The sequence below is a fragment of the Herbaspirillum sp. GW822-FHT03A08 genome (assembly GCF_058801885.1).
In genome coordinates, this window is sequence record NZ_JBXANR010000003.1 from 745,876 (window position 1) to 803,546 (window position 57,671).

Consider the following 57,671-nt stretch of genomic DNA (forward strand, 5'->3'; position numbering starts at 1 on the left):
GCGCAAAGCCATTGCCGGCAAGGCATCCAGCATCCTCATCATCGGCGGGGCCGGGGGCGTGGGTTCGATTGCCATCCAACTGGCCGCCAAGGTCGTCGGCCTGAACGTGATCGCCACCGCGTCGCGTCCGGAGTCGGAGAAATGGGTGCGCGAGCTGGGTGCGCAGCAAGTCATCAATCACTTCGGTGACATGCCGGCGCAATTGAAGGCTTTGGGCATCGAGAATGTGGAACACGTCCTGATTCTCAACGACACCGACAAGCATTTCCCTGCGGCGGCGCAGATCGTTGCGCCGCAAGGCACGATTGCCACGATTGTCGAAAACAGCGGTCCGCTCGATGTTTCCCTGCTGAAAGCCAAGAGCGCCGGTTTCGTCTGGGAATTCATGTTCACCCGGTCGATGTTCCAGACGCCCGACATGGCGGAGCAGGGCAAGCTGCTCAACGAAATCGCGCATCTGATCGACCAGGGTGTTATCAAGACCACGCTTAGCAAGGTTTTGTCGCCGATCAACGCAGCCAACCTGCGCCAGGCCCACGCCGATCTGGAAGGTGGGCGGGTCATCGGGAAGATTGTGTTGAAGGACTTTTAAGTTTTTGATCGCATGATGCTGCCATTCCGGATTGCTTTCCAGCCGGAATGGCGGTTTTCATGGGCTGGATCAGGGTCGGCAAGGTATAATGCTGCTTTTCGTATTTCCCGTCGCAAACGCTGCGTGGCGGGATGTTCATACATTCAAATACGAACCCGATTCCACAGCCAAATCCTGACTTTCTGCCATGCTGATTCTGCCGGGCTCCAATGCCCTTTCCGCCTTCCGCACTCAACGTCTCTTGTCTCAACTGCAATCTGTCGACGCCGCGATCACCGGCGTGACCGGGCGCTATATCCATTTCATCGACGCCGTCGGTGAAGTGTCGCAGGACGACAAGGCGCGCCTCGACGGCTTGCTGACATACGGCGAGCCGTTCTCCGGCACGGCCGAAGGCGATGAATTTGTCGTGATCCCGCGTTTCGGCACGATTTCGCCATGGGCCAGTAAGGCCACCGACATCGCCCATAACTGCGGCATGGCGAACATCCACCGCATCGAGCGTGGGATCGCATATCACGTCCAGGTCAAAACCGGCTTGCTGGGCGGCGCCAAGAAACTCAATGAAGCCAGCCTGATGGCAGTCGCCGCGCTGCTGCATGACCGCATGACCGACATGGTTCTGCGCACACCGCAGGAAGCGGCAGGATTGTTCAGCGAATTGCAGGCCAAGCCGCTGGAATTCGTCGATCTGCTGGCCGGCGGCAAGGCCGCTCTGGAAAACGCCAACACCGAACTCGGCCTGGCCTTGTCGGATGATGAAATCGACTATCTGGTCGAAGCCTTCACCCGCGCACAGCGCAATCCCACCGACGTCGAACTGATGATGTTCGCGCAGGCCAACAGCGAACACTGCCGTCACAAGATTTTCAATGCCGACTGGACCATCGACGGCGAGAAGCAAACCAAGTCGCTGTTCGGCATGATCCGCAACACGCACGAGCTGCATCCAGAAGGCACCGTAGTCGCCTACAGCGATAATTCGTCCGTGATTGAAGGCGCCAACATCTCGCGCTTTTACCAGCGCGGCGCAGCCAAGGGCAACGTCTACGAAGCATCGGACGAATTGACCCACATCCTGATGAAGGTCGAGACGCACAATCACCCGACCGCGATCTCGCCATTCCCGGGCGCCTCCACCGGCGCCGGCGGTGAAATCCGCGACGAAGGCGCAACCGGCCGCGGCGCCAAGCCGAAGGCAGGCCTGACTGGCTTTACTGTTTCCAACCTGATGGTCACGCATGCCGTGCAGCCGTGGGAAAATGCCCGCGACGTCGCGCAAGCGCCGGCGCAGCGCGATGCACTGGCGCAGGCCGGCATCTACGGCAAGCCTGATCGCATCGCTTCGCCGCTGCAGATCATGATCGACGGTCCGCTCGGCGGCGCGGCGTTCAACAACGAATTCGGCCGTCCGAATCTGGGCGGCTATTTCCGCACCTACGAACAAAACGTCGGCGGCAACGTGCAGGGTTATCACAAGCCCATCATGATCGCCGGCGGTATCGGCAACATCAACGCCAAGCACACCAAGAAAAACGACTTGCCGGTCGGCAGCCTGCTGATCCAACTGGGCGGCCCGGGCATGCGTATCGGCATGGGCGGCAGCGCCGCGTCGTCGATGGCCACCGGCGCCAACACCGCCGACCTGGACTTCGACTCCGTGCAGCGCGGCAATCCGGAAATGGAACGCCGCGCACAGGAAGTCATCAACGCGTGCTGGACCATGGGCGACGACAATCCGATTTTGTCGATCCACGACGTCGGCGCCGGCGGCCTGTCGAACGCGTTCCCGGAAATCACCAACGACGCCAAGCGTGGCGCGATTTTCGACCTGCGCAAGATCCCGCTGGAAGAGAGCGGTCTGGCGCCGAAGGAAATCTGGAGCAATGAATCGCAAGAACGCTACGTCCTCGCGATCTCTCCTGAGCAACTGCCGCTGTTCCGCTACCTGTGCGAACGTGAGCGCTGCCTGTTCGCGGTGGTCGGCACCGCAACGGAAGAGCGCCAGCTGAAGCTGGTCGATCCGGAACAAAACAACAATCCGGTCGACATGCCGATGGACGTCTTGCTGGGCAAGCCGCCAAAGATGCATCGCGATGTCAAGCACGTTGCGGTCGAATTGCCGCCGGTCGATCTGACCGGCATGGATTTGGTCGAGGTATCGCACCGCGTGCTGCGTCTGCCGACCGTGGCCGACAAATCCTTCCTGATCACCATCGGCGACCGCAGCGTCGGCGCGATGACCGTGCGCGACCAGATGGTCGGTCCGTGGCAGGTGCCTGTTGCCGACTGCGCCGTCACCGCCATGAGCCTGGAAGGTTATCTGGGCGAAGCAATGGCAATGGGCGAGCGTACGCCGCTGGCCGTGATCGACGCCGCCGCTTCGGGCCGCATGGCTGTCGGCGAAGCGATCACCAACATCGCCGCCGCTGCGATTGAAAAAATTTCCGACATCAAGCTGTCGGCCAACTGGATGGCCGCTTGCGGTCAGCCTGGCCAGGATGCTGCGCTGTTCGACACCGTCAAGGCGATCGGTATGGAACTGTGCCCGGCGCTGGGTGTTTCGATCCCGGTCGGCAAGGACTCGCTGTCGATGCGCACAACCTGGAAAGACGACGGCGCCGCCAAGTCGGTCATGTCGCCGGTGTCGCTGATCGTGTCTTCGTTTGCGCCGGTGCAAGACGTGCGCCGCACGCTGACGCCGCAGATCCGCACCGACCTGGGCGACACCGTGCTGATCGCCATCGACCTCGGCCGCGGCAAGAACCGCATGGGCGCGTCCGCATTGACGCAGGTCATGCAACAGATCGGCAATGAAACGCCGGACGTCGACAGCGCTGAAGACCTCAAAGGCTTCTTCGCAGCGATCCAGCAACTGAACAAGGAAGGCCAACTGCTGGCTTACCATGACCGTTCGGACGGCGGCCTGTTCGCCACGCTGACGGAAATGGCGTTTGCCGGCCGCAGCGGTTTGTCGATCAATCTCGACATCCTGACGATGGAAGGCGAACACGCTTCCGACTGGGGCGATTCAAAGAACTGGGCGTCGCAAGTTGGTGAGCGCCGCAACGAAATGACACTGCGCGCCCTGTTCAACGAAGAACTCGGGGCGGTCATTCAGGTGCGCGCCGATCAGAAATCGGAAGTCATGAACGTGCTGCGCGCCTACAACCTGGGCGCCTGCAGCCACATCATCGGCAAGCCGAACAATCGCGACGTGATCGAGTTCATGCGCGACGCCAAGAACATCTACAGCCAGCCGCGCAGCGCGCTGCACCGCCTGTGGAGCGAAACCAGCTGGCGCATCGCGCGTCTGCGCGACAACCCGGCCTGTGCCGATGCCGAATACGAGCGCCTGCTGGATGCCGCCGATCCCGGCATGACGCCGAAGCTGACTTTCGATCCGCAGGAAGACATCGCCGCGCCATTCATCAACACCGGTGCGCGTCCGCGTGTGGCAATCCTGCGCGAGCAGGGCGTCAATTCGCATATCGAGACTGCCTATGTCATGCACAAGTCCGGCTTTGAGTCGGTCGACGTGCACATGAGCGACCTGATTGCCGGTCGCGCCAAGCTGGGCGACTTCACCGGCCTGATCGCCGTTGGCGGTTTCTCCTACGGCGACGTGCTGGGTGCCGGCGAGGGCTGGGCCAAGACGATTCTGTTCAACGCCCAACTGGCGGAGCAGTTCTCGCAGTTCTTTCAGCGTCAGGACACCTTCTCGCTGGGTATCTGCAACGGCTGCCAGATGATGAGCAACCTGAAGTCGATCATTCCTGGCGCGGAAGCCTGGCCGAAATTCACACGCAACAAGTCGGAGCAATTCGAAGCGCGTTTCGCCATGGTCGAGGTGCAGGATTCGCCGTCGATTTTCCTGCAAGGCATGGCCGGCACGCAAACACCGATCGCTGTGGCGCATGGTGAAGGCTTCGCTGACTTCTCGCTGACCGGCGACATCAACAAGGCGCTGGTAGCAATGCGCTTCGTCGACAACAAGGGCGCCGTGACGGAATCCTATCCGTACAATCCGAACGGTTCGCCGCAAGGCATCACCTCGGTGACGACACCGGACGGCCGCTTCAACGTGCTGATGCCGCATGCCGAACGCGTGTTCCGCACAGTGACGCAATCGTGGCATCCGGATGCCTGGGGCGAGGATTCGCCTTGGATGCGCATGTTCCGCAATGCGCGTAAATGGGTGGGCTAATCGGTATCGACTTATATTCGATTGCCGGCGCTACTTGAAAGGCACTTCATCTGGAGTGCCTTTTTTCTTATGGTTTGCCGCTTTGAACTGCTGCAATCAACTTACTGGCGGCCGGCACGTGTAAGTCGTTTTTACGCAGATGGAAAATGAGCAAGGGTAGATTGCCGCCGATGTCAGATGCTATCTGAAAATAAAAAACGCAGACTCCATTGAAGAAGTCTGCGTTGTCAGCGAATCAGCCGGAAGGCTGATTTTTTCAGATTTTCAGATTAGAAAATGTGGCGAATGCCAACCGACAGGCCGGTCACATTGTTCTTGCCGGCCAGTTCAGCTTGCGCTGCGTCTTTGGCCTTGTTGTAGTCGACAGTCGTATAGACCTGTGTGCGCTTGGACAACGCGTACTCAGCAACGCCAACCAGTGTGTAACGCTTGCCGCTGTCGCCGGCAACGCTGACATTCTTGCTCTTGTCATAGTATGCCGCGCCGGTCAGTGCCCATGCCGGGGTCAACTGATAGGTCGTACCGAAGAAATAACCATCGTCCTTGCGTTCCAGGCCGACGACGCCACCCTTGCTGGCCACGCTGTTTTCGAGGGCAAAGTAGGCCGAAGTCGTACCGGTGCTGTCCTTGATCTTGTAGTAACCACCGTACAGTTTGGCAGCGCCAATCACGTAGGAAACGCTCAGGTTGTAAGCAGTATCTTTATTGGAGTTGGTTGTCGAATCAACCGTTTGTTGATAACCGCCACCGAAAGACAGGTTGCCTGTCGTGTATTGCAGCGACGAGCTGACCTGGCTGCCCTTGCGCACGGAACCCGCCTGTTCGCCCATGGCCCAGCTCAGACCGGCCGAGAAGCCGCCGAATGTGCCGTAGTACTTGATCATGTTCGAGTTGCGAACCAATGTTGCACCGGCTGGCAACCAGGAGTTAGCAGCGTAGTTACCGACGGTCAGCGGATCAAAGTGATCGGCCATCAGGTCGAACAACGGTGTTTGCTGGCGGCCCAGGCTGATCTGGCCGTAGCTGTTGCTCAGGCCAACCCACGATTGACGGCTGAACAGCACGCCTGGTGTGGAAAAGCTACCCGTGTCCGAGTTGAAGCCGTTTTCCAGACGGAAGTTGGCCTTGAGACCGCCGCCGAGATCTTCTGTACCTTTGAAACCGATACGGCTGTTCGAGATCGCGCCGTTGTCCATCTTGAAGTTGCTGTTGCCGTTGGCGTTGTCGCTGCTGACATAGCGGATGCTGGTGTCGACGATGCCGTAGACGGTGACGCTGGATTGAGCAAAGGCGCTGCTGCTGGCGAGGCCGGCGATGACGAGTGCCAAAGAAGTTTTTTTCATGCATTTCTCCTGAAACTTGCTGTTTTTTATGGTCCGTGCGAAGACATGATCGCTATTGTGTAGCGCCTGTTTCAGCACCTTCATCGCCGCATGTGCTTTTGTATTTTTCGCTGTAATGCGGCGTTACCCGTATCGGGTAAGGCGAGAGAATATCAGGAGAATTTTCGGGTGAAAAAAGAATTAACTGACGAGTGTGCTATTTGTAGTTTTTCGGTAAATGCGTAAATTATTTGGTCATTAATATTGACCGAAATGCATATTTCGCGCAGGCGATCGAAAATTTTTTATATTTTTACGCATCGATCGTCTATTTTTGTACAAAACAAAAAAGTGATCGTCGAAATTAAAAAAACGCCCAAAACCGATGTCGGTGAAGGGCGTTTTCTCAGCTGACGGGACGCTGAAATTGCGTCCTGCCGGGTAGCTCGGATCCTGCTTCTTACTTACTGAACCTTGGCTTTCTTGCGCAGTTCTTCCTGATAGGCTTGCAGCTTCTTCTGTTGCAGCGCTTCAGCGATTTGCGGCTTCACTTCTTCCAGGGTCGGGACCTTGGCAGGGCGTGTATCTTCCAGCTTGATCACGTGGTAACCGAATTGGGTCTTCACTGGCGTTTCAGTGATTTCACCCTTCTTCAGTGCAACCATGGCATCCGAGAATGGCTTCACGAACGAAGCAGGCGTTGCCCAATCCAGATCGCCGCCGTTGGCTGCGGAACCGGTGTCCTTCGATTGCTTGGCCAGGTCTTCAAACTTGGTGCCGGCCTTCAGCTTGGCGATGATTGCCTTCGCGTCTTCTTCCTTGTCGACCAGAATGTGGCGAGCATGGTATTCCTTGTCGCCGGCTTGTGCCTTGAACTTGTCGTACTCAGCCTTGATGTCGGCGTCTGCAATCGGATGCTTCTTCAGGTAGTCGCCGATCAGGGCGCGGATAACGATGCCTTGGCGAGCCAGTTCCAGTTGGTTCTTGACGTCAGGGTTGTTGCTCAGACCTTGCTTGTCGGCCTCTTGCATCAGAATTTCGCGATTGATCAGCTCTTCTTTCACAGCGCCGCGCAATTGCGGGCTGTCAGGCTGACCTTGTGCTGTCATTTGCTTGACCATTGCATCGGCGCGCGAGGATGGGATGGCCTTGCCGTTAACAACGGCCAGATTTTGCGCCATGACTGGCAAAGCAGCAGTTGCAAACAGCAGTACCAGCAAACGAGCAGGTTTGAATGTCATTATTGAATCCTAAAAAATGGAGGTAATAAATCGAGGAAATGAAAGATATAGAGGGGGGATAGTCTTGTTAGTTCGCTATTTCAGATGGTGCGATGGCGGTGATCGCCAGTGCGTGTATATCCTTGTGCATCATATCAGCCAGACAATCATACACCAGCCGATGGCGAATTAAACGATTTTTACCCTCAAAAGCGCTTGAAATCAGGCGGACGCGGTAGTGGCCTCCACCCGATGCCGCGCCTGCATGGCCGGCATGCAAGGCAGACTCGTCTTCGACTTGACACTCGCTCGGTGAGAAAGTTGCGAGCAAGCGTTCGCGGATGACATCGTGGCGTTCGCTCATTCCGCGTCTTTCATGTACTTCGACAGGAACAGGCTCTGCGCAATGATGAAGGCAAACATCAGCCCCATGGTGCCGAACATCTTGAAGTTGACCCAGGTATCAATGGCGTAGTTGAAGGCCACATAGAGATTGAGCAGGCCCATCACGACGAAAAAGATCGACCACGCCACATTCAGTTTGCCCCACACCGGTTCAGGCAGGGAAACTTGCTTTTCCATCATCACGCGGATCAGATTCTTTTTGACAAAAACCTGACTGATGATCAAGGCAGCGGCGAAGCACCAGTAGAGGATGGTCGGCTTCCACTTGATGAAGGTATCGTCGCGGAAATAGATCGTTGCACCGCCAAACACCACGATGATGGCCAGCGACACCCACAGCATGCCGTCGACCTTCTTGCGGCGCGCCAGCAGGTAGCCTATCTGCGCCAGCGAGGCGACGATGGCGACCGCCGTCGCCAGCAGAATCGGCGCCAGGGTGGTCGTCACGGCGCCGCCGGACATGAAGCCCGACAGATACTGCGACACCAGGCCCTGGGCGGCATCGGTATGACCTTCACCCCATTTGAAAACGCCGAAAAAGAGGATGACGGGAAAGAGGTCAAACAAAAACTTCATGAGTTAGGTCTTCTTAAAAGATTGCACGAATGATCTGCCGCAATCAGGTTATCAGGTCGCCGGGTCAAACCGCAACGAAGCGGAATTGATGCAGTAGCGCAAGCCTGTCGGCGGCGGACCGTCGGGAAAAACGTGACCGAGATGCGCGTCGCAGACGTTGCAGACGATTTCGGTACGAATCATGCCATAACTTTTGTCCACGATCTCGCGGACGTTCGCAGGATCAAGCGCTTCGAAATAGCTGGGCCAGCCGCAGCCGGAGTCAAATTTTGTGTCCGACGCAAACAGCGGCGTGTTGCAGCACACGCAGGTATAGATGCCAGCTTCGTGATGATCCCAGAATTTACCCGTGAAGGCACGCTCGGTGGCCGCATGGCGAGTTACCTGATATTCCATTGCATCCAGTTGGGCACGCCATTCGGCGTCGGTTTTTTGGACTTTGGCAGTCATGCTGATGCTCCGTGGTAAGAGTGGAAGAAGAATGTAAAAAATTGTTGGATGCAGATTAATCGCATCGATTGGTCATATGGATTAGTCGCACAACGACGCCGGATCTTACGCTGCCGCCGTCGCTGGTGCTGCCGATCCTTACGAAGAGCAGCTCACTTCCAGATGGCTGGCCCAGTCCGGCGGCAGGTCGGCGTACTTGTCATGCTCAGGCTGCTCGTCAAAAGGCCGGCGCAGGATTTCCTGCAGTCTGGCGATTTCAGAGAAGTCCTTGTTCTGCGCCTTGTCGATGGCGACTTGCGCCAGATAATTCCGTAGCACGTATTTGGGGTTGCTTGCGTCCATTGCAAGTTTCCTTGGTGCATCCTGGCTGTTTTCCTGGCGCAGACGCGCACGGTATTGCCCGGCCCAGGCGTCAAAAGCCGGCCGCTCGATGAACAGATCGCGCAATGGCTCATCGCCGGCGTTGCTGTCGGCCTGCACATCGCTCAGGCGGCGGAAGAACAGCGTGAAATCGACATGGCCGGCTTGCAGGATGGCAAACATGGCTTCAAACAGTTTCTCGTCGTCCGGCTGATGTGTCGCGAGTCCCAGCTTGGCGTGCAGCAGGGCGTCGTTCTTGGCGGCGAATTGCGCCTCGTATTGCGACAGCGCAGCTTCGGTGTCTTCCACACTGCCGATCAGCGGGAGCAGCGCCTGGCCCAGGGCAAAACAATTCCACTGGCCGATGCGCGGCTGCATCTGATACGAATAGCGGCCTTGCTGGTCGGTATGGTTGCAGATGTGGCGCGCGTCGAAGGCTTCCATGAAGCCGAACGGACCGTAGTCCAAGGTCAGGCCGAGGATGGACATGTTGTCGGTGTTCATCACGCCGTGCATGAAGCCGACCGCCTGCCATTGCGCCATCAGATGAGCGGTGCGGCGTGTGACTTCCGCCAGCAGCTCGCGATAAGGATTTTCGGCACCGAGAAATTCAGGATAAAAATTGGCGATGACATTGTCGGCCAGCAGCTTCAGTTCATCGTGGCGCTTGTTGTAATACCAATGCTCAAACGAGCCGAAACGGATGAAGCTGGGCGACATGCGCGTCACGACCGCAGTGGTCTCCATGGTCTCCCGCAGGACTTGCTGGTCCGATCCGGTCACGCACAGCGCGCGCGTGGTCGGAATGCCCAGACCGGCCATCGCCTCGGAGCACAGGAATTCACGAATCGAGGAGCGCAGCACGGCGCGGCCGTCGCCCATGCGCGAATAGGGGGTCTGCCCGGCACCCTTGAGCTGCAATTCCATCCGGCCGCCATCGCGCGCCGGCAGATCGCCGAGCAGAATGGCGCGACCGTCGCCGAGCTGGCCGGCCCAGACGCCGAACTGATGGCCGGAATACACTGCCGCCAGCGGTTTGGAGTCGCGCGCAATGGTGTTGCCGGTGAATACTTCAACAAAGCTGTCGCTATTCGCCGTCGCCGGATCGAGACCGATCAACGCTGCCGCATCGGCGCTGACGCCAACCAGATAGGGCGCGCGCAAAGGTGTCGGCTGCAAGTGCGTGTAGAACGCCGGCGGCAGTTCGGCAAACGCATTGCCGAATGGAAGCAGCGTTGCGGTATCGTTGCTGCTGGTGTCGGCGGCGGGCGGCAGGGAAGGAGAATTCATGAAGAGACGTTGTACAGGACGGCTGAAAGCGCCATTTTGACAGAGAAGCGGCTATCCCATAGGATCGGGCGATAAATCACAATAAGGAATCCATGAAAGCAGACAAGCAAGTTCACCGCGCAACACTGGCAAACATGGCAATCGCGTTGGCTGCGATTTGCGCGATGACGAATGCCGGCGCCGCAGAAAGTGCGCCGCCGGTTATTGCATCAGCTTTGCCCGCCTATGCCCCGGTCAAGGAAAAGATCTGCACCGACTGCAAGATATCCGTACCACCCGAGATGATCCCGCGCCGGGGTGTGGTGCTGTCCAACGGCAGTTTCTCGGCGCCGGTCGGTTATTGGGAAATGGTCGACATCGATCAGCGCAAGATGACACGCTTCATCACCCAGCTCAATGCAGAGACTCACAAGCTCGCGGTGGTGCAAAGCCACACCGTGCCTTTGAGCGATGACGATGTCGCTGCACTGATCGGCCTTGCCAACGCGGTATGGCGCCTTCCTGGCAAACTGCCTGCAACGTCGGCAAACGACGTCGTCTGGGGCGTGGATTTGTTCGACGGCGCGGTCAGCAGAAAGGAGTATGGAGTCGGCCAGGTGCAAGGCGATGGCGCCAACCTGAAGGCGGCGCTGGAACAGATCTGGCAGCGTATGGCGCGCTAAATCATTTCGCTCTTTGTTTTGCTGACAGTCGAAATTTGACGGAGTTTTCCACTTAATGCACATCCCCGTCATTATCCGGTCACATGGCGGCGCTACTTTGCTGTGCAAGAAGGTTTGCAGAGCAGCGCGTCGCAGGTTTCTGATCATCGGATGGCATCGGATAGGAGATGTGTATGCAAAATGCTGTAGCGTTTGCCGACAACGACGTTGTCGTGATTGCATGGAGTTACGGCCGTAAGCTGCCTGGATGCATGGGCTTTGCGGTGTACCGCATCGATGCCAAGGGCACGGAATCGGCACTGCCTTCGATGGCCGTGTTTCCCGGTACCAAGCGGGTGCCTGCACAGACCACCGCACAGTTCCCGATTCAAAAGTTCTACTGGAAAGATCCCTATGCCCGCCTGATCGCGGGCAAAGGAAATCGCAGCTTCCGTTACAAGATCGTACCGCTGGAAGGCAAGCCGGGAAGCCTGGCACCGATGCGCCTCGGCTTTGCCATCTCCAATGAAGTCACGCTGAGCCCGCAGGTCGGGCCGGACTTGCAGGCCTACTTCAATCGCGGCCTGATTTCGACGCAACGCGTCTCGCGCGCCCTGGACGGACATCCCGACAAGGAAAGCCTGCTGAACATGGTGACGCAGCCGGACAACGCCATGCGCAAGAGTCTGGCGGGCGACATGATCGCCGCCTTGCTGGATTTTGTGGCGCGCGTGGGTAAGGACAAGGGCGGAAGTCTGTACGCAGCCTTGTACGAACTCGGCGACGACGAACTGATCAGCGCGCTGGAGAAAGCCGGCAAAAAGCTGCATCTGATACTGTCCAATCCCAAGGCCGGCGACCAGCAAAGCGCCAGCGGCATCACTGATGGCAACGACGCCTCGCGCAAGCGTCTGCGCAAGACGGCGGGCACCTTGATCGATCGCATGGTGCCGTCCAATCACATTGCGCATAACAAGTTTCTGGTCTATGTGGATGCCAAGGGTAAGCCGCAAGCGGTACTGTTCGGCTCGACCAACTGGACGTCGACCGGTCTGTGTACGCAGACCAACAACACTATCGTCTCCGACGATGCCGCATTGGCAAAACGCTATCTCGACTACTGGAACCAGCTCGCTGCCGATACCGAAGCCGCGGGCGGCAACGCCAAGGCCTTGCAGGGTGCAAAGCTGCGCGCCTGGGACGCCAAGCCGAAAGTGATCAAGCAAGCAGACAGTTCAACCGTGACCAGTTGGTTTTCTCCGAATACGCCCAAAGCGCGCGGACGTTCGCGAGCCGATGAAGTACGTCCGCCGGATATGGAGGAGGTGGCTGCCCTGATTGCCGGCGCACAGCATGCAGTATTGTTTCTGGCGTTTTATCCGGGCACGCCCAGCATCGTCAATTGGGTGGCGGAAGCGCAGAAGGCCAACAAGGATTTGTTCGTACGCGGCTGCGTGACCAACCCCTCAACGGCCGCAGGCTTCCTCTATGAGCTGCAGGGGACCGAGCCGCCCAAACGCAAGAAGGACGATCCACCGGGTAAACAGGATCCGCGCGTGATCTCGGCCAAAGCCCTGACCGCAGTGGTGCCCGCCGGCTGGCAGAAAGAGATCCTGTCCGCCGGTTTCGCCGTCACGCACGACAAGATCGTGGTCATCGATCCGTTCTCTGAAAACTGTGTCGTCGTCACAGGCAGCCACAACCTCGGCTACAAGGCGTCTTACGACAACGACGACAACCTGGCCATTTTCAAAGGACAGCAAGCACTGGCGCAGGCTTATGCGACGCACGTTCTGGATATCTACGATCACTTCTCATGGCGCTGGATGGTGCAGGAAAAAGGACAGAAGGCAGCCGATACCATGCTGAGCATCAAGCCCGACGAGTGGCAGAGCAAATACTTCGGCGACAAGGGAGAAATCCGTTCGGCACAGTTGCGGTTCTGGCTGGGGGCCGTACCGGTTACGCGCTAGGAAGATGTAGAGGGGAGAAGGGAAATTGCGCCCGGCTGAAGCGCCGGGCGCAAGAAAAGAACTTACTTGTTGACCAGCTTGGCCGGTACCGCCAGCGTCAGCAGCCCGCCGAGTAACAGCGACCCTGCCAGCACGTACATGCCCATGTTGGTGCTTTGGGTAGCGTCCTTCAGCCAGCCCACCAGATACGGGCTGACGAAACCTGCCAGATTACCCAGCGAGTTGATCAGCGCAATGCCGGCTGCCGCAGCCGTACCGCTCAGGAAAGCCGTAGGCAGGCTCCAGAACAGCGGCAGCGTGGTCAGGATACCGACCGCAGCCAGTGTCAGCGAAGCCATTGCCAGCAGCGTGTTGTGGTCATACACGGTGCTGAACAGCAGACCCACGCAACCCAGGAAAGCCGGGATCGCAACGTGCCAGCGACGCTCGCGTTGCTGGTCGGCGCTGCGACCGATCATGATCATCGCTATGGCAGCGATCGCATAAGGAATCGCTGTCAGCAAGCCGATGTTGAGCGGATCGCTCACGCCGGTGGTTTTGATGATGGTCGGCAGCCAGAAGCTGACGCCATACAAGCCCATCACGAAGCAGAAATAGATGATCGCGCTCAGCCATACCTTGCCGTCGGCGAACATCTGGCCCAGCGAGACTTCGGTCTTGTCGGCCTGTTCTTGCGCAATCTGCGATTCCAGCAGACGCTTTTCATCTTCGGTCAGCCAATGTGCGTCGCGGATGCGGTCCTTCAGATAGAAGATCACGACCACGCCCAGCACCAGCGAAGGAATCGCTTCCAGGATGAACATCCATTGCCAGCCGGCCAGTCCGTGCACACCTGGGAAGGCATGCATGATCCAGCCTGACAATGGACCGCCGATCACGCCCGAAATCGCAATACCGGTCATGAACAGCGCCGTGATCTTGCCGCGGCGATGCGACGGATACCAGTAAGTCAGATACAGGATCACGCCAGGGAAGAAGCCGGCTTCAGCCACACCCAGCAAGAAGCGCATGACATAGAACATTTCAGGCGTCGTCACGAAAATCATCGCGCCGGAAATGATGCCCCACGTGATCATGATGCGGGCGATCCAGAGCCGGGCGCCCACCTTGTGCAGGATGATGTTGCTGGGGACTTCGAAAATGAAATAACCGATAAAGAAAATACCGGCGCCGAGACCGTAGACGGTTTCGCTGAACTTCAGGTCCTGCAGCATCTGCAGCTTGGCGAAGCCGACATTGACGCGGTCCAGGTAGGACGCGACATAGCAGAGGAACAGCAGGGGAAGCAGACGCCACGTGACCTTGGAAAAAGTCGCTTCTTCAAACGATACATTGTTGCCGGGCGACGCGGCAATGCCTTGTGCTGGGGTATACGACATGTCTCACTCCATACGTATTAAAAATGGATCAGCCTTGTTGTTATGAAAAGCCAGTCTCTTCGGATTGGCTTTATTTAAGTACTGATTGCTTTACTGATAGTTCTTGTTTTTTATTGCAGCGTGATTATAAGCACAAATTTTGCGGATTTATCGTAAAGCGGCACATCGCTGACAAAACGCTGACAGGGGAACTGTCAGCGTCATTACTTCCCGGCTCGTCGCAGGTTTTTAACTTACACGCAGCGGCCGCCATCCACTTCCAGACAAGCGCCGGTGATGAACGATGCTTCGTCCGAACCCAGATACAGGCAGGCGTTGGCGATATCGTCCGGCGTCGAGAAGCGGCCCAGTGGAATCGTGGCGGTAAACTTTTTACGGTTTTCCGGAGTGTCCGGCACACCCATGAATTCAGTCAGCAAGCCGGTTGCAGAGATCACCGGATTGACGCAGTTGACGCGGATGTTGTCCGGGCCGAGTTCTGCCGCCATCGATTTGCTGGTGGTAATGACCGCGCCCTTGCTGCCGTTGTACCAGGTCAGGCCCGGACGCGGACGGATGCCTGCGGTCGAGGCGATGTTGATGAAGGCGCCGCCGCCGACCTTGCGGAAGTAGGGCACGAAGGTCTTCGCGCTCAGGAAGATGCTCTTGACGTTGATCGCGTAGATGCGCTCGAACTCGTCTTCTTCCACTTCCAGCATCGGACGATTGCGGTGCGTGGTGCCGGCGTTGTTGACGACAATATGCAAGCCGCCGAAAGCATCCAGCGCGGCTGCCAGCATGGCGGCCATGTCGGCATTCTTGGATACGTCGGACCTGATGAAGCGCGCCTGGCCGCCCGCTGCGACGATCTCGTCGGCGACACGCTTGCCGGCTGCTTCATTGATGTCCGCCACCAGCACGCGCGCGCCTTCGCGGGCATAGCTCTTGGCGATGCCTTCGCCGAATCCCGAACCTGCGCCGGTCACGATGGCTACTTTGTCTTTCAATCGCATGTCTTCTCCTTGATGTGTTGTAGGTATGTTGCTTGGTTCTGTTTAGTCGTGCTTGATGGCAATCGTCTTCAGCACGGTGAAGCCATACAGCGCCTCGAAACCCTTTTCACGGCCGTGGCCGCTGGCTTTGACGCCGCCGAACGGCAATTCCACGCCGCCGCCTGCGCCATAGTTGTTGATGAAGACCTGTCCGCTGCGGATGGCCCGCGCCAGACGCATCTGGCGTCCGCCGTCGCGTGTCCAGACGCTGGCAACCAGGCCGAAATCGGTGCCGTTGGCCAGACGAATGGCATCGGCTTCGTCTTCAAACGGCATTGCCGCCAGCACCGGTCCAAAAACTTCTTCCTGTGCCAGGCGATGCTGAAACGGTACGTCGCGCAGCAAGGTAGGCGCCTGATAAAAACCGCCGGCAGGCGCACCATCAGCGATGCGACCTTGTGCGACCACCGGGATTTTGCTGTCGGCCGCTTCGCGCAGGAAACCGGCGACGCGTTCTTGCTGCGTCTTGCGGATTAGCGGGCCGCAGTCGAGGTCCATGGCGGCCGAGCCGACACGCAGTTTGCCGAAGGCGGCGCCGACGCGTTCGAGGACTTGTTCATAGGCGCTGCGCTGCACCAGCAGACGGCTGCCGGCGGAGCAGGTCTGACCCGAGTTCTGCACGATGGCATTGACGATCACCGGCAGCATGGCGTCGAAATCCGCATCGGCGAACACCACTTGGGGCGACTTGCCGCCCAGCTCCAGCGTGACCGGCGTGTGATGTTCGGCCGCCGCGCGCACCACGATCTTGCCGACGTTGGGCGAGCCGGTGAACGACACGTGATCGACGTCGTGATGCTTGACCAGCAGGTCGCCTGCTTCATGGCCGTAGCCGGTGACAATGTTGAGCACGCCTTCGGGGAAGCCGACTTCGGCCGCCAGTTCCGCCACGCGCAGGAGCGACAGGCAGGCGTCTTCGGCGGGTTTGACCACGCAGGTATTGCCCGCCGCCAGCGCACCGCCGACGCAGCGGCCGAAGATCTGCATCGGATAATTCCATGGCACGATATGAGCGGTGACGCCATGCGGTTCGCGCAAGGTCAGTACGGTATAGCCGGTCTGGTAGGGAATGGTTTCGCCGTGCAGCTTGTCGGCTGCACCGGCATAGAACTCGAAGTAGCGCACGATGGCGGCGGCGTCGGCGCGGGCCTGCTTGAAGGGTTTGCCGCAGTCGCGGGCTTCCAGTTGGGCCAGCTCTTCCTGATGCTCCGCCAGTTTTTGCGACAGCTTCATCATCAGGCGGCTGCGGTCGGCGGCGCTGGTGCGGCTCCAGACATTGTCGTAAGCCTTGCGCGCAGCTTGTACGGCAGCATCGATATCGGCGGCATTGCCGCGCGCCAGCGATTCGAACACCTGGCCGTCGGACGGATCGGTGACGGGAATGCTGTCGCCGGATGACGGCGCGGTCCAACGGTTGTTGATGAAGTGCTGTTTCATGATTCGGAAGATCCTCTCTTTGAAAACATAACCGGACGTAATGGAAGGTATGACTACATGGCAATCGACATGCCGCCGTCTACATAGAGAACATGGCCATTGACGTAGGAAGCGGCGTTGGAAGCGAGAAAAACGGCGGCGCCGGCAATTTCAGCCGGCTGCGCCCAGCGTCCCAGCGGCGTGCGCGTGGCGAAGTGGGCGTTGATTTTTGGATCGGCGATGGAGGCAGCATTGGCTTGCGTCGCCACGCCGCCCGGTGCGATGGCGTTGCTGGTGATGCCCAGCGGACCGTATTCAGCGGCGAGAGCGCGCATCATGCCGGTCAGGCCGGCCTTGGCGCCGGTGTAGACGGCATCGCCCGAGCGCGCGATCTGACCAGCAATCGAGGTGACGGTAATCAGACGGCCGCTCTTGTTGGGTACCATCAGGCGCGCAGCTTCGCGCGACAGCGTGTAACCGGCGATCAGGTTGGTTTCCAGCATGGCGTGGATCTCGTCATCGCTGAACTCCAGCAAGGGTTTGCGATTGCGCACGCCGGCGTTGTTGACGAGGACGTCGAGGCGACCGTGTTCTGCCGCAATCTGCGCGAAGGCAGCCTTGACGGCGGCTTTGTCGGTCACGTCGAAGGCGAGGGCGCTGGCGGACAGGCCTTGTGCGGTCAGATTTTGCACTGCGCTTGCCAAGGTGTCTGAGTTGCGGCCGTTAAGGATCACGTGCGCGCCGCTGCCTGCCAGTGCGCGAGCAATTTCCAGTCCGATATCGCGCGCGGCGCCGGTGACGAGGGCAATCTTTCCGTTCAGAGAAAACTGCTGCAGATACGATTGAGCAGGCAGGGTATTCAGATTGTGCGGCTGGTTCATGGTTGGCTTCGATAAACAATGGACGGCAGAAGATATCACCGTCGCTGCCATCGGGCCGGACCGTTTGTCTCCTGTCGTTTTTGTTTGATGGACAATGGTCGGAAAGCCCGCCACCGTCTCGCTTGGCTTTCAATGTATGTTGCAGATCAAAAGATGTCAACTGATATTACTACTTGACTGGCGGCGTGGTCAGGCTTGAGAGGGGCATAAGGCCGACTTATGGCAGGCGTGGAAATCGGCTACCATGCGCAGTAATTACAAAATTTGATGACAGAATTCGACAGGAGACACGCCATGCCGAAATCAGAAAGCCAGCAAGACCGCAATCCAGATGCAAAAGTCGTGAGTATTCGGACCTCTGCGCTGCCGCGTGCCACACAACTTTCCACCGATGCCCTTGCGCTGGCCGCTGCCGGGCTGGGACCGGTGCGTCAGGAGCGCTTTGCCGAGCGCGTCTACGAGAATCTGTTCCACGCCATCGTCGAAGGCAAGATCGGCGTCGGCAGCCGTCTGCCTTCCGAGAACGATCTGGCGACACTGTTCGACGTGTCGCGCCCCATTGTGCGGCAGGCGCTGGACCGTCTGCGCGAGGACCAGCTGGTGGAGTCGCGGCGCGGCTCCGGCACCTACGTCATGGACAAGCCCGAGCTGGCCGGCAAGCCTGCCAATGCCGAGCCGTCTGAACGTATCGGCCACATCATGAACGGCCTGGAGTTGCGCATGGTGATCGAACCGGAATGCGCCTACATGGCGGCCCTGCGCCGCAGTACCGCCGACCTGACGCGTATGGACGAGCTGTTGACGGGCTTTGAAGAGGCCAATGCCGTCGGCGGTATCGCTCACCATTTTGATTTCGCCTTCCACGAGGCGATTGCTACTGCCACCGCCAATTTGCGCTTCGTGCAGGTACTCAAAACACTGGAATATGACGTCAGCCATGCGGTCAACATGCTGCGCCATCTGATGCACATCCAGCCGTGGAAGCGCACGCAGGACGCGATGGACGAGCATCGCAATATCTTTGAACTGATCAAGCGGCAGGACGCCGAGGGCGCCCGGCGCGCCATGCGCGGGCATATCGAGAACGCGCGCAGCCGCATGTTCAACAGCCGGCCCGGTTTGTAAATTCTTTCCTGTAAATTCAGATAACAACTTAAGACTGCGAAACAACCTGCATGGAATTGCGCCAACTCAGATATTTTGTCGCCATCGTCGATCACGGATCGCTCTCTCGTGCCGCACGTGTACTGCACATTGCACAGCCGGCGCTGACGCAGCAGATCCGTCAGCTGGAAGAGGAGCTGGAAGCACAACTGCTGCATCGTTCCGCGCAAGGCGTGATCGCGACCGATGCCGGCAAAACCTTTTACGAACATGCGCAAGCCATCCTGAAGCAAGTCACCGACGCCAAGTCGGCGGTTGCGCAATCCAATGACAAACCTTCAGGCACGGTGGCGCTGGGCATTCCGCAAAGCGTCTCCGGTGCGCTGGCCTTGCCGCTGCTGACGGCGATTCGCGCCACCTATCCGGAAATCACCTTGCTGCTCACCGAAGAGCTGACCGGCAACCTGATCGTCCAGCTCAAGTCGGGTCGGATCAATCTGGCGGTGCTGTTCGACGACGGCCAGCTGTCGCCGTTTGCCAGCACGCCGATGGTGGAAGAAGAGATGATGTACATCACGCGCGCCGATTCACAGTACGGTGTCAAAGAAGGAAAAGGCAAGAGCAAGTCAGTCACGCTGGCTAAGGCCATCAAGGCACCGCTGATCCTGCCGGGCTTGCAGCACGGCGTGCGGCCGCGCATCGAAAACGTGGTGCGCTCGCACGGCATGTCGCTGGAGAACGTGATCGAGATCAATTCGGTGGCGATCCTGAAGTCGGCGATCCTGGCTGACATCGGCGCGACCATCCTGCCGGTGGCGCCCTTGCTGTCCGAGATCGAGCGCGGCGACATGATCGCGCATCCGATCAGCGGCGAACGCATGGTGCGTACGCTGGCCTTGTGCGCATCGAAGAATATTCCGCTGACAAACGCGGCGGCGGCCGTGGAACGGCTGGTGCTGGACGTGACGGATGACTTGTGCCGCAAGGGCAAATGGTTGCATGCAGAAGCGTTGGCGCGGGAATGACTCGTCTGGCAAAAGCTACCGTCGTCCCAGCGAACGCTGGGCCCCAGTGCCGTGAATACGGTCAATACGACACTGGGTCCTGACTTTCGTCAGGACGACGGTATTTTCAGTGGTGCGCTGCGTTAGGACTCGTTGCGTCAGTTCTTGTCGATCGCAGGATCCGGCAACGCCGTGCCGTCAAACAGGGCGCTCACCACGCGTTCGCCCAGACCCAATCCTACGCTCATGCCGATACCGGTATGCATCAACACCACGGTGGTCTTGTCATCGATCTTCGTTGCCGAGAACGGTCCCGGTCCTTTGCTGCCGTACACGCCTTGCCAGCGTTCCAGCACATTCAGTTTCACGCCCAGCGTATCTTCCGCCAGACCGATCATCAGGCTGTCGATTTCTTCGTTGTTGAATGGCGGCGCGTCGACGCCATAGTAGTGCGAGTCGCCGATGATCAGTTCCTGATAGGGCGTCGGGCTGACCAGCAGATGAATGCCGTGGCGGTTCAGCACCGGATACTTCGTTTCGATTTCCGCATTTACGCCTGCTGCGCTCGGCAGATCGGAGAACGCGCCGTAATGCGTGCACGACAGACCGGTCAGCATGGCGTGAGTCAGCGGGAAGCGCTCCTGCGGCGCCGCGCGCAGCATTTGCAGGCGGCATACCTTGAGATTCAATTCGCCCAGCTTGTCGGCAAACAGCGTCTGGTAGTCGTGGCCGGAACAGACGATGGTGCGCTCGGCCCTGAATTCGCCTATGGTTGTCGACAGATAGCCGTCACGGGCTTCCTTGACCAGGGTATTGAAATGGAATTGCACTCCTTGCGATTGCAGATAGCAGACCAGCGCCGGTATCGCTTCGCGCGAGTACAGCTGCAAATCCTGCGTGCCGTGCAGGGCGGAGCGATGATGGCGGAAACGGCCGCCATACAGCGCTTCGAGTTGCGGCCCTTCCAATAGAGAGGCGTCGTAGCCGTGCTGGCGCGCGCGCACGATCATGAATTCTTCCAGCACCGCATGCTCGGCTGCGGTACGCGCAAACAGCAAAGTGCCGGCTTCACGCGCGCTGAAGTTGGCGCGCTGCGCCAGATGCAGCCACAGCTCGCGGCTTTGCTTGGCCAGGCCGAGCATGATGCCCGGCGGCTGGCCGGTGACCAGGCCCATGCCGAAGTTACGGATCGATGCACCGATCGGCGTCGAGCTGCGTTCGAATACGACGACGCGCAGGCCGCGTTTTACCGCTGCGAAAGCATGCGCCAATCCGAGCATGCCCGAGCCGACGACGGCGACGTCAATATGATCCTTGTTGGTGTTGCCCATCTGATTTCCTCAATGCACTTACTGTTATCTGTTCGGTTGCTAGCGTGTTTTCATGAGCGCTCTCGTGGACAGATATGCAGGAGAGCGTTCATGAAAACAGTTGAGAGATGAAGCAGGCGAATCCGCCGTCCTGCTTCATCTCTTTTGATTCAACTAGTACAAGTTACAGCGGCGGATTACTTCTTTTCAGCCTTGCTTTCGTAACGCTTGCTCCACTCGGTCAGAATGCGATCGCGATTGGTGCTGGTCCAGACGAAGTCGTTCTTGGTCAGGCGCTTTTCGTAGTCGGCCGGCAGCAGTGGATCAGGCTTGGCGATGCCGGGAACGGCCAGAACGGCGAAGTTCTTTTCGTATTGCATCATGGCGTCCTTGCTGGCGGAGAAGTCAGCCAGGCGTTTGGCGGCGTCCAGGTTCTTGGTGCCCTTGACGATGGCTGTCGCTTCCAGATCCCAGCCCAGGCCTTCCGACGGCAGGATGATGTCGATCGGAGCACCTTCCTTCTTGGTCTTCACAGCGCGGTATTCAAACGCGATGCCGATCGGGAATTCGCCGGTGGCAGCTTGTTTGCATGGCTTGGAGCCCGAGTGAGTGTACTGGCCGATATTCTTGTGCAGCGCGTCCATATAGGCCCATGCCTTGTCTTCACCCATCATCTGGATCCATGCAGTGACGTCCAGGTAGCCGGTGCCGGAAGAAGCTGGATGCGGCATCACGATCTTGCCTGCGTAGACCGGCTTGGTCAGGTCAGCCCACGATGTCGGTTTCGGCAGACCTTGCTTTTGTGCTTCGACAGTGTTGAAGCAGATAGCCGAACCCCAGACGTCCATACCGACCCATGCCGGTGGATTGGCGGGGCTGCGGTACTTGGCTTCGATGTTGGCCAGGTTCTTTGGCGCGTAAGGCGTCAGCATGCCTTCCTTGTCCAGAATCGCCAGGCTGGAAGCCGCCAGACCCCAGATCACGTCCGCCTTCGGATTGGCCTTTTCAGCCAGCAGCTTGGCAGTGACGATACCGGTGGAATCGCGCACCCATTTGATTTCGATGTCCGGATTGCTCTTTTCGAACTCGGCCTGATAAGCCTTGATCTGATCGGCTTCCAGCGCAGTGTAGACAGTCAGTGTGGTCGCTGCATGCGCGGACAGCAGAGCGCCTGCACCCAGAACGGAAGCAAGCAGTTTAAGAATGTTTGTAGGTTTCATGGTTGCTTTCTTGTGGTTAAAAAGTGATACGACGAACGACGAAATCAGTACTTCCTTAATGTCTTTTGCCGGCAGTACGCCAGGCCTGTGCGCGGCGCACCCAGTAACCGAGACCCCAGTGCATCAGCAGGGATACCGCAATCGAGGTCAGCAGAATCAGCGTCGACATGGCGGCGGCAGGCCCGACATCGCCGGCGTCGTCCATGTTCAGCACGGCAATCGCCGCCAGCACGGTGTTCGGGCTGTAGAGAAAGATCACCGCCGACACTGTCGTCATCGACGACACGAACAGATAGCGGAAAATCTCCAGCACGGCCGGCAGGCACAGCGGTACGGTGATGCGCAGGTAAGTACGCAGCAGCGGCACCTTGAGCGAGGCCGAGGCGGCTTCAAATTCGGGATCGATCTGCTTCAGCGCCGTGACGGCGGTCAGATGCGCCGTGGTGTAGAAGTGCATCACCGAGCACAGCACCAGGATCGTCATGCTGCCGTAGAGGAAATTCAACGGATTGGCCGGATGGTTGAAGAAGAACACGAAGCCCAGTCCCAGCACCAGTCCCGGCACCGCCATCGGCAAGAAAGCCAGGAAGCGCAGCGAGGTATCCAGCACACGGTTCGAGCGTGTCTTTTCCATCAGCCAGGCGCCGGTGAAGATGACCGCCGTACCGGCGATACTGGTGCCGATGGCCAGACGCAGGCTGTTCCAGTAGGCCAGCCAGCCGCCGCCGTCCATGTTGTCGAAGTCGTAGTGCATCAGCGTCAGCTTGAGGTTGTACGGCCACAGCTTGACCAGCGAAGCGCCGATGGCAACGGCAATCATCAACAGCAGCGCGCCGCTGATCGCCATCAGGATCAAGGTGTAGACACTGTCGCGACGCCATTGACGGCGTGGCACCAGGACCTCTGCACGGCTGCTCATTTGTGCGCGCTGGCGCTTTTGCAGCCAGCCGTCGATGAAGAAGGTCAGCAGCGCAGGAATCAGCAGCAGCAAGCCGATCAGCGCGCCGCGGTCGAACTGCTGCTGACCGACCACCGCCTTGTAGGCTTCCACCGCCAGCACGCTGAACGCGCCGCCGACGATTTTCGGCACGCCGAAGTCGGTGATGGTCAGCGTGAAGACCAGGCAGAAGGCGCCGAAGATACCGTAGCGCGTGGCCGGCAAGGTTACAGTGCGGAAGGTCTTCCAGCTGTTGGCGCCCATTGCGGATGCGGCGTCATACAGGCGCGCATCGGCCAGCGACAGCGCCGACAGCAGAATCATCAAGGCATGCGGGAAGGTGTAGAAGGCTTCGCCCAGCAAGATGCCCCAGAAACCGTAGATGCTGCCGTTCATCCATTCCTTGAACAGTCCCTGATTGCCGAACAGGTAGATCAGCGCAATGCCGGGCAGTAGCGAGGGAGCCAGCAGCGGCAGCAGGGCGATCGCGCGCCACAGGCCCTTGAACGGCGCCAGTGTGCGCTGCAGGCCGTAAGCGAACAGATAGGCCAGCGGTACTACCACCAAGGCCGTCGCGGCGGACACGCCGACGCTGCGCGCCACCATGGGGAAGAAGTTGGGATTGGCGACCAGCTTGCTCCACGGCGCCATGCCGGCCCAGACGCCGCCCTGATCGAACAAGGCTTGCCCCAGTACGGCCACCAGCGGCATCGCCAGGGCGAGCAGCAACAGCACCAGCAGAAAATACTTCAAACCGCCCGATACCAGTGCATCGAGATTGAGTGCCTTCAGCGGCTTCGCTGTGGCGGCGGGCGCGGTAGCAGATACGTTGCCAGACACGGGCGTCGTTGCCATGGCGGGCTCCGGCAGCGCGGTTGTTTGAACGGAAGTGGTCATGCTGCTCAGGAAAACAGATGCAGGGCGTGTTGCGGCAGAGCGATCCACATTCTCTCAGCAGCGACATCCGGCAGCCGGGCGCGGATTTCGTCGGCGACGTCAGCCATCAGGCGCTGGCCCGGCAGTTCATCCAGTTCCAGCATCATGCGATAGCGATTGCCCAGGTAGATCTGATCGACCACGCGCGCCGAAAAACGGTTTGAAGCGCCGGGAGCCGGTTGTACGTCGATGGCTTCCGGACGGCAGAACAGGCGGCCGGTGTTGCTATCGGCTTCGTTGCCGGCGTGCGTGTGCATGGCGCCCTGGCGCGATGCTTCGTCAATGTTTAATGTCAATGCGCCGACGCTGACCTGATGCGCCGACAAGCGCTGGAACGGCAGCCAGTTGGCCTGGCCGATGAAGTCGGCGACGAAGGGCGTGGCCGGATGGCGATAGATGCGGTCCGGCGTGTCGAACTGTTCGATGCGGCCGTGGTGCATGATGGCGATGCGGTCCGACATGACCATCGCTTCTTCCTGATCATGTGTGACCATCAGCGTAGTGATGTTGAATTGCTTTTGCAGGCGGCGGATTTCCAGTTGCAGGTGTTCGCGCACTTGCGCGTCCAGTGCCGACAACGGCTCGTCGAGCAGCAGGAGAGACGGCGAGGGCGCCAGCGCGCGTGCCAGCGCCACACGTTGCTGCTGTCCGCCGGAGAGCTGGCCGGGAAATTTCTTTTCGCTGCCGGCCAGGCCGATCATGTCCAGCATTTCCGTCACGCGTTGCTGCATCTGGGCGCGGTTCATGCGGCGGCTGTTGAGGCCGTAAGCGACGTTTTGCGCGACCGTCAGATTGGGAAACAGCGCATACGACTGGAACAGGATGCCGTAGTCGCGCGATTGCGGCGGCAGATGAGAGATGTCCTGGCCGTGTGCGTGAATGCTGCCGCTATCTTGTTTCTCCAGACCGGCGATGGTACGCAGCAGGGTAGTCTTGCCGCAACCGGACGGACCCAGCAGGCAGACCATCTCGCCTTGCTTGACGTCCAGCGATACGTGATCCAGCGCGGTAAACGCGCCGAAGCGTTTTTGTATCGTACGAATCGACAGGAATGCATCGGTGGAAGAGCCTGCGGAGGCGCCTGCAACTGAGATATCGGCAGGGTGAGATAACGAAGTAGGCATCACATTCTTTCGTTGAGACTATGCCGGGTTCGGCCAGAAAGTGAGCGGATATTACGTAGCTAATATGACCGCTGGATGACACCTGCGATGTTATATATGGAGTGGATTCCACCTATAGCATCAGGTTATGGATGAGATCATTTTGCCAAGTACGGTACTATTTTTCGCTGGCAATATTGCGGTGCAAATCGTCAGCAACAATCTCTTGCAGAAAGGTCGGAACGAATTGCGTGTCCTGTGTGGTCTAATATTCAGGAGAATTCAGGAGATATTGTTTTTACCTCGTCAACAGGCGGTTCATTTGAACAGAACAAACAAAACCGGAATCAGAATTGCAGCGGTGCTCGGCGCGGGGCTGGTGACGGCCTGTACGGTGCAGAAGCCCGACACGCAAGCCAATCGCGACGCCACCGCGAAGGAAATTATCGAGCAGGTCAAGACCACGCCCGACGGCACCTCGACCGCCAATTCGCTGGACGATTACAAGGCTGATCTGGCCAGACGCATTTCGCAGGTCAATTCCACCAAGGTGCATATCGAAAGGCCGCAAGCCTTGCTGCGCTCGGTCATCGTTATCAAGTATGTGGTCGACAAGGACGGCAATCTGGTGCGCAGCGAAGTCGTACGCACCAACAAGGATAAGGCTACCGAAGCCACGGCGCTGACCACCTTGCGCAACACCGCACCTTTCCCCAAGCCGCCGGTTGCCTTGCTGAGTAACGGCCGCATTGAGCTGTCCGAGACATGGCTGTTCAATAACGACGGCCGCTTCCAGTTGCGGACCATCGCGCAGCCGCAGAAGAACGAATAGTCCCCGGGACTTGTCGTGATCCAGGCGTTGCCCGGTGGATCGCCTTTCCCTCCGGATACGTTGTTCGTCTCCCACAATTATCAAAACCAAGCAGCGCATTTTCGTTGCGCGCTGCAGCATATTCCAATACCGGGTATCCTATCGCCGTCGCTCTGCGCCTGTTTTTGCGCGCATTCTTGCCTTGCGGCACTAGCAGATACCCCTCATGGAAAAGATCATCGTCTACGTCATCCCGCTGTTTTTTGTGCTCATCGGGGTGGAGTTCGTCTACGGCTATATTCGCCGGCGCAATACCTATCGTCTCAACGACGCCATCAGCAGCCTGAGCCAGGGCCTGATCAGCCAGTTGGTGGCGCTGGTGACCCAGCTGTTCCAGATCGGCATGTATTCGATCGTGTATCGCTTCGTCGCGGTTTTTCCGCATGCGCGCTTCTGGCAGACGACGCTCGGCTGGGTTGCCGCCGTGGTGCTGTTCGACTTCTTCGATTACTGGCTGCATCGCATGGGCCACGAAAGCGCCGTAATGTGGGCGGCGCATTCGGTTCATCATCAAAGCCAGGACTTCAATCTGTCCACCGCCTTGCGCCAGGAAAGCACCGTGGTTTTCATCGGCTGGCTGTTCTATCTGCCAATGGCAGTGCTGGGCGTGTCGCCGGAACAGTTCGGTATTGCCGGCCTGATCGTGCTGATCTACCAATTCTGGATTCACACCGAACACATCGGCAAGCTGGGCTGGTTCGACCGCGTCTTTTCTTCGCCCTCAAATCACCGCGTTCATCACGCCGTCAACGATCAGTATCTGGACAAGAACTACGGCGGCATGCTGGTGATCTGGGACCGCATGTTCGGCACCTTCGCGGAAGAAAAAGAGAAGTGCGTCTATGGCACGCGCACGCCGCTGCAAAGCTGGGATCCGATCTGGGCGGTGGCCGGCGGTTACTGGCAACTGGCGAAGACCGCCGCGACGCTGCCGCACTGGCAAGACAAGCTGCGCGTCTGGTTCAAGGCGCCGGGCTGGTTGCCGGATTATGCGCAGGCCAGCGGACCGGCATTCGACCTGAAGCAGGCCGCACGCCGTTATGATCCGCCGTTGCCGCTCAAGGCCAATGTTTTTGCCGGACTGCAGTTTTTGCTGCTGCTGGTGGCGACTGCCGTCCTGTTATGGGTTGCGGATGACGTTTCGTATCTGCGCTTGCTGGCGGTCTGCACCGCCTTCCTCATCGCTTTCTGGGCGCTGGGCGTTTATCTTGAGAAACGTCTGTCCGGCCTGGCCGTGGTTGCCATTGACGTGATCGCGGGCGCTGTTGCCTTCTACGTTCTCTGGTAAAAATCCTCTTTGCCGACGCCCGATAGCCGTCGTCCAGGCGAAAGTCAGGATCCAGCGTCATATCGGTCGTTTTCAAGACACTGGGTCCCAGCGTTCGCCGGGACGACGGTATAAGAAATGGCCGGCCCTCAGAAGTCTCTCCGATAAGACCCAAGAAATACTGAGGCCAGGTCCCACGAAAGCTGGTTTGTTCTTGCCGTACTGAATCAGTACACTGGCAGCCGTTCTGCATGCACGCCCCGTCAACTCGGTGCGGACCCGCTCCAGGACAGAACATCAGACTAAGGAAAATCATGTTTTACGTGATCGCAGCCGTCTTCGCCGTCGGCGCATCGCTTTTCGTCGCCGCGACGGAAGTCGACACCATCTCGCTTGTCATTTTTTCAGCGCCAGCCGCGATGCCTCATAAAGACGTCTGACGGCGACGCCGATCTCGTCCGGATTCATGGAGGCAAAGCCCAGCCGCACCGCGTTCACTGCGCTGTCTTGCGGCGAGAACTGGCGGCCGCTGCGGATGAACAGCTTCGTGTCCGCAGCATGTTTTGTCAGCACATCGACGCGGATGCGCTTGTCGAATTCCACCCAGAGCGCCAGTCCGCCTTCAGGATTGCGCACGCTGATGTCATCTCCGAATGCAGTCTGCAACTCGTCCTGCAGCGCTTCCTTGCGCAACCGGTAAAGTTTTGAAGCGCGCCGCAGATGCTTGCGCAACTCACCGTCGCTGATCAGGTCGGCCAGCATCTTTTGCATGACGGCGTCGCTTTGCGTCGACATCAGCAGCAGATTGCGATTGAGGATTTCAATCAGATTCACCGGCGCTGCGATAAAACCGCAGCGGAAGGATGAGCCGAGCAATTTGGATAGCGAGCCGATGTAGATCACATTACGCTGCTGAGGATCGCTGGCCAGCGGCAGGTAAGGCCGGCCTTCGAAGTGGTACTCGTGGTCGTAGTCCTCTTCAATCACGGTGAAGCGATGGCGCGCCGCCAGCAATAACAGCTTTTGCCGGCGGTCGGCGCGCATGCTGACCGTGGTCGGAAACTGATGGTGTGGCGTGACATAGATCAGCCTCACGGAATGCACCTTGCACAGAGCTTCGATGTGGTCCGTCTTGCAGCCATCCTGATCGATGTCGACCACTTCAATGCGCGCCCCCAGTGCGCGAAAAATCGCCCACGCCGGCGGATAGCTCAGTCGCTCCACCAACACCACGTCGCCCGGACGAATCAGTGCGCTGGCCGCCAGATGCAGGGCCATCTGCGTGCCTTGCGTGAGGCAGATGTTGTCGCTGGTCACGGCCAGATTGCGCGTAGTGCGCAACATGTCGGCCAGCGCCGTGCGCAGCTTTTCTGCGGACTCCAGATTGCCGTATTTGACCCAGTTGGATTTGAAGGCGGTCTTCATTGCGTTGCGGTAGTAACGATGCAGTACCGCCTGCGGCAGCAGCCGGTGGTCCGGTGCGCCGTTGTCGAAATACATGGACTCGCCGTTTCTGCCGGCACGCACCGACGGCAGGTGCAGATCGTCGAAATAGGGCGGTAATGCAGGCGAGATGACTTCGGGAGCAAACGATGCCGTCTGTGCCGCTTTGCGTTTGATTGGCGGGGATTGTGATGTTGCCTGCGGCGATTCCAGCAAGGCGTTGACGAAAGTGCCGCGCCGCGGCTCGCTGACCAGCCAGCCTTTGACGATGGCTTCTTCGTAGGCCAGCATCACCGTCTTGCGATTGACATCGAGAATCTCCGCCAGCTCCCGCGTGCCGGGCAAGGCTGCGCCGGGTTCCAGGCGGCCGCTTTGGATTGCGCTCGCAAGACCGTCAACGATCTTGCGGTAGGACGCCTTCATCGGCGAGGCATCAAGATCGAGCAGAAGCCGCCATGTTCTCATCTGGACCATCTGGAATATTCAAATCTGGAGGTTTTAATGGTCCTATTCTAGCCTGACAATACAGTTCACAGACGCAATTCGCGCGATTCCGTGCGATGCACGGAACTCAACTACCCAGATACGAGACAGGAAAGAATGACACTCATGCACAACACCTACATCATCGAGCTGGCCGGATCCGGCAAGAGCTTTGCCGCAGACAACGAGACATTGCTGCTGGATTCGGCGCTGGCCGAAGGCATCTCGATACCGTTCTCTTGCCGTCGCGGCGAGTGCGGTTCGTGCAAGGTGAAGGTGCTCAGCGGCGCTCACGAAAGCAATTCTTACGTTGCCGCGGGGACTCCTTATCCCTTGGCGCCGGACGAGATGCTGCTGTGCCAGAGCCATGCCTGCAGCGACATGTGCATCGATATTCCGGGCTGGTCGCCGCATGCGCAGGCATTGCGGCTGGAAGCGGCGATCCTGACCAAGAATGCCGTGGCTCCCGATGTGACAGAGCTAGTGCTCAAGCCGCAGAACGGAGCGGCCATGCAGGTTCGTGCCGGGCAGTACGTCAAGTTCTTCCTCGACGATGGTAGCAGCCGCTGTTTTTCCGTTGCCAATCTGCCCGCAGAGAATGACGGCGAACTGGTCTTCCATATCCGCCGCGTCAAGGACGGCAAATTCTCGCAGGACATGCTGGGCCGGCTGGCGGCAGGCGATGTCGTCAGCATCGAGGGGCCGTTCGGCGCCTGCACCTGGCAGCCGGGCGCGCATGATGCCTTGATCCTGCTGGCGACTGGCACTGGTTACGCAGGCATCAAACCGGTCTTGCTGGCAGCATTGGCGGAGACAGGCAATGTGCCGGTGACGCTGTATTGGGGCGGCGCAAACAGCAGCGATTTTTATGACCGCGCATTTCTGGATGCATTGGCAGCGGAAGACAAGCGCTTCCGCTGGTTCGATGTCGAGCAGATGAACGTACAGGATCTCGCTGCGACTCATGCTTACGACTGGAGCCGTACTTTGGTCTACGCTTGCGGCAATCCGCGGATGGTGCAGGATGCGCGCCAGCGTTGCATCGCACTGGGCCTGGAAGCGCATCACTTCATTGCCGAAGCATTCGTACCGTCAGGCGCCAGTGAAGTGGTGCTGGCGCGCGGAAGTTTCGATCCTGTGTGGGAGCGCGTGGGGCCCAAGTATTCGCTCGACGGCATGCTGGCCGCGCGCGAACAGTCGATACGCGCACTGGCGCAGATCGCCGGCAAGCTGCGCGTCGGCATGAGCACCAGCGAAGCGGTCGAGATGGCTAATGCGCACCTGCGCCAGATGGGCTCGTCGCATACCTGGCATCCGACCTACATCCGCTTCGGCGACGATACCGTGAGGACGCCGCGGCAGGGCGTGGACCAGGAGCGCCGCCTGCAAGCCACCGACATCGCCGTGGTGGACCTGGGGCCGGTGTGGGATGGCTACGAAGGCGACTTCGGCGACACCATCGTGTTCGGACGGCATGCGCTTTACAGCGCGTGCGCACAGGCGGCGCGCGACGTCTTCAGCGCCGCCAAGGAAGCCTGGCTCACCGGAATGACCGGGCGCGAGCTCTACGACTTCGCCGAGCGGGTGGCAGCCGAAGGCGGCTGGCTGCTAGAGCGCAATCTGGCTGGCCATCGCGTTGCGGATTTCCCGCATGCCTTGTTTGGTCCCGCCAAGCTGGCGGAGATGGATATCGTACCCGGCGATGCGGTCTGGGTGCTGGAGGTGCAGCTGCGCCATCCGATCGAAGCGATCGGCGCGTTCTATGAAGATATCCTGATCGGTACGCCGTCAAAGACAAGCAAGGGCAAGCCGGCGACCGGAGATGCAGCGAGGAATCCGGTCGCGGCGTGAGGATAATCGAAGGCCTTAGTCGTCGGCGACGATGCAATTGCGGCCGCGTTGCTTGGCCATGTACAGCCGTTTGTCGACCGACTCCATGAAGTTGATGCGATGGTCTTGCGTCGACGGGATGATGGTGTTCATGCCGAGGCTGATGGTGAGGACTTGTTCGACCTGCGATTTTTCGTGCGGGATTTTTTCCTTCAGCACCAGCTTGCGGCAACGCTGCGCCACTTTCAGCGCGGAGGCGCGGTCGGTTTCCGGCAGGATCAGCACGAACTCTTCGCCGCCGTAGCGCGCAAAGAAATCGCGCGAGCGCGTTGCCGCGGCATTCAGCGCGGTGGCGATCTGCTTCAGGCAGGCGTCGCCGCGAATGTGGCCGTAGTGGTCGTTGAACTGCTTGAAGTAATCGATATCGAGCATGATCACCGACAGCGGCGTGCGGTTCTTGACGGCGTTGGCCCATTCCACTTCCAGCGCAGAATCGAACATGCGGCGGTTGGCGACGTTGGTCAGACCGTCGCGATAGGACAGCGCTTCCAGTTCTTTTTGCAGTTCGACCAGGCGTGCTTCGGTTTTCTTGCGTTCCGTGATATCGAACATGAAGCCGATCAGTGAATCGACTTCGCCATCCGGCTTGCGCACCACATGCACCACGTCGCGGATCCAGACATGCTCGCCGTCGCGCGTGATGGCGCGGTAATCTGCTTCATGGTCGACACCGGCCTTGGATTGCGCCACGCAAAAATTCACCACGCCTTCGCGATCCTCTGCGTGGATGCGCGTGGCCCAGTCTTCCACCGAAACCCAGCTCTCCGGCGACCAGCCCAGCAGTTCCTGGATCTGCGGGCCGACATAGGCGAATTTCATCGTGCTCCAGTCGATCTTCCAGGGAATGGCTTTGGTAGATTCCAGCAGCGTTTTGTAGACGGTGCTGTCGGGTTCCATTTGTTTCTGAATCTGTTCGGTCATGGGTGGTTATGGCAATTTTCAGATGATGTATCGGTGTGCGATGTCTTGTCAGTTGGCGGCCTATTTCCCTGCGGAATCTAAAACGAGTTACTGCAAGAAATGGTGCGTAAGGATAACTCGAACAAGTTGTGGCAGTGTGAAATCACAATGCGAGCCAGGCATTCAGCGCAAACAAAAAAGCCGGCAACCATGGCGGTTACCGGCTTTGATGACGATCACATCAATGATGGTCAGAACGGTATGCGGCGGCGCCGGCGCACCGAGATGACGGCGACGATGATCAACAGCAGCAGGACAATCGCAATACCGATGGCCGGTGCAATATACGGCTGCAGTTTTGCAAGCACTGGTTGTTCGCCGCCTTGGCGCGCTTGCGCGACATAGGCTTCGGTGACTTGCACTTCCGGATTGCCGTATTGCTTCAACACGTAGTTGGCAATCATGGCGATCTGCTGATCGGTCAGTGGATTGACATAGGAGTGCGCGTCAAAACGCGGCATCAGGATTTCCTTGTCGCCCACCTTGCGCTCCACGCCATACAGAATCGCCGACACCAGGTTGGCCGGATTGTGCGAGCCGGTCGCGGTGTTGTTGAACAGCGAAGGATAATCCTGGCCGTTGCTGCCGGCGCCCGATGCAGCGTGGCAGCTGGCGCAATAGCCGCTGAACAGCACCGCGCCGCTATTGAGGCTGTTGTGCTCGTTGGGGCCGCGCGTGCCGCGCAATGCCGATTCATCACTGACGGCTTTGCCGTAGCTGTAAGCCGGCTTGCTCTGCGCGGCGTCGCGCACCGGCGGCACCGTGCGCAGGTACGCCACGATGGCAGCGATATCATCATCGCGCAGATGCTGGAAGCTGTTGGTGACGGCTTCCGCCATCGCGCCGCCGGCCTGGCCTTTGCCTTCGACGTGGCCGGTCTTCAGATACTGCATCAGCTCGGCATCGCTCCAGCCGCCGATGCCGCTGACCTTGTCGGAGGTGATGTTGGGCGCATGCCATGGACCCAGCGGCGCACCGGCGAGCGCCGAGCCGCCTTTTTCACCCATCAGGAAGTTGCGCGGCGTGTGGCAGGTGCTGCAATGCGCGAGACCGTCGGCGAGGTATTTGCCGCGATTGATCTGCTGCGATTTCGACGCATCGGGGACGAAGCGTTTGGTATCGAGGAAGATCGCATTCCACGCCGTCATCGACATGCGCACGTTGAACGGGAAGGGCAGCTTGGTCTGGCTGCTGGCCGGTTCGTTGACCGGCGTCACCGCATTCATGAAATAGCTGTACAGCTTGTGCACGTCGCTGTCGGTCAGCATGGCGTAGCTGGTGTACGGCATGGCAGGATACAGATGGCTGCCGTCGGCGCGCACGCCTTCACGCAGGGCGCGGGCGAATTGCGCTGCAGTATAGTTGCCGATGCCTGCTGTCTTGGACGGCGTGATATTGGTCGCGTAGATCGTGCCCAGCGGTGACTCGATGGCGTAGCCGCCGGCGTAAGGCTTGCCGGCGGGCGCGGTGTGGCAGGCCATGCAGTCGGCTGCGATGGCGAGATAGCGGCCGCTTTCGATGTCCGCCTTGGCGGGATCGGCAGGAGGTGCAGGAGCAGCAGCAGGTGCGATTGCTGCCGGCGGCGCAGGCGGTTTATCCAGCGATTGCTCCTGTGCATGGACGCTGGCGATGCCTGCGGTGTACAGCAAGGCGCTCATTAAGATAGCGCCGCCGCGTTGAGAGAGACGATGCGAGGGAAGAAGGGATAAGCGAGTCATGATCATCCCTTTGCCAGTGTTCTGCTGATGTCATCTGCTGCGCGCAAGCCAAGCGCAGCCATGCTCAGCGTGCTGTTGACCACACTGGCGGAAGGCATCGCGCCGCCGCCCGGCAGCCACAGGTTGGCGTGATCGTGGGCGCGGCAGTTGCCATTGACCACGGAGTCTTTCGGATCGCTGCCCATGATGACGCCGCCCATCACGTGATTGTTGGCGTTGAGGCTGGTGGTGATGTTGAACTCTACCGCGCCGAACAACTGGCCGATGTGTTCCAGCTGCTTGTGCGCCGCTTCCGCGCCTTTACGCACGTACTCGCCGACGTCATAGTAAATGTCTGGGCACGCCAGTCCGAGCGGATCCTTGCGGGTTTTGCTCAGGGTCAGGCGGTTGTTGGCTTCCGGCAGCGGTTCCAGGCTGATCGACAGATCAACACCGAAGGCCGCGCGGCGGCGGATTTCGTCATCGAGTTCCTGGCCGACCAGGCCCAGCTTCAGCGCCTGTTGCGTAGCCGGACCGACGCGTGTGATGTTGTTGAGGATCATCTTGTTCGATGAATACTCGGAGCGGAACGCACCATCGCGCGGACCGACCAGGCAGCTGCTTTGCGCCGGACCGCGACCGGTCCAGATCGGCTCGCTGGCGAGGAAGGTGCAGTGAAAGCCGGAGTGATCCATCATGTTGCGGCCGACCTGATCCGATGAGTTGGCGAGACCGTTCGGATTGGCGGCATTCGCGGCGAGCAGCAGCAAGCGTGGAGTTTCGATGCCGTTGCAGGCGAATACGAAAGCGCGCGCAGTCGCCTTGTGCGATTGCTTGCCGGCGTCGTACCAGTAAGCGGCGGTGATGCGGTTGTTCTGGTCGGTATCTACTTTGTAGACTACGGCTTCCGCCAGGACCTTGGCGCCTTTCATTTCGGCGCGCTGGACGTGATGGATGCCGTTGTACATCGCGCCGATCGGGCAGATCGGCTGGCAATTATTGTTGCCGCAGCAGGTCGGGCGGCCTTGCCACGGGCGCGTGCTGCGTCCCTGCGGAATCGGTACCGAGTTGTAGCCGTGCGCATTGACCACTTCGGCAAAACGCTTGTCGCCGTAACCCCAAGGCACCATGTCCATCGGATACGGTTTGCTGCGCTCGCTGGGCGATTGCATGGCCGGATCGTTCGGACCGGCTACGCCCATTTCTTCTTCGGCGCGGCAGTAGTAGGGCTCCAGCTCTTCATAGGAGATCGGCCAGTCGCGGCCGACGCCATAGGTCGATTTCATCTTCAGGTCGACCGGCAGGTGGCGCCAGCATGATGCCGCCCAGTGCCAGGTGGTGCCGCCGACGGTGCGCAGATAGCCTTGCTGGAAGCCGTTGCCGTCAGGGCCGGACAGCGCGATGTAATTGTTCTTCGGGAAGTAAAGCGGCGCAGGTGCATTCGGCGCTTGCGGATAGAGCCCTTGAAAATCCGATCCGACGCGGCTCTCGAAAGGCATGTTGCGCCAGTTCTCGACCGCCTGTGCGCGCTCGATGCGCAAGCCGGCTTCCAGCATCAGGACGGAGTAACCCTGGCTCACGAGTTGATCGGCAATCATGGCGCCGACCACGCCGGAACCGACGATCACGACATCAGCCGTTGCATCGCCCTCGGCGGTAAATGTAGGGAGTTTCATAGTGTTTTTGCTTTAGGTTCAGGAGTGCCGGTGGTGGCAGGCGCAGGCACGGGAGCCGGTTCGACAGGGGCGGATACGCGAATCTCCGGCGGCGCCTTGGTCCACCACAGCGGACCATAGTTGCAATACGTCGGCACGGTCTGGCCGTCAGCGACAGGCTGGTACATCAAGGCCTCGGCATACGAGACGACGACCGCCTGCTGGCCTTTGCCGATGGTGCCGGTGTACCAGGCGGCGACAATCGCCAGCGCCAGATCGCGCAGACCGGCGTCGGTGGCAGCAGCCAGCAAGGCCTTAGGGTCTTGCTCGTTCTGCAGCAACGCGGCCAGCCTGGGCGATTGCGCGGCAAAATCGGGATAGGTCTTGCGCATCGCGGCTTCCATCCGGCTGGCGGTATCAAGCTTGAGATCGGCGTGGCCGGTGATGCGCTTGGAGAATGTCAGGAAGGCGACTGCTTCGGGACTGGGAGGCGGCGGTGCAGTGGATGCAGAGGCAGGAGCGGTCTGGGCATTACTGAAGAGCGGGTTGCTCCAGAAGCCCGCTTCGGCGACCAACGCAGCCAGTCCGATGAGCATATGGCGCCGGCTGATGCCGCCGGTGAGCTTGAAACCCGTCTGAGGGCTTGTCTTGGGAGTGGGGGCGGGTGGCTTCATGAAGCGACCTTGATGCTGGGTATGGTGACCTGGCGCATTGTGCAAACTCCTGCGGTTGCTTGTTGAAAGCGTGAGAGCGTCTGGCGGATCAGTGGTTCATGCAGATCAATACAGATGCATGATGACACGAGCCTGATCCTGCCGCGCTGAAAAACAGTCCTGGCAATGCAAAAAACGTGATTCTTTGCAGCGTCTTCCTGCCGGGACAGATGAAATCCTGCAGCAGAAAGAACAAAAATCCGGGAACAACGAGTCTCAATGATAACAATGTTAGCGCTAACACGCATGCGTTTTGCGGGGAACGGCATCCCGGTTTGACGCGCAAAATGCGAGGCTGTGCTGTGGCTCGTATTCTGGAAATGGACGCAGCATCCCGCGCGGCCGGAGATGTGCTTTGCTGCTGCAACATGAGCTGTGAAAAAATTATCTTCGCGCGTCAGCCTGCGATTTTTGACAGAAACGCCAGCGCCACCAGCCGAAGTTGCGTGATGCCAGGTTCTTCCACGGGAAAGTGGCCGCAGTTTTCCAGCATGACCAAGGTCTTCTCGCCCTTGATACGCTCAAAAAACGGGCGGCTCGACGCAACGCCGGTCCAGCGATCATTGGCCGGATGCACCAGTAACACCGGGCAGACGTCGAAGTCCTCCGGCTCAATGGCCGGACGCACGGTAAAGATCGAATGCATGAAGCGGACAGGAACATGCACGCCGCCGCCCAAGGGATCATCGGCTACCAGCCGGTTCAGCGAGGGATCATTCGACATCGCGTGCATTTTGGTAAACCATTTCACGGGCAACCTGAGCTTGCCGAACCAGGCTGCACACCACGGCATCAAAGGCATCATTCCATGCAGGACCAGCGCATTGCGCGCAAACTGCCGCTGCACCAGCGGCGATCGCGGATCGGCCAGCGTGGTAGCCATCACGCCGGCGACTATCTCCTTGCTCATGCGCGCTGCGCACAGATACGCCAGATAGCCGCCCAGGCTGCCGCCGAAAAACACCACGCGTCGTCCACGACGGCGATATGCGTCAGCGGCAAGATCGCACAGTACCTCGATCCAGCTTGCATAATCGATCATCGACGCATCGGCCCGAGTCAATCCATACCCGGGCAGGTCTGGTGCAAGGACTTCATAACCGGCCGCATGCAGCAGCCGCCCCAGCGGCGCAAACATACGCCCATAGCCACCGCCGCCATGCACGATGATTATGGTCAGTGGCGATGAGGGCGATGAAAACCGATCAAGATGGATAGACGCGCCGTGCCAGGAAAACCATTCTTCGGCGGGAGCATTGTCCGCAGAGATACGTGCATCTTCCGGGAAGAAGTGCTGGTACTGCTGCCAGTAGGTGGCGCTGTTGTAGGTTGCCTCAGGCATGCAGATGTCTGGATTGACGATTCGGCTGAAACGTCGAGGTTGATGCTTGAGCAAGCAAGCGAGAGCCTGAACCTGAACCTGATGAGGCGATCAGGGACGCTTTGCGTATGCGCGCTCCACCCGTGCAATGCGCACTTCGTAGTGCTCATACCAGCGCGATTTCCCCGTCTCCTGCGCGATCCGGTGTTCCGCCACGGATTTCCATGCTGCGATGGCTTCCAGGCTGCTCCAGTAGGAGACGGTGATGCCGAAGCCGTCGTCTCCGCGGGCGCTTTCCACGCCGAGATAGCCGGGTTGTTCCGATGCCAGTTCCACCATGCGATCGGCCATCCGGCCGTAGCCGTGGTCGCCTTCGGTGCGCATGGACGAAAAGGTGACGGAATAGTAGGGCGGCTCAGGGAGCCTGGCGAATGGCGAGCTTGTCATGGATGTGATCGCTTAGACAGATTTATACCCGGTCCATGCCTGCCGACACCACAAACGCCACGATGGCGGAAGTGATCGACCAGACCGCCAGGCGGTATTGCGGGATGAACTTGGTGATGAACGGCAGCAGGAAGTAGAGGACGACGCCGATGAGGATGCTGGTAATGACTCGTTTCATGACTCTTGATGTTGTTGGTGTTGAACGAAGACGCCGGTCAGTTTAGCCATTTCAGTCATGCTGGCCATGCCGGGCGAACGCAGCGATCCTACCATTGATTGAGGGCAAGGTGCCACCGGGAGAATGCAGGCGGCGGGTTCAAAGGCGCAGGGGTATATTTAAAACTTATACCATCATCGAAAAACAGTATTTCCTTCATCTTCTTCCAAAAGCATAGACTTCAGTCACAGCAGTTTCGGTGAACGGATTGTTGTGAAGACCGCTACCACGGTCATTTTGTCTGGCAGTAACGCATCGTACCCGGTGCAGTAATGGCAGGCGATATCTGAATAAACATTTTGGAGACAGACATGGAATCCCGTTCGGCAGCCGGGCTTGCTGGATTGTCGATCCTGCCAGACGTGGCAGGACAGACAGTCCAGGAGCTAGCAACTCACACTTCCGCAGCACCATCCTCTTCCGTATCTTCCGGCACTGCATTGGCCCCGGTCAGTCTGGACGACAAATATACGGCGACTTCCGGTTCGATCTTCCTGTCAGGTATCCAGGCGCTGGTGCGCTTGCCTTTATTGCAATACCTGCGCGATCAGAAGCTCGGACTGAATACCGCGGGCTTCATTTCCGGCTATCGCGGTTCGCCATTGGGCGGTCTCGACGAAGCCTTGTGGAAGGCCAAGCCGCATCTGGAAGCGCACAAGGTCAAATTCCAGCCCGGCACCAACGAAGACATGGCGGCGACCGCCGTCTGGGGGACGCAGCAGGTTGACCTGATCGGACCGGCCAAAGTCGACGGCGTATTCGCCATGTGGTACGGCAAGGGGCCCGGCGTGGACCGTTGCGGCGACGTGCTCAAGCACATGAACCATGCCGGCACCTCCGCCAAAGGCGGCGTCCTGCTGGTGGCGGGCGACGATCACGGAGCATACTCATCGACCTTGCCGCATCAGTCCGATCACATTTTCTCGGCATCGATGATTCCGATGCTGTATCCCTGCAACGTGCAGGAATACCTCGACCTCGGCCTGCATGGCTGGGCCATGTCGCGCTTCTCCGGCTGTACCGTGGGCTTCAAGGCGCTGGCCGACACCGTCGAGTCGAGCGCCTCGGTGGACGCCGATCCGTTCCGCGTCGAGATCAAATATCCGGCCGACTTCGTCATGCCTGAAGGTGGCCTCAACGCCCGTTTGTCGACCGACACGCTGGGCGTGCAGGCGCGCAAGCAGGAAGCGCTGATGCAGGATTACAAGATTTACGCCGCGCTCGCCTACGCGCGCGCGAACAAGCTCAACCGGGTGATGATCGACAGCCCCAAGGCGCGGCTGGGCATCATCGCCTCAGGCAAGTCCTATCTCGACGTGCTGGAAGCACTGAGCGAACTCGGCATCGATGAAGAGTTTGCCGCCGAGATCGGCCTGCGCCTGTTCAAGGTGTCGATGCCGTGGCCGCTGGAGCCGGAAGGCGTGCGCGAATTCGCGCAAGGCCTGGACGAGATTCTGGTGGTTGAAGAAAAGCGCCAGATGGTCGAATACCAGCTCAAGGAACAGCTCTACAACTGGCGCGACGACGTGCGTCCGCGCGTGATCGGTAAGTTCGACGAAAAGGGCGAATGGGTTGCGCCGCGCGGCGAGTGGCTACTGACTTCCAAGGCGGACTTCTCCGTCGCCCAGATCGCGCGCGTGATTGCAGCGCGCATTGCGCGTTTCCACACCAGCGACCTGATCAAGGCACGTCTGGCCTTTCTTGATGCCAAGGATGCAGTGCTGAACAAGGCCGTGAGCACGCCGCCGCGTCCGGCGTATTACTGCTCGGGTTGCCCGCACAATACCTCGACCAAGGTGCCGGAAGGCAGTTTTGCGCTGGCGGGTATCGGCTGTCACGTGATGGCGACGGCGATCTATCCGGAGTTCAACAAGCTGACCACCCATATGGGCGGCGAGGGCGGACCATGGATCGGGCAGGCGCCGTTTTCGCAAGTGCCGCATGTGTTCGCCAACCTTGGCGACGGCACTTATTTCCATTCGGGTTATCTGGCGATTCGCGCAGCGGTGGCGGCCAACGTCAACATGACCTACAAGATTCTGTACAACGATGCGGTCGCGATGACCGGCGGCCAGCCGGTTGACGGCACTACCTCGGTGCCGATGATTGCGCAGCAGATGGCGGCCGAAGGCATCAAGCACATCGCGCTGGTGAGTGAAGACATCAGCCGCTACAGCGATCGCTCCAATCTGCCGGCTCTGGTCACCATCCACGACCGCAAGGACATGGACGCCGTGCAACGGGACATGCGCGAGTTGCCGGGCGTGACCGTGATCATCTACGACCAGACCTGCGCCGCCGAGAAGCGTCGTCGCCGCAAAAAAGGCGAATATCCCGACCCGGATCAGCGCCTGTTCATCAACGAAGCCGTCTGCGAAGGCTGCGGCGACTGCGGCGTGCAATCGAACTGCACTTCGATCCTGCCGCTGGAAACCGAGTTCGGCCGCAAGCGCGCCATCGACCAGTCTTCGTGCAACAAGGACTACTCCTGCGTCAAGGGCTTTTGCCCAAGCTTCGTCACCGTCAGCGGCGGCAAGCTCAAGAAATCCAAAACCGGCGTCATCAAGAAGGACAGTATCGACGACTTCGGCGTGCTTCCCGAACCGGCGATCCCATCCTGCGACACGCCGTTCAACATCCTCATCAACGGCATCGGCGGCACCGGCGTCATTACCATCGGCGCGCTGATGGGCATGGCCGCGCATCTTGAAGGCAAGGGCGCATCGGTGCTGGACATGACCGGCATGTCGCAAAAGAACGGTTCGGTGACCTCGCATGTGCGCATCGCTCGCACGCCGCAAGCCATCCGTGCACAGCGCATCGCCACCGGCGAAGCTGATCTGATCCTCGGTTGCGACATGCTGACCGCCGGTTCGCACGATGCGATTTCCAAGATGCGTCCGGGGCGCACGCGCGCGGTCGTCAACGTGCATCAGCAACCGCCGGGCCAGTTCGCCAAGAATCCCGACTGGCAGTTCCCGTTTGAAGACGTCAAGGCGCTGATTCAGGAATCGGTCGACAATCAGGCCGATTTCATCGACGCGACGCGTCTGGCGACGGCCTTGATGGGCGACTCGATTGCGACCAACCTGTTCATGCTCGGCTACGCGTATCAACGCGGCGAGTTGCCGCTGACCGAAGCCGCCTTGCTGCGTGCCATCGAAATGAACGGCGTCGCCATCGAGTCCAACAAGACCAGCTTCCTGTGGGGCCGCCGCGCCGCCGTCGATCTGGCGCGTGTCGAACGCATCGCGGTGCCGGCGCAACCGGTCGTGATCCGCATGCCGGAAACGCTGGACAAGCTGATCAAGCGCCGCGTGGCTTTCCTGGCCGACTATCAGGATGCGGCATATGCAGAATCGTTCGCACGCTTCGTGGAACAGGTGCGCGAGAAGGAAGCCGCCCTGAATCTGGGCGACAAGCTCAGCATGGCGGTCGCGCGCAATCTGTCCAAGCTGATGGCTTACAAGGATGAGTACGAAGTCGCGCGTTTGTACACCGACGGCCGCTTCATGGAACAACTGAAGCAGCAGTTCGAAGGCGACTTCTCGCTGAGCTTCAACCTGGCGCCGCCGATGTTTTCGAAGAAGGATGCACAAGGCCGTCTGGTCAAGGCCAAATACGGTTCGTGGATGATGTCGGCGTTCAAGCTGCTGGCAAAGTTCAGGGGCCTGCGCGGTGGTGCGTTCGACGTCTTTGGCTATACGGAGGAGCGCAAGACCGAGCGTCGTCTGATCGCTGAATATCGCGAGACGGTGCTGTCGCTGCTGGATGGCCTGAGCGCGGACAAGCTGGCGCTGGCTGTCGAGATTGCGCAATTGCCCGAGCAAATTCGCGGCTACGGCCACGTCAAGGACAAGGCGCTCGTGCAGGCGCGCGGCAAGCAGGAAGAATTGCTGGCCCGCTATCGTGCTCCAGGCGATCTGGCTCAGAAGGTCAATATGGCGCAGGTGGCTGCCGCATGACGTTCAACTTCAATTCATAACGCCGTCGTCCCAGCGAAAGCTGGGACCCAGTGTCGTCAATACGCTCAATGTGCCTATATCTGAGCCGCTGAATACGCCGCTGGGTCTCGGTATTCGTCAGGACGACGCGATTATTTTTTACGTGGCAAGATGAAAAGCTGCTGCCGGCAAGCAATGTCATCCCGGCGACACCTTCACCCGCGCTTTTGCGTTAGTCTTTTGCCAAACACAAAATATACCTCAGGAGACAAACATGGATTTTGAACTGAACGAAGACCAACTGGCCTTCCAGGCCAGCGCGCGCGACTTCGCTGCCGGCGAGATGGCTCCTCATGCGGCAAAGTGGGACGAAGAATCACATTTTCCCGTTGATGTGATCGCCAAGGCCGGCGAACTCGGTTTCTGCGCGCTGTATACGCCGGAGGAAGTCGGCGGCATGGGACTCTCGCGTCTCGACGCCACCGTGGTGTTCGAAGAACTGGCGCATGCCTGTCCGTCGACCGCGGCCTTTCTGACCATTCACAACATGGTGAGCTGGATGATCGCCTCGTGGGCCACGCCGGAAGTCAAGGCGGCTTGGTGCGGCGACCTTGCCGTCGGCAAGAAAATCGGCTCTTACTGTCTGACCGAGCCGGGCTCAGGCTCCGACGCCGCCTCGCTCAAGACCACCGCGAAGCTGGTCGACGGTCACTACATCATCAACGGTTCCAAGGCCTTCATCTCGGGCGCGGGCGCGACCGATGTACTGGTGCTCATGGCGCGCACCGGCGGTGATGGCGCCAAGGGTATTTCCGCCATTGTCGTGCCGGCCAACACGCCCGGCATCAGCTACGGCAAGAAAGAAGTCAAGATGGGCTGGAACAGCCAGCCTACGCGCACCATCAGCTTCGACAACGTCAAGGTGCCGGCCAATCACTTGCTGGGGCAGGAAGGCGAAGGCTTCAAGTTCGCCATGAAGGGGCTCGACGGCGGTCGCATCAACATTGCCACCTGTTCCGTCGGCGCTGCGCAGGCAGCGCTGGATGCCGCGCATGCTTACATGAAAGAGCGCAAGCAGTTCGGCCGTCCGATTGCTGACTTCCAGGCGCTGCAATTCAAGCTGGCCGACATGCAGACCGAACTGGTCGCGGCGCGCCAGATGGTGCGCCTGGCTGCGGTCAAGCTCGACTCCAGATCGCCGAACGCCACCACTTACTGCGCGATGGCAAAACGTTTCGCCACCGATCTCGGCTTCAAGATCTGCAACGAAGCGCTGCAGATCCATGGCGGCTACGGCTACATCCGTGAGTATCCGCTGGAACGCTATTTCCGTGACGTGCGCGTGCATCAGATTCTGGAAGGCACCAATGAAATCATGCGCGTGATCATCGCGCGTCATTTGCTCAACAATGAATCCAACGAGGATATTCGATGACCAGTTATACCAATTTGCGTCTTGAAGTTGTCGGCCATACCGCAGTCGTCACGCTCGCCAATCCGCCTGCCAATACCTGGACGCGCGAAGGCCTGATCGACCTCAAGCGTCTCGTCACCGACCTCAACAATAACCACAACATCTACAGCATGGTGGTCACCGGCGAGGGAGAGAAATTCTTTTCCGCCGGCGCTGACCTGAAACTGTTCGCCGATGGCGACAAGGCGCTGGCGCGTGAAATGGCACGCCGTTTCGGTGAAGCCTTCGAGACGCTGAGCGGTTTTCGGGGCGTGTCGATTGCGGCGGTCAACGGCTACGCCATGGGCGGCGGACTGGAATGTGCTTTGGCCTGCGACATCCGCATCGCCGAAGCGCAGGCGCAGATGGCCTTGCCGGAAGCCTCGGTCGGTTTGCTGCCGTGCGCAGGCGGCACGCAATTGCTGCCGTGGCTGGTCGGTGAAGGTTGGGCCAAGCGCATGATTTTGTGCGGCGAGCGGGTCAATGCCGAGACGGCACTGCGCATCGGCCTGGTGGAAGAAGTCGTGCCGCAAGGCCAGGCAAAGCAACGCGCGCTGGAACTGGCCAAGCAAGTCGACAAGCAAAGCCCATCCAGCGTGACCGCGAGCAAGAAGCTGATCCAGGGCGCGCGCCACCATCCTTTGGCAACGACCTTGCCGGTGGAGCGCGAACTGTTCATCGATCTGTTCGACACGCAGGATCAGAAAGAAGGCGTCAACGCCTTCCTGCAGAAACGTGCAGCCGAATGGAAGAATGCCTGATATCTGACAGCCCGCCGTCAGATCGAAGGGGGAGCAATAAACAAAGCCGGAAGCAAATACTTCCGGCTTTTTTTATTGCCGTTGCGGTTTATCGGCGAGGCTTCATTGCTTGTCAAAAAATCAAGCCGGGGAACTGTCGTCCCTCAATGGCGATCATCTTGTTTATTACAGACATGCATAAACAGGAGTTGCCGATGGAGTTGCCATTTCTTAACGGTGTGGAGCCGGGACCTTTGCAGTCGGGGCTGATCGTCGCTGCTGCCGCCCTGGTGGCGGTGGTGATCGCTGTCATCCTGCATCGCATCGGTATCCTGCTGGTACGCAAACTGGTGCGCAATCGTCCGTATACTACCAACGTCACGCGCATTGCATTTCGCGCCAGCCAGGTCTGCGTCGCCTTGTTCGCCATCCGGGTGGTGTTGACCGCTGCGCCCGACGACGTGCCTGGATTGCGGTCTCTGTCTTATCTCTGCACGGTAGCGTTGATTCTCGCGCTGACCTGGTTCGTCATGAAATGTATCGAGTCGGTCAGTGCCACGGTGATCCAGCTCAATCCCTACGACATTGCCGACAACCTCAAGGCGCGCCGCATCCTGACGCAGACGCGCGTGCTGACGCGCAGCGCGTATTTCATCGTCGGTTTGCTGGGGTTTTCGTTCGTGTTGCTGACCTTGCCGGGCGCGCGTCAATTCGGCGCGAGTTTGCTGGCATCGGCAGGCGTAGCCGGTCTGGTCGCGGGTATTGCGGCGCGGCCGGTACTGGGGAATTTCATTGCCGGTTTGCAGATTGCGTTCTCACAACCGATACGCATCGATGACGTGCTGATCGTCAATGGTGAATGGGGCAGGGTGGAAGAGATCACCGGTACCTTTGTCGTCGTGCGGATCTGGGATGAACGGCGCATGATCGTGCCGTTGCAGTGGTTCATTGAAAACCCGTTTGAAAACTGGACACACACCTCTTCGACCATCTTGGGTACGGTTTTTCTGTGGTTGGATTTTTGCTTGCCGGTGGAGAAGCTGCGTGCCGAATTTGAGCGCGTCTGCAAGCAGGCGCCGCAGTGGGATGGCCGGGTCTGCGTCTTGCAGGTCACCGACGTCAGCGACCGGGCGATGCAGATCCGCATGCTGGTCAGCGCGCAAAACTCGGGCAATGCTTTTGATTTGCGCTGTGCGATTCGTGAATCGATGATCGCCTTCATTGCGCGGGATTATCCGCAAGCCCTGCCGAGATTGCGTTCAGCCATTGATCCGGTGGAGATTGGTGCGACATCCGATCGGAGTGGAAGCGTTGCCGATCGTCCCGATGAAATCATCGACGGCTCGCCGCGTCAGGCGTGATCCGTCACTCGGGCGGGGTTTCGCGACCGGCGGACACTTTGACCTTGTCCGTGTCTTCCGATGCGATCAGCAAGGTGTAGGCGCCGGCGCGAAGGTGAAATTTCAAGGCCTTGTGGATCCCGGCGCAGCGCAGGCCATGATTGAAAGTGAGCGGTTCCAGCGTCGTCTTGCCGTTGGTGTCGTCGATAACATCCATCCATGCAGGCGAATCGGCGGCGATCCAGTAATCGCCTTCGGTCTCGATACGCCAGCTGTAGCGGTTGGTGAAGCGCATCGTTTTCTTCGACTTGATCGCCAGCTTGCCATATTTCGTTTCAGCTTGGGGCAGCTGCAACAGCAGGAGCGTCACCGGGACGAAGCCGTCGCTGAACGCTGGCGTGGTTTCGGTGCGCGCATTGGTCCATTGCGCTTGCATGGCGCCGATGACCGGGTTGGTGCTGACGCAGGCTTCTTGCGCATGGGCGGCAGAGGCCAGCAGCGACAGCGCGAATGAGAAACTGAGCGACAAGCGGAGGACCGATGTTTTCATCATGGCGGCAGAAGAAATTGGGGGACAGTGGAGAATAATATAACGTCGGCGCTGCACCGGGCGCAATATCGTTTTATCCTGCATGCAACAACGTTCTTCAGTCTTTCAACGCCGCCAGAATGCGCCGTTTCAGGTGAATTCAGCGTGAATCACCTATACTTTGCGGCTTCGTAAAATAATGCAAAGAACCTCCGCGCTCACAGTCTGATGTGGCGTACAGAAAGCCGTAAAACAATGCAGCAATCATCACCAGATCAATCCGGTCAATCCAGCTTGCGCGACCCGCAGCAGGGTTTTCTCCTGACCCGGCACTGGCGCGACACGCCGGCCGGGACGGAGGTTGAATTTTGGCTGGCGACGGACGAGGGGCCGCGGCTGGTGCGTTTGCCGGTGCAAAAGTCGGTGGCGTTCATCCCGGCGGAGCAGCGCGAGCAAGCGGAAAAGGTATTGCGCAATGAGCGCAACTACGAATTGCGGCCGCTGCAACTGACGGACTTTCAGCATCGTCCCATACTCGGCTTGTACTGCGAGCAGCACCGGCAACTGATGAAGCTCGACAAGCTGCTCCGGGAATATGGTATCAGCGTCTACGAAGCCGATATCCGTCCGCCCGAGCGCTATCTGATGGAGCGCTTCATCACGGCGCCGGTGCAGTTCAGCGGCGCCGTCGGCAGCTTAGTCGGCCGCGCCAATGAGCCATTGCTCAACGTGCAGCTTAAACCCGCGCCCGATTATCGTCCGCAACTGAAGCTGGTGTCGCTGGACATTGAAACCACCATGCACGGCGATCTCTATTCGATTGCACTGGAAGGCTGCGGACAGCGGCAAGTCTACATGCTCGGTCCGCCGAACGGTGACGCGTCCGGCATCGATTTCGACATGGAGTATTGCGACAGCCGTCAGCTGATGCTGGAGAAGCTCAATCAGTGGATGGTGCAGCACGATCCGGATGTCATCATCGGCTGGAATGTGGTGCAGTTCGACCTGCGCGTATTGCGGGAACATGCCGAGCGTTTCAAGACGCCGCTGCGCTTCGGCCGCGACGGCAGCGAGCTGGAGTGGCGCGAGCACGGTTACAACGAGAACCATTACTTCGCTTCAGCCGCAGGGCGTCTGATCATCGACGGCATCGAATCCCTGCGCGCGGCGACATGGAATTTCCCGTCCTTCAGCCTGGAATCGGTGGCGCAGACGTTGCTCGGCGAAGGCAAGGCAATTACCAACGCGTATCAGCGCATGGACGAGATCGACCGCCGCTTCGCGGAAGACAAGCCGGCGCTGGCGACCTATAACCTCAAGGATTGCGAACTGGTTACGCGGATTTTCGCCAAGACGCAACTGCTGGACTTCATGCTGGAGCGTGCTTCGGTGACCGGCTTGCCGGCTGACCGCACCGGCGGTTCGGTGGCGGCGTTCAGCCATCTGTACATACCGCACATGCACCGCCAGGGCTTCGTCGCGCCGAATCTGGGCGACACGCCGCCGGACTCCAGTCCTGGCGGGTTCGTCATGGATTCGCAGGCGGGCCTGTACGATTCGGTGCTGGTGCTGGATTACAAGAGCCTGTATCCGTCCATCATCCGCACCTTCCTGATTGATCCGGTCGGCTTGGTTGAGGGGCTGGCGCATCCGGATGATGCCGATTCGGTACCGGGATTCCGCGGCGCGCGCTTCTCGCGCACCAAGCACAGCCTGCCGGCCATCATCGCCAAAATCTGGCAAGGCCGCGAAATCGCCAAGCGCCAGCAAAATAAGCCTCTGTCGCAGGCGCTGAAAATCATCATGAACTCGCTGTACGGCGTACTCGGCGCAACCATCTGCCGGTTCTTCGATGCGCGGCTGGCGTCATCGATCACCATGCGCGGCCACGAAATCATGCATCGCACCCGGGAGCTGATCGAAGCGCAAGGCTATGAGGTGATTTACGGCGACACCGACTCCACTTTTGTCTGGCTGAAATCGGCGCACGGCGAGCAGGAGGCCGATGCCATCGGCAACGCTCTGGTGAAGCACGTCAACGACTGGTGGCGCGTTCATCTGCAGGAGCAGTACGGGCTGGAGAATGCGCTGGAGCTGGAATACGAAACGCATTACCGCCGTTTCCTCATGCCCAATGTGCGCGGCACCGACTTCGGCAGCAAGAAGCGCTACGCCGGCATGATCGTCAAACCGGACGGCAGCGAGGAAATGGTCTACAAAGGACTGGAAACCGTGCGCACCGACTGGACGCCGCTGGCGCAGCAGTTCCAGCAGGAGCTGTATCAGCGCATCTTCCGGCGCGAGCCTTACCAGGCCTACCTGCGCGACTATGTGGCAAGCACGTTGCGCGGCGAACGCGACGACGCACTGGTATACCGCAAACGGCTGCGGCGACCGTTGGATGCCTACGAGCGCAACGTGCCGCCGCATGTGCGCGCGGCGCGTATGGCGGATGACTTTAACCGTGAACAGGGACGGCCGTTGCAATACCAGAACCGCGGCTGGATCAGCTACGTCATGACCACTGCCGGACCGGAGCCGCTGGAAATCCCTGAGATGCGCCGTTCGGCGATCGACTACGACCACTACGTGACGCGGCAACTGCAACCGGTGGCGGATGCCATCCTGCCATTTTTGCAGGATGACTTTGCGGCGCTGGTGACGGGGCAGAAAGAGTTGTTCTGATAATTTCACCTTGCTGTTGTTCATGGAAATAATCATTCCATTGAATGCCAGCCGCAAGACAGGTAGCGTAGAGCGCTACCGCAGCAGATTTCGCAAGGTGTTCGACTATATTGGCGATCTGTCGGCAGAGCGGCTGAGCGTTGTGGCGTCGTTCTCCAAATATCCTGTGCGAGGGTTTGAGCTTGTTCAGGAGAGGGTCGGGTTGCGGGCTTACAATGGATCCTCATTCTTCATCATGAAGGTCAGCGCATGAGTTTGTCAGGCAAGATAATGATGGTGGCCGTTCTGGCGGTGCTGCTCGGCGGCGGATTGATTGCCTGTTCGCCGTTGAAGGCACTCAATGCAATCACGACGACGTCGACTTACGAGAAGACCAGTGATCTGCGCTATGGCGACAACCCGCGGCAGCAGCTTGATGTGTATGTGCCGTTGCAGTCCGCGACCATGCCTGCGCCGGCAGCAGGTCGCCCGGTGGTGGTATTTTTCTACGGCGGCAGCTGGAATGACGGCAGCCGCAAAGACTATGCCTTCGTCGGCGAGGCACTGAGTTCGCGCGGGTTTATCGTGGTCGTGGCGGACTATCGCGTCTACCCGGAGGTGAGGTATCCGGAGTTTATTAAAGACAGCGCGCAGGCTGTTGCATGGACTTTTCAACGCATTCAGGGATATGGCGGGGATCTGAAGCGCGTCTTTGTCATGGGGCATAGCGCGGGTGCTTACAACGCCGCGATGGTGGCGTTGGACGCACGCTGGTTGAAGGCAGTCGGCATGTCGCCGCAGCAGTTGCGGGGCTGGATCGGGCTGGCCGGCCCTTATGATTTTCTGCCGATTGAAAATCCTGATGTCAAACCTGTGTTCTGGTTTCCCGATTCTCCACCGGATTCGCAGCCTGTCAGGCATGTCGATGGCGACAGTCCGGCAGCCTTGCTGATTGCCTCGCACAAGGACAAGATTGTCAATGCCGTGCGTAATACCGGTGGTATGGCGCAACTATTGCGCGACCATGGTGTGCCTGTTGAGGAAATTTACTTCGACAACACGACGCACGCGACCCTGGTGGTGAGCCTGGCGCGCCCGTTCCGCAATCTGGCGCCGACGCTGGATCGCGTCACCGATTTTATTGAAAATACACCGTCCAGATAAGCCACGCTACGTGGAACGTGGGGATACAGCGAATGATGCCGGAACGAAAAACTGCCGAACACCTGCTATCAGTACAAGAACAACTGGTTGCGCGCGAGCCGATTTTTCATCGTCCCGAGTTTGGTGCTACCCGTGCCGATTTCGAAGCGATGATGGCGGACGAGTTTTGGGAAACCGGCGCTTCCGGACAGCGTTATAGCAAGCAATTTATCCTTGACACTCTGGTGGCGCGTCATATAAACCGTCATGCCGAGGCGCATGAGGATCTTTGGGAGACTTCGGATTTCTATTGTCAGGAAATTGCGCCAGATCATTTCTTGCTCACCTATACCCTTACACAAGGCGCACGCGTCACGCTGCGCACAACATTGTGGCGACGACAGGCTGCACGCTGGCTGATCGTCTATCACCAGGGCACGCTCACACAAAGCTGAGTGGTTCTCCGGGAAATTCCGGGGCCCACCGTCTGACGCACTTGCAATGGTTTCTCTGACGAGCGCATGCGAGGCGGTCCGACTTCATTTTCAGGAGGATGCTTCTAAGATGGTTCTACGCCGGGCGTCTTGCAGCGGCGAATACTATCTGAGGAGAATCATATGAAGAAGCAACTCGCAATGATGGCAATGATTGGCGTGTTTTCGCTGGGAGCGCATGCTCAGACCAAGGCCGGCGGCGGTGACGGCGATGACAAATCCGGTCCGGCCAATACAACGGCGACGACAGTTCCTGCGGCCAATTCGATGGGACAATCACACGCAAGTAAGGCGAGCGATCGCAAGCAGAAGCGTGCTGCCGATCAGGGCGCGAAGATGCCATCTTCCGGTGGCGATGGTGATGACAAATCCGGTCCGGGCAACACCAGCAATTCCACCGCCCGTGCCGCAGGCGCGCCGTCCAAGTAAAGACATCTTTGTAATTCTTTAAAGAGCACCTCTGTTCAGGCTGCAAACCATTCGTTGCCTCGTTGCTCGAATTCTTGCGTTGCAGTCTGAACGAATTTCCCTGTTTCGGTTTGCCAATGCATGCGTTCGACCGCAATGCGATGCGGCTCCACGCGCAATATATTGAAGGAGTTTGTTTCGCCGCGGCTGCGTGTCGAGGTGGCGGTGCCGGCTTGCACCACCAGGGCGGAATAGCCTGCAATGTCGTAGCGCCCGGCGCTGCTGCCGGCGGAGCTGGTATGGACGTGGCCGGCCAGCAGGAGGTCGGCGCCGCAGATGGCGAACGCGCGCATGGCCGGCAAGGCTTTGCCGACCAGGTCGTGATGCTGCGGACCGGGCGGCAGGTCGAAGGGATGATGCGTGACGATGATCTTCACGACATGATCGTCGACGGCGGCCAGTTCGCGGCGTGCCAGTTCAATCTGGCGATCATTGACGCGACCGTCCTTGATGGTGAGTGACCGCGCTGTGTTGATGCCGATTACGGCAATCTCTTCATCGATAAAAATCGGCTGCAACTGCTGTGTGATGTAACGGCGGTACTTCGTGAGCGGGCGGAAGAAGCGCGCCATCACGTTGAACAGCGGAACGTCATGGTTTCCCGGCACAACGATCTGCGGTTGCGGCAGGGCGTCGAGAAACTGGCGCGCTTCGCGGAATTGTTCTGACTTTGCACGTTGCGTAAGGTCGCCTGAAACGACGATCAGGTCCGGTGCGATCTCGTGTATCTGGGCGATGATCGGCGCAATCAGGGCTTCATTGATGCGGCCGAAATGCAGGTCGGAGAGGTGGACGATAGTGCGCATGATCAGGCCTCCTCGGTGGTGTTGACCGTTTCCGCAGGCACCATGACCTGCAGCGATGCCGGGCGGATGCGATAAAGCAGTGGCGTCTGCATGACATTGACCTCGCCATCGGTGGCGACGCGTAGCCGTTTGGCGCGGTGGTGGTGGGTTTCAATTTCTATTTCAGTGGTGCTGAGGATATCGAAGTCTCGCGCCTCTTTCAGTTTTCCGAACAGCGCATGCAGCGCCAGCCGCACCAGGCCGAGGCGGCCGGTGCGATGGCAGACGTAGAGACTGAGCTTGCCGTCGCACAGCGTTTTACGCGTGCCGATGTTGAGGCCGTCCATCAGGTATTCATTGTTGCCGATGAAGACGAAGGGCGTGCGCCGGCGATGTTCGACATCGCCGATGCGCAAGCGCACATCAAGAAAAGGATAACGCCGCAAGGCTTCCATGGCGGCCCAGCAGAAAGCCAGCCATTTGCCGCGTCCGAGGCGGCTTTGCTGCTTTTCGCGGTCCCGCACAATATCCGGATACAGACCCAGGCTGGAGTTGTTGATGAACAGGGTGCCGTTGACTTCAGCGGTATCGATCGCCAGCGCCCGGCCTTGGGCAACGGTACGGATGGCGTCTTCCAGCAGCAGGGGGATCTGCAGATCCTTGGCGAAGTGATTCAGCGTACCCAGCGGCAGTACGCCGAAGAGTGATTTGCTGCCGGCGACCATCGACGCGACCGCGTTGACGCTGCCGTCGCCGCCGCCGGCAACAACGATTTCCGCCCCTTGCCGTACGGCGCTCTCGGCCGCGCTGATGAGCTGGGCGCCGTCTTCGGCCAGGGTAACGTGTGCTTGTATATCGTAATGCTGGAAACCGTCGATGACGCGCTGTGCGAGTTCTTGTGCGTGGCCGCCGCCGGCGTGGGCGTTGATGATGACGGCAATGCTGCGGGACGATTCGGGCTTTACTGTCATGGGCGATTTGGAATGGTCAAATCAGTTGGAAGGCATTCGCGCCAATTGGTGCCGCTGTATTGTAAAAATAATCGTTGTCCAGAATGCAAACCATCCCCATCCCTCCAGCATGGCGGCGATCACGTCGCTGAAAAAATGCGCGCCCAGGTAGATGCGGCTCAGCCCCGTCAGCGCGGTCAGCGCAACGGCTGCCGCTACGATCGTCAAGCGTCGTTGCGCACCGGCCGGTTGCGTCGTCAGCCACGCGGCAAGCACACTGTAAAACAACGCCGCTCCGATCGTGTGCCCACTGGGAAAACTGTAACTGTGCAAGACCAGGATAGGCTGATCGAATTGCGGACGTACGCGCTGGAAGATGAATTTCAATCCATAGTTGAACAGCATGCCGCCCGGCACCGATACGATCAGCGTCAGTAGCCATACCCAGGCCTTGTCGCGTATCAGGCGCAACGCCAGTAAAGCGCTCATGGCAAGAATGCCGATGGTGCCGTGCAAGTGGGTGAAAGCCAGTATGGCTGCCGTCAGCGCACCCGATGCACGGGTGTGAAACCAGTCTGCTATCTGTTGGTCGAGGTCGGGCAAGGCGCCGGGACGAAGCGCGTGCAAGGCGATCAGCGCAAATAAGGCGGCGGTGCAGAGTACGGCCAGGATGCCGGTAGTCAGCGGCAGGCCCAGATAGTGATCGCGGGCCAGCCGGGCTCGCAGGAAGGATGGTTTGACTGTGTCTTGATTCGCCATGCGCTTACGTGGGAGTCCTTTGCTGCTTGTTTTCAACTGCAGTTCAGCAGGCCGGCGTACCCAGCGCGATCGAGCGCAGCGCGGGCAAATCCAGCAGTTCCAGATCGCGATGATTGACGTCGACGATGCCGTTTTTCTTGAAGTTGGAGAGCAGGCGGCTGACGCTCTCGACCGCCAGGCCGAGGTAGTTGCCGATTTCTTCGCGCGTCATGCGCAGCTGGAAGCGCGTGGCCGAGTAGCCGCGCGTTACATAGCGCGACGACAGATTGACCAGGAAGGCGGCGAGCTTTTGCTGCGCGCTCATGTTGTTGAGCGCCAGCATGACGCCTTGTTCGCGCGAGATTTCCTTGCTCATGATGCGGTGAAACTGGCGCAGCAAGACCGGCATGTCCTGGAATAATTCTTCCAACTGGCTGAACGGGATCTCGCAGACTTCGCTGTCCTCCAGCGCCACGGCTTCGCATTGATGGCGACCGGTGCCGATAGCGTCCATGCCGAGCAGTTCGCCCGCCATCTGGAAGCCGGTGATCTGCTGGCTGCCGTTGCTGTTCATCTGATAGGTCTTGAAGTGGCCCAGACGAATCGCATACAGCGTATTGAAGGTGTCGCCCATACGGTACAGGCTTTGGTCCCGCTTGACGCGGCGCCGGCGGCCGATGATCTGATCGAGGCGAAGCATGTCGGCTTCATCCAGGCCCATGGGCAGGCACAACTGATGCATGCTGCATGCAGCGCAACCGGCCTGAAGCGCCTGGACGGTAAGCACTGGTGCGGTCAGTACCGGCGCGGTATTGGTGGAACTGGACATACTGTTTTTTGCTCCCCGGGAATGACTTGCTGGTTTAGTAGCTTATTCAGTAGCTTACTTAATAATTACATAATATTGGTAAGAGTTTACTTGATTAGCTTGAGCACTTCCCGGAACAAAGGATGACGGCTGTCGCGCATCCACTCGAAAGCCACCATCTCCAGCGTCACCAGATGCGCACCGGCCTGCGCCAGACGGGTGAAGGCAGCATCGCGGTCGGCGATTTTGCGCGAACCGGTGGCATCCGTCACCACCCATACGCGATAGCCGTTCTGCAGCAGCGTCATGGCGGTCTGCAGCATGCAGACGTGTGCTTCGCAGCCGCTGATGACCACTTCCTTGCAGGCAGAAAGAAAAGCCGCCGGCAAGCCGTCGACGCAGGCGTCGAAATGCGTCTTGACCAGGGTGCGGTCGCACAGGCGCTTGATGTCGGGATGGTTTGCGCCCAGTTTATCGGGCGTCTGCTCGGTCGCAATGACCGGCAGGCCGAGCAGGCTGGCGATGGTTGCCAGGCGAATATTCTGCGCCAGCACCGTAGCGCCGTCGTGGATGGCCGGCATCAGTTTTTCCTGCACATCGATGATCAGCAAGGCGGATTCGTTGGCATTCATCAGCATAAGCACTCCTTAGGCATTCTTTGACATGTTTGTCCGCATGGCAGCATCGGACGCATTGGCAGGAATTGAAAGTTTTGTGTCATTGACGACATTCTGTGCGGATTCGACAATTTCACCCGAAGGTCCGTATCGGCGGATGTTGAGCTGTTGAGCCGGTTACCGCGGATCGCCGCTGATTTCAGCTTATTTCAGTAAAGGGATGGAACGTGAACTTGCCAGAATCACATCAAAAAAAGCATGATAGCCAGACTTCCTTACCCGAGGCTTATGAAACGGGTACCGTCAAAGCAGGGTATCGCAATGCCCGTATCTTGGCTATATGTCAGGGCTTGTTCACCTGCGCCATTTCGATTGACCTTACTCTGACCGCGCTGACCGGCTATCAGTTGGCTCCTGACAAGTCGCTGGCGACCTTGCCGTTTGCGCTGATCACGGTGGCCGGCGCGGTGGTGACGTGGTTTGCAGCCTTCCTGATCCAGCGGCTGGGACGGCGGCTCAGTTTTGCATTGGGTGCGCTGGCGGGGGTGATCGGAGGGGCGATTTCGGTGTGGTCGGTGTTTAATGGGCACTTCTGGAGTTTTTGTATCGGTACGGCGGGTGTCGGCGTTTTTCAGGCCTTTGCCCAGTACTACCGGCTGGCGGCAGCCGATGCCGTCGGGCCGGAACGCAAGAGCAAGGCGATTTCCACCGTACTCACTGGTGGCGTGATCGCGGCGGTGCTGGGACCGGCGCTGGCGGCGTGGAGCAAGGACTTGTTTCCGGCGGCCTTATTCTCCGGCGCGTATCTGATGGTGGCTTTGCTCAGCCTGCTGTCGATGATCGTGCTGCTGGCGTTTTACCGGGACGTGGAAAATACCGAGGTTGCCATCGACACCGCAACGTCCGCCCCGCAAGCGCCGGCACGTTCCACCGGCGAGATCGCGCGTCAGCCGGTGTTCGTCGCGGCGCTGGCCAACAATGTCGTTGGCTCGATGGTGATGATGTTCATCATGACCGCCGCACCCCTGGCTGCGGTAGCCTGTCATCACGGCATCAACGACGGCGCCAACATCATTCAGTGGCATCTGGTCGGGATGTATGCGCCGTCCTTCTTCGCCGGTCACCTGATCAAGCGTTTTGGACTGGGGCCGATTGTGCTCTGCGGCGTGCTGCTGAATCTGGCCTGCGCAGTAATCGCCATGGCGTCGACGACTTTGCCGGCGTTCTATGTCGCCTTGCTGTGCCTGGGTGTCGGCTGGAACTTCATGTTCGTCGGCGGCACGACGTTGCTGGCGCAATCCTATCGTCCCAATGAGCGCGCCAGGGCGCAGGGTCTGTCGGAATTTTTGCGCTATGCTGCTACCGCACTGGCAACGCTGGCGGCGGGGCCGCTGCTGGAGCATTACGGCTGGCAGGCGCTCAATATCGCCATCCTGCCTTTGCTGGCAGTCTGCGCAATTCTTAGTATCCGCTGGATGACGGCAAGCTCTGCGAAGACACTGGCGGCCTGATCACGCAGCGTCACACTCCGCATCATTTATTTCGGGTTTAACTTCTCGAATAGGGAACTCTCATGAAGCACGGTAAGACCTTGCGCATCGTCTTGTTGGCCTATCCGGGCATGAACCTGATCGACCTGAGCGGTCCGCTGCAAACCTTCGTCACGGCCAGCCGCACCGCGCTGTCTGCTGGTGTGAGCGAACCGCGGCCGCTGTACGAAGTACATGTGCTGTCCTCGCAAGGCGGGCCGTTGCTGACAGGTGCGGGTCTGACGGTGATGACCCAGCCGCTGGAAGCGTTTGAAGGGCAAAGCATGGATACGCTGATTGCGCCCGGCGGCAGCATCGGCGAAAGTTTTCAGGCCGATCCGGCCTTGGTTGCGTGGATAGTCCGTCATGCCGGCAAGGCGCGCCGGGTATGTTCCGTCTGTACCGGCGCATTCCTGCTCGCGGCTGCCGGACTGCTCAAAGGCAAGCGCGTGACCACGCACTGGGACTGGGCCTTGCGGCTGGAGCAGCAATATCCGGACATCGTCGTCGACCCTGAACCGATCTTCATTCGCGAGGGCGATATCTGGACCTCAGCCGGTGTCACGGCAGGTATCGATCTGGCGTTGGCATTGGTGGAAGAAGACTACGGCCACAAGGTCGCCATCGCGGCGGCGCGGCAACTGGTGATGTACATCAAGCGCCCAGGCGGACAGTCGCAATTCAGTGTGCCGCTGGTGTCGCAATCGTCCGAGAACGCGCGCTTCGCCGAACTGCACGCCTGGATCGCCTCCAACCTGAAAAACGACCTGCGCGTGGAAAACCTCGCCAATCGCGTCAACATGAGTCCGCGCACCTTCGCCCGCACCTATGTCGCCGAGCAAGGACGCACGCCGGCCAAGACGGTGGAAGCAATGCGCCTGGAAGCCGCCTGCCGCGCACTGGAAGAAACGGATTTACCGCTCAAGAGCATCGCCACCGAAACCGGCCACGGCGAAGAGCAGAATCTGCGGCGCGTGTTTCAGCGCCAGCTTGGTGTGAGTCCGGCGGAGTACCGCAGCCGGTTTTCAGCGCACTAGCATTAACAATCACTACTCAATGACGTTGATCCCATCCAGCGTCGTCAACGCCGCCAGCGAATCCAGCCACCATGACAACGCCGGACCCGCACGATAGTCGGGCCGGTAGAC

At 59.3% G+C, this 57,671-nt stretch carries 49 protein-coding genes (2 of these 49 only partly in view); 20 read left to right on the plus strand and 29 right to left on the minus strand.

Features of this window, described 5'->3' with window-relative positions; genetic code table 11:
- Positions 1-592 carry the 3' portion of a zinc-binding alcohol dehydrogenase family protein gene (locus AC1RN6_RS12600; protein WP_493005704.1) on the plus strand. It extends 428 nt beyond the left edge of the window, so 592 of the gene's 1,020 nt are visible here — the last part of the coding sequence; the start codon falls outside the window, past its left edge; it ends in the stop codon at positions 590-592.
- A 187-nt stretch (positions 593-779) separates the two neighbouring features.
- Positions 780-4,799 carry a phosphoribosylformylglycinamidine synthase gene (purL, locus tag AC1RN6_RS12605; protein WP_493005706.1) on the plus strand — a complete coding sequence of 1,340 codons (4,020 nt, stop codon included), beginning with the start codon at positions 780-782 and terminating at the stop codon, positions 4,797-4,799.
- Between the two features lie 269 nt (positions 4,800-5,068).
- Here the strand turns inward: purL and AC1RN6_RS12610 are convergent, their stop codons facing one another.
- The 6 genes from AC1RN6_RS12610 to AC1RN6_RS12635 all read right to left on the minus strand — a co-directional run bounded on the left by AC1RN6_RS12610 (position 5,069) and on the right by AC1RN6_RS12635 (position 10,422).
- The gene (locus AC1RN6_RS12610; protein WP_493005707.1) at positions 5,069-6,142 is read right to left on the minus strand and encodes a porin; all 1,074 of its coding nucleotides are present in this window, start codon (positions 6,140-6,142) and stop codon (positions 5,069-5,071) included.
- 443 nt (positions 6,143-6,585) lie between these two features.
- Positions 6,586-7,362 carry a peptidylprolyl isomerase gene (locus tag AC1RN6_RS12615; RefSeq protein WP_493005709.1) on the minus strand — a complete coding sequence of 259 codons (777 nt, stop codon included), beginning with the start codon at positions 7,360-7,362 and terminating at the stop codon, positions 6,586-6,588.
- Positions 7,363-7,429: 67 nt separating this feature from the next.
- Positions 7,430-7,705 (minus strand): BolA family protein, encoded by a 276-nt coding sequence (locus AC1RN6_RS12620; protein WP_493005711.1) that lies wholly within the window; start codon positions 7,703-7,705, stop codon positions 7,430-7,432.
- A complete protein-coding gene (locus AC1RN6_RS12625; RefSeq protein WP_493005713.1) occupies positions 7,702-8,322 on the minus strand; it encodes a septation protein A in 621 nt (206 codons plus the stop codon). The genes AC1RN6_RS12620 and AC1RN6_RS12625 overlap by 4 nt, the downstream gene beginning before the upstream one ends.
- Positions 8,323-8,373: 51 nt before the next feature.
- Positions 8,374-8,772, minus strand: a complete 399-nt coding sequence (gene msrB, locus AC1RN6_RS12630; protein ID WP_493005715.1) for a peptide-methionine (R)-S-oxide reductase MsrB — start codon at positions 8,770-8,772, stop codon at positions 8,374-8,376.
- A 138-nt stretch (positions 8,773-8,910) separates the two neighbouring features.
- Positions 8,911-10,422 (minus strand): protein adenylyltransferase SelO, encoded by a 1,512-nt coding sequence (locus tag AC1RN6_RS12635; RefSeq protein ID WP_493005717.1) that lies wholly within the window; start codon positions 10,420-10,422, stop codon positions 8,911-8,913.
- 92 nt (positions 10,423-10,514) lie between these two features.
- Here AC1RN6_RS12635 and AC1RN6_RS12640 point away from each other — a divergent pair, with 92 nt between their 5' ends.
- Together AC1RN6_RS12640 and AC1RN6_RS12645 are read left to right on the plus strand one after the other, a co-directional pair.
- Complete coding sequence (locus AC1RN6_RS12640; protein WP_493005718.1) at positions 10,515-11,084, plus strand: hypothetical protein; 570 nt, start codon at positions 10,515-10,517, stop codon at positions 11,082-11,084.
- A gap of 173 nt (positions 11,085-11,257) precedes the next feature.
- Positions 11,258-13,036 (plus strand): phospholipase D-like domain-containing protein, encoded by a 1,779-nt coding sequence (locus AC1RN6_RS12645; RefSeq protein ID WP_493005720.1) that lies wholly within the window; start codon positions 11,258-11,260, stop codon positions 13,034-13,036.
- 62 nt (positions 13,037-13,098) lie between these two features.
- Here AC1RN6_RS12645 and AC1RN6_RS12650 read toward each other — a convergent pair whose 3' ends face one another.
- The 4 genes from AC1RN6_RS12650 to AC1RN6_RS12665 form a co-directional block, all read right to left on the minus strand.
- The gene (locus AC1RN6_RS12650) at positions 13,099-14,415 is read right to left on the minus strand and encodes an MFS transporter (RefSeq protein WP_493005721.1); all 1,317 of its coding nucleotides are present in this window, start codon (positions 14,413-14,415) and stop codon (positions 13,099-13,101) included.
- A 233-nt stretch (positions 14,416-14,648) separates the two neighbouring features.
- A complete protein-coding gene (locus tag AC1RN6_RS12655; RefSeq protein ID WP_493005723.1) occupies positions 14,649-15,407 on the minus strand; it encodes an SDR family oxidoreductase in 759 nt (252 codons plus the stop codon).
- 42 nt (positions 15,408-15,449) lie between these two features.
- Positions 15,450-16,883 carry an aldehyde dehydrogenase family protein gene (locus AC1RN6_RS12660; protein WP_493005726.1) on the minus strand — a complete coding sequence of 478 codons (1,434 nt, stop codon included), beginning with the start codon at positions 16,881-16,883 and terminating at the stop codon, positions 15,450-15,452.
- A gap of 53 nt (positions 16,884-16,936) precedes the next feature.
- Complete coding sequence (locus AC1RN6_RS12665; protein WP_493005727.1) at positions 16,937-17,743, minus strand: SDR family oxidoreductase; 807 nt, start codon at positions 17,741-17,743, stop codon at positions 16,937-16,939.
- Between the two features lie 294 nt (positions 17,744-18,037).
- Between AC1RN6_RS12665 and AC1RN6_RS12670 the strand changes: the two genes are divergently transcribed.
- Both AC1RN6_RS12670 and AC1RN6_RS12675 read left to right on the plus strand, forming a co-directional pair.
- Complete coding sequence (locus tag AC1RN6_RS12670; RefSeq protein WP_493005729.1) at positions 18,038-18,868, plus strand: FadR/GntR family transcriptional regulator; 831 nt, start codon at positions 18,038-18,040, stop codon at positions 18,866-18,868.
- Positions 18,869-18,918: 50 nt separating this feature from the next.
- Complete coding sequence (locus AC1RN6_RS12675) at positions 18,919-19,872, plus strand: LysR substrate-binding domain-containing protein (RefSeq protein WP_493005731.1); 954 nt, start codon at positions 18,919-18,921, stop codon at positions 19,870-19,872.
- Positions 19,873-20,009: 137 nt separating this feature from the next.
- Here the strand turns inward: AC1RN6_RS12675 and AC1RN6_RS12680 are convergent, their stop codons facing one another.
- The 4 genes from AC1RN6_RS12680 to AC1RN6_RS12695 form a co-directional block, all read right to left on the minus strand.
- On the minus strand, positions 20,010-21,182 hold the full coding sequence (locus AC1RN6_RS12680) for a TIGR03364 family FAD-dependent oxidoreductase (RefSeq protein WP_493005732.1): 1,173 nt from the start codon (positions 21,180-21,182) through the stop codon (positions 20,010-20,012).
- Positions 21,183-21,358: 176 nt separating this feature from the next.
- Positions 21,359-22,381, minus strand: a complete 1,023-nt coding sequence (locus AC1RN6_RS12685; RefSeq protein WP_493005734.1) for a putative 2-aminoethylphosphonate ABC transporter substrate-binding protein — start codon at positions 22,379-22,381, stop codon at positions 21,359-21,361.
- Positions 22,382-22,436: 55 nt separating this feature from the next.
- Positions 22,437-24,173: a putative 2-aminoethylphosphonate ABC transporter permease subunit gene (locus tag AC1RN6_RS12690; RefSeq protein WP_493005735.1), complete on the minus strand. Its 1,737-nt coding sequence runs from the start codon at positions 24,171-24,173 to the stop codon at positions 22,437-22,439.
- A gap of 47 nt (positions 24,174-24,220) precedes the next feature.
- Positions 24,221-25,378 carry a putative 2-aminoethylphosphonate ABC transporter ATP-binding protein gene (locus AC1RN6_RS12695; protein WP_493005736.1) on the minus strand — a complete coding sequence of 386 codons (1,158 nt, stop codon included), beginning with the start codon at positions 25,376-25,378 and terminating at the stop codon, positions 24,221-24,223.
- 331 nt (positions 25,379-25,709) lie between these two features.
- On the opposite strand from AC1RN6_RS12695, the gene AC1RN6_RS12700 reads away from it, so the two are divergent.
- The gene (locus tag AC1RN6_RS12700; RefSeq protein WP_493005899.1) at positions 25,710-26,189 is read left to right on the plus strand and encodes an energy transducer TonB family protein; all 480 of its coding nucleotides are present in this window, start codon (positions 25,710-25,712) and stop codon (positions 26,187-26,189) included.
- Between the two features lie 205 nt (positions 26,190-26,394).
- The gene (locus AC1RN6_RS12705) at positions 26,395-27,516 is read left to right on the plus strand and encodes a sterol desaturase family protein (RefSeq protein ID WP_493005738.1); all 1,122 of its coding nucleotides are present in this window, start codon (positions 26,395-26,397) and stop codon (positions 27,514-27,516) included.
- A 375-nt stretch (positions 27,517-27,891) separates the two neighbouring features.
- On the opposite strand, the gene pdxR is transcribed toward AC1RN6_RS12705, so the two are convergent.
- The gene (gene pdxR, locus AC1RN6_RS12710; protein ID WP_493005739.1) at positions 27,892-29,403 is read right to left on the minus strand and encodes a MocR-like pyridoxine biosynthesis transcription factor PdxR; all 1,512 of its coding nucleotides are present in this window, start codon (positions 29,401-29,403) and stop codon (positions 27,892-27,894) included.
- A 135-nt stretch (positions 29,404-29,538) separates the two neighbouring features.
- Here pdxR and AC1RN6_RS12715 point away from each other — a divergent pair, with 135 nt between their 5' ends.
- Positions 29,539-31,272, plus strand: coding sequence for a M24 family metallopeptidase (locus tag AC1RN6_RS12715; RefSeq protein WP_493005740.1), 1,734 nt, complete (start codon positions 29,539-29,541; stop codon positions 31,270-31,272).
- A 15-nt stretch (positions 31,273-31,287) separates the two neighbouring features.
- On the opposite strand, the gene AC1RN6_RS12720 is transcribed toward AC1RN6_RS12715, so the two are convergent.
- From AC1RN6_RS12720 to AC1RN6_RS12750, 7 genes are all read right to left on the minus strand, one after another.
- On the minus strand, positions 31,288-32,232 hold the full coding sequence (locus tag AC1RN6_RS12720; RefSeq protein ID WP_493005742.1) for a GGDEF domain-containing protein: 945 nt from the start codon (positions 32,230-32,232) through the stop codon (positions 31,288-31,290).
- A gap of 230 nt (positions 32,233-32,462) precedes the next feature.
- A complete protein-coding gene (locus tag AC1RN6_RS12725; RefSeq protein WP_493005743.1) occupies positions 32,463-33,989 on the minus strand; it encodes a c-type cytochrome in 1,527 nt (508 codons plus the stop codon).
- A 2-nt stretch (positions 33,990-33,991) separates the two neighbouring features.
- A complete protein-coding gene (locus AC1RN6_RS12730) occupies positions 33,992-35,644 on the minus strand; it encodes a GMC family oxidoreductase (protein ID WP_493005745.1) in 1,653 nt (550 codons plus the stop codon).
- Complete coding sequence (locus AC1RN6_RS12735; protein ID WP_493005746.1) at positions 35,641-36,297, minus strand: sugar dehydrogenase complex small subunit; 657 nt, start codon at positions 36,295-36,297, stop codon at positions 35,641-35,643. The genes AC1RN6_RS12730 and AC1RN6_RS12735 overlap by 4 nt, the downstream gene beginning before the upstream one ends.
- 436 nt (positions 36,298-36,733) lie before the next feature.
- Complete coding sequence (locus tag AC1RN6_RS12740) at positions 36,734-37,732, minus strand: alpha/beta hydrolase (RefSeq protein WP_493005747.1); 999 nt, start codon at positions 37,730-37,732, stop codon at positions 36,734-36,736.
- A 36-nt stretch (positions 37,733-37,768) separates the two neighbouring features.
- Positions 37,769-38,104, minus strand: coding sequence for an antibiotic biosynthesis monooxygenase family protein (locus AC1RN6_RS12745; protein WP_493005749.1), 336 nt, complete (start codon positions 38,102-38,104; stop codon positions 37,769-37,771).
- Positions 38,105-38,126: 22 nt separating this feature from the next.
- Entirely contained in the window at positions 38,127-38,282 is a 156-nt protein-coding gene (locus AC1RN6_RS12750) for a hypothetical protein (protein WP_198361823.1), read from the minus strand.
- A gap of 350 nt (positions 38,283-38,632) precedes the next feature.
- Here AC1RN6_RS12750 and AC1RN6_RS12755 point away from each other — a divergent pair, with 350 nt between their 5' ends.
- From AC1RN6_RS12755 to AC1RN6_RS12770, 4 genes are all read left to right on the plus strand, one after another.
- Complete coding sequence (locus AC1RN6_RS12755) at positions 38,633-42,286, plus strand: indolepyruvate ferredoxin oxidoreductase family protein (RefSeq protein WP_493005751.1); 3,654 nt, start codon at positions 38,633-38,635, stop codon at positions 42,284-42,286.
- 253 nt (positions 42,287-42,539) lie between these two features.
- Positions 42,540-43,700, plus strand: a complete 1,161-nt coding sequence (locus AC1RN6_RS12760; RefSeq protein WP_493005753.1) for an acyl-CoA dehydrogenase family protein — start codon at positions 42,540-42,542, stop codon at positions 43,698-43,700.
- Complete coding sequence (locus AC1RN6_RS12765; protein ID WP_493005755.1) at positions 43,697-44,479, plus strand: enoyl-CoA hydratase; 783 nt, start codon at positions 43,697-43,699, stop codon at positions 44,477-44,479. The genes AC1RN6_RS12760 and AC1RN6_RS12765 overlap by 4 nt, the downstream gene beginning before the upstream one ends.
- Positions 44,480-44,673: 194 nt before the next feature.
- A complete protein-coding gene (locus AC1RN6_RS12770; RefSeq protein WP_493005757.1) occupies positions 44,674-45,819 on the plus strand; it encodes a mechanosensitive ion channel family protein in 1,146 nt (381 codons plus the stop codon).
- A gap of 4 nt (positions 45,820-45,823) precedes the next feature.
- Here AC1RN6_RS12770 and AC1RN6_RS12775 read toward each other — a convergent pair whose 3' ends face one another.
- Entirely contained in the window at positions 45,824-46,432 is a 609-nt protein-coding gene (locus AC1RN6_RS12775) for a hypothetical protein (RefSeq protein ID WP_493005758.1), read from the minus strand.
- A gap of 150 nt (positions 46,433-46,582) precedes the next feature.
- Between AC1RN6_RS12775 and AC1RN6_RS12780 the strand changes: the two genes are divergently transcribed.
- The 5 genes from AC1RN6_RS12780 (at position 46,583) to AC1RN6_RS12800 (ending at position 51,057) form a co-directional block, all read left to right on the plus strand.
- Positions 46,583-49,012: a DNA polymerase II gene (locus AC1RN6_RS12780; protein ID WP_493005759.1), complete on the plus strand. Its 2,430-nt coding sequence runs from the start codon at positions 46,583-46,585 to the stop codon at positions 49,010-49,012.
- Between the two features lie 22 nt (positions 49,013-49,034).
- Positions 49,035-49,265 (plus strand): hypothetical protein, encoded by a 231-nt coding sequence (locus AC1RN6_RS12785; protein ID WP_493005760.1) that lies wholly within the window; start codon positions 49,035-49,037, stop codon positions 49,263-49,265.
- The gene (locus AC1RN6_RS12790; protein WP_493005763.1) at positions 49,262-50,155 is read left to right on the plus strand and encodes an alpha/beta hydrolase; all 894 of its coding nucleotides are present in this window, start codon (positions 49,262-49,264) and stop codon (positions 50,153-50,155) included. The genes AC1RN6_RS12785 and AC1RN6_RS12790 overlap by 4 nt, the downstream gene beginning before the upstream one ends.
- Positions 50,156-50,187: 32 nt before the next feature.
- The gene (locus tag AC1RN6_RS12795) at positions 50,188-50,589 is read left to right on the plus strand and encodes a nuclear transport factor 2 family protein (RefSeq protein ID WP_493005764.1); all 402 of its coding nucleotides are present in this window, start codon (positions 50,188-50,190) and stop codon (positions 50,587-50,589) included.
- A gap of 162 nt (positions 50,590-50,751) precedes the next feature.
- On the plus strand, positions 50,752-51,057 hold the full coding sequence (locus AC1RN6_RS12800; protein WP_493005765.1) for a hypothetical protein: 306 nt from the start codon (positions 50,752-50,754) through the stop codon (positions 51,055-51,057).
- Between the two features lie 35 nt (positions 51,058-51,092).
- Here AC1RN6_RS12800 and AC1RN6_RS12805 read toward each other — a convergent pair whose 3' ends face one another.
- The 5 genes from AC1RN6_RS12805 to AC1RN6_RS12825 all read right to left on the minus strand — a co-directional run bounded on the left by AC1RN6_RS12805 (position 51,093) and on the right by AC1RN6_RS12825 (position 55,015).
- Positions 51,093-51,902 (minus strand): metallophosphoesterase family protein, encoded by an 810-nt coding sequence (locus tag AC1RN6_RS12805; protein ID WP_493005767.1) that lies wholly within the window; start codon positions 51,900-51,902, stop codon positions 51,093-51,095.
- A gap of 2 nt (positions 51,903-51,904) precedes the next feature.
- Entirely contained in the window at positions 51,905-52,852 is a 948-nt protein-coding gene (locus AC1RN6_RS12810) for a diacylglycerol/lipid kinase family protein (RefSeq protein ID WP_493005768.1), read from the minus strand.
- Between the two features lie 21 nt (positions 52,853-52,873).
- Positions 52,874-53,590, minus strand: a complete 717-nt coding sequence (locus AC1RN6_RS12815; RefSeq protein ID WP_493005770.1) for a phosphatase PAP2 family protein — start codon at positions 53,588-53,590, stop codon at positions 52,874-52,876.
- 43 nt (positions 53,591-53,633) lie between these two features.
- On the minus strand, positions 53,634-54,398 hold the full coding sequence (gene fnr / locus AC1RN6_RS12820; RefSeq protein ID WP_493005772.1) for a fumarate/nitrate reduction transcriptional regulator Fnr: 765 nt from the start codon (positions 54,396-54,398) through the stop codon (positions 53,634-53,636).
- Positions 54,399-54,484: 86 nt separating this feature from the next.
- Positions 54,485-55,015, minus strand: a complete 531-nt coding sequence (locus AC1RN6_RS12825; RefSeq protein WP_493005773.1) for an isochorismatase family protein — start codon at positions 55,013-55,015, stop codon at positions 54,485-54,487.
- A gap of 311 nt (positions 55,016-55,326) precedes the next feature.
- Here AC1RN6_RS12825 and AC1RN6_RS12830 point away from each other — a divergent pair, with 311 nt between their 5' ends.
- Both AC1RN6_RS12830 and AC1RN6_RS12835 read left to right on the plus strand, forming a co-directional pair.
- Complete coding sequence (locus AC1RN6_RS12830; RefSeq protein WP_493005774.1) at positions 55,327-56,505, plus strand: MFS transporter; 1,179 nt, start codon at positions 55,327-55,329, stop codon at positions 56,503-56,505.
- 80 nt (positions 56,506-56,585) lie between these two features.
- Positions 56,586-57,560, plus strand: a complete 975-nt coding sequence (locus AC1RN6_RS12835) for a GlxA family transcriptional regulator (RefSeq protein WP_493005900.1) — start codon at positions 56,586-56,588, stop codon at positions 57,558-57,560.
- Between the two features lie 12 nt (positions 57,561-57,572).
- Here AC1RN6_RS12835 and AC1RN6_RS12840 read toward each other — a convergent pair whose 3' ends face one another.
- Positions 57,573-57,671 carry the 3' portion of a LysR family transcriptional regulator gene (locus AC1RN6_RS12840; protein WP_493005776.1) on the minus strand. 825 nt of this gene lie beyond the right edge of the window, so 99 of the gene's 924 nt are visible here — the last part of the coding sequence; the start codon falls outside the window, past its right edge; the stop codon is at positions 57,573-57,575.

Coding starts and splice junctions, on each gene's coding strand:
- AC1RN6_RS12805 (WP_493005767.1), bottom strand. CDS start 51,902: ATGCGCACTATCGTCCACCTCTCCGACCTGCATTTCGGCCGCATCAAT.
- AC1RN6_RS12780 (WP_493005759.1), top strand. CDS start 46,583: ATGCAGCAATCATCACCAGATCAATCCGGTCAATCCAGCTTGCGCGAC.
- purL (WP_493005706.1), top strand. CDS start 780: ATGCTGATTCTGCCGGGCTCCAATGCCCTTTCCGCCTTCCGCACTCAA.
- AC1RN6_RS12745 (WP_493005749.1), bottom strand. CDS start 38,104: ATGACAAGCTCGCCATTCGCCAGGCTCCCTGAGCCGCCCTACTATTCC.
- pdxR (WP_493005739.1), bottom strand. CDS start 29,403: ATGAGAACATGGCGGCTTCTGCTCGATCTTGATGCCTCGCCGATGAAG.
- AC1RN6_RS12785 (WP_493005760.1), top strand. CDS start 49,035: ATGGAAATAATCATTCCATTGAATGCCAGCCGCAAGACAGGTAGCGTA.
- AC1RN6_RS12720 (WP_493005742.1), bottom strand. CDS start 32,232: ATGACCGAACAGATTCAGAAACAAATGGAACCCGACAGCACCGTCTAC.
- AC1RN6_RS12695 (WP_493005736.1), bottom strand. CDS start 25,378: ATGCCTACTTCGTTATCTCACCCTGCCGATATCTCAGTTGCAGGCGCC.
- AC1RN6_RS12775 (WP_493005758.1), bottom strand. CDS start 46,432: ATGCAGGATAAAACGATATTGCGCCCGGTGCAGCGCCGACGTTATATT.
- AC1RN6_RS12660 (WP_493005726.1), bottom strand. CDS start 16,883: ATGAAACAGCACTTCATCAACAACCGTTGGACCGCGCCGTCATCCGGC.
- AC1RN6_RS12610 (WP_493005707.1), bottom strand. CDS start 6,142: ATGAAAAAAACTTCTTTGGCACTCGTCATCGCCGGCCTCGCCAGCAGC.
- AC1RN6_RS12685 (WP_493005734.1), bottom strand. CDS start 22,381: ATGAAACCTACAAACATTCTTAAACTGCTTGCTTCCGTTCTGGGTGCA.
- AC1RN6_RS12670 (WP_493005729.1), top strand. CDS start 18,038: ATGCCGAAATCAGAAAGCCAGCAAGACCGCAATCCAGATGCAAAAGTC.
- AC1RN6_RS12765 (WP_493005755.1), top strand. CDS start 43,697: ATGACCAGTTATACCAATTTGCGTCTTGAAGTTGTCGGCCATACCGCA.
- AC1RN6_RS12800 (WP_493005765.1), top strand. CDS start 50,752: ATGAAGAAGCAACTCGCAATGATGGCAATGATTGGCGTGTTTTCGCTG.
- AC1RN6_RS12665 (WP_493005727.1), bottom strand. CDS start 17,743: ATGAACCAGCCGCACAATCTGAATACCCTGCCTGCTCAATCGTATCTG.
- AC1RN6_RS12680 (WP_493005732.1), bottom strand. CDS start 21,182: ATGGGCAACACCAACAAGGATCATATTGACGTCGCCGTCGTCGGCTCG.
- AC1RN6_RS12635 (WP_493005717.1), bottom strand. CDS start 10,422: ATGAATTCTCCTTCCCTGCCGCCCGCCGCCGACACCAGCAGCAACGAT.
- AC1RN6_RS12725 (WP_493005743.1), bottom strand. CDS start 33,989: ATGACTCGCTTATCCCTTCTTCCCTCGCATCGTCTCTCTCAACGCGGC.
- AC1RN6_RS12795 (WP_493005764.1), top strand. CDS start 50,188: ATGATGCCGGAACGAAAAACTGCCGAACACCTGCTATCAGTACAAGAA.
- AC1RN6_RS12650 (WP_493005721.1), bottom strand. CDS start 14,415: ATGTCGTATACCCCAGCACAAGGCATTGCCGCGTCGCCCGGCAACAAT.
- AC1RN6_RS12815 (WP_493005770.1), bottom strand. CDS start 53,590: ATGGCGAATCAAGACACAGTCAAACCATCCTTCCTGCGAGCCCGGCTG.
- AC1RN6_RS12640 (WP_493005718.1), top strand. CDS start 10,515: ATGAAAGCAGACAAGCAAGTTCACCGCGCAACACTGGCAAACATGGCA.
- AC1RN6_RS12645 (WP_493005720.1), top strand. CDS start 11,258: ATGCAAAATGCTGTAGCGTTTGCCGACAACGACGTTGTCGTGATTGCA.
- AC1RN6_RS12715 (WP_493005740.1), top strand. CDS start 29,539: ATGACACTCATGCACAACACCTACATCATCGAGCTGGCCGGATCCGGC.
- AC1RN6_RS12735 (WP_493005746.1), bottom strand. CDS start 36,297: ATGAAGCCACCCGCCCCCACTCCCAAGACAAGCCCTCAGACGGGTTTC.
- AC1RN6_RS12730 (WP_493005745.1), bottom strand. CDS start 35,644: ATGAAACTCCCTACATTTACCGCCGAGGGCGATGCAACGGCTGATGTC.
- AC1RN6_RS12750 (WP_198361823.1), bottom strand. CDS start 38,282: ATGAAACGAGTCATTACCAGCATCCTCATCGGCGTCGTCCTCTACTTC.
- AC1RN6_RS12755 (WP_493005751.1), top strand. CDS start 38,633: ATGGAATCCCGTTCGGCAGCCGGGCTTGCTGGATTGTCGATCCTGCCA.
- AC1RN6_RS12615 (WP_493005709.1), bottom strand. CDS start 7,362: ATGACATTCAAACCTGCTCGTTTGCTGGTACTGCTGTTTGCAACTGCT.
- AC1RN6_RS12690 (WP_493005735.1), bottom strand. CDS start 24,173: ATGGCAACGACGCCCGTGTCTGGCAACGTATCTGCTACCGCGCCCGCC.
- AC1RN6_RS12625 (WP_493005713.1), bottom strand. CDS start 8,322: ATGAAGTTTTTGTTTGACCTCTTTCCCGTCATCCTCTTTTTCGGCGTT.
- AC1RN6_RS12810 (WP_493005768.1), bottom strand. CDS start 52,852: ATGACAGTAAAGCCCGAATCGTCCCGCAGCATTGCCGTCATCATCAAC.
- fnr (WP_493005772.1), bottom strand. CDS start 54,398: ATGTCCAGTTCCACCAATACCGCGCCGGTACTGACCGCACCAGTGCTT.
- msrB (WP_493005715.1), bottom strand. CDS start 8,772: ATGACTGCCAAAGTCCAAAAAACCGACGCCGAATGGCGTGCCCAACTG.
- AC1RN6_RS12825 (WP_493005773.1), bottom strand. CDS start 55,015: ATGCTGATGAATGCCAACGAATCCGCCTTGCTGATCATCGATGTGCAG.
- AC1RN6_RS12760 (WP_493005753.1), top strand. CDS start 42,540: ATGGATTTTGAACTGAACGAAGACCAACTGGCCTTCCAGGCCAGCGCG.
- AC1RN6_RS12675 (WP_493005731.1), top strand. CDS start 18,919: ATGGAATTGCGCCAACTCAGATATTTTGTCGCCATCGTCGATCACGGA.
- AC1RN6_RS12620 (WP_493005711.1), bottom strand. CDS start 7,705: ATGAGCGAACGCCACGATGTCATCCGCGAACGCTTGCTCGCAACTTTC.
- AC1RN6_RS12655 (WP_493005723.1), bottom strand. CDS start 15,407: ATGCGATTGAAAGACAAAGTAGCCATCGTGACCGGCGCAGGTTCGGGA.
- AC1RN6_RS12705 (WP_493005738.1), top strand. CDS start 26,395: ATGGAAAAGATCATCGTCTACGTCATCCCGCTGTTTTTTGTGCTCATC.
- AC1RN6_RS12790 (WP_493005763.1), top strand. CDS start 49,262: ATGAGTTTGTCAGGCAAGATAATGATGGTGGCCGTTCTGGCGGTGCTG.
- AC1RN6_RS12770 (WP_493005757.1), top strand. CDS start 44,674: ATGGAGTTGCCATTTCTTAACGGTGTGGAGCCGGGACCTTTGCAGTCG.